This window comes from Clostridium sp. NkU-1 (genome assembly GCA_001312405.1).
Genome location: BBDR01000008.1, coordinates 55,758 through 110,915, shown reverse-complemented (window position 1 = coordinate 110,915; position 55,158 = coordinate 55,758). Strand labels below are relative to the sequence as shown.

The window sequence follows — 55,158 nt, the reverse complement described above, 5'->3', positions numbered from 1 at the left end:
CAGGAGGAATGTGTAAAACTACTGCCAGGAGGACTAAGGATGTGGATGCATTTGTTCAGGAAATAATGCATTATTTTTAGATTTTCCCCCCCATTTATGACCCTGAACCTGATTGCCGATGCACTTCCAAAGTTTGACAGGCGTTGCGTGTGAATTTGGGGAACGACTTGCATTTCAAGGTGATTTATGCTATAGTATCTACCGTACCAAGGTCGCAAAATCCCCTTGTTTTTCAATGTTTTAAGGGGGTATCTGCATTCAACGACCGGTGTGTTCGAGACCTTCCACACCTAAAACAAAACTTGCGGATGTTGAAATTTAGTGTGATTTATATGGTGCTGTTATTACGCATTTACATAGCGTGAGCAGCACTTTTAGTTTATCAGAGTTCTTTGGGATTGATGGGTAACTGTGTAAAAACTGTGTAGTAATGAGATGTTGAAAAATAAAAAACGAGCTTTGAAAATTACATTGTAAGTCAAGGTGATCTTTAGTATAATTTAAGCTATTAGATGCGAGGAGGTGCTGTTATGAAATTTGGTTCTCCATATACTCCGGGAGCCGGTGCTATGCCGCCATATCTGGCCGGCAGAGGTGAACTGATTGAAAACGCGAATAAGTATTTAGACGCAATGATAAAAGGCTATCCACAGCAGCCAGTTATTTATTATGGACTTAGGGGAGTCGGTAAAACTGTATTATTAAATGCAATTGAGGAAAAGGCAGAGGAAAAGCATATTCTTTATGCCCATATTGAAATTGCTGAAAAAAGAGGATTTCTTCGTCAGATCGCAAACTATTCGAAAAAAATGATTCATAATATGAGTACGGTTGAAGCCGCAAAAGAATTTACCAAGAAAGCTTTGGCAGTTTTACAGGCTTTTAATGTTACCTATAATCCCAAAGAGCAGACCTTTACCGTTGGAGCATCAGAACCTTCAGAGTATATTACAACAGGCATTCTTTCGGATGACTTGACGGATATGTTTGTTACAATGGGTAGGACAGCGGCAAAAGCAGGAAGAGTAATATGCTTTTTTATTGATGAAATACAATACATGAAAGATAATGAAATGGAGGCATTAATCAATGCACTTCACCGGGTGAATCAGCTGCGTTTACCGATTATATTATTTGGAGCAGGGCTTCCAAAGGTTTTAAGAATTTTTGGAGAGGTGAAGACCTATGCCGAACGTCTATTTAAATTTGTTTCAGTTGCGGAATTGGCGGAAGAAGACTCCAGAGAAGCGATTGAAAAGCCGGCAAATGATTTCGGCGTGAAATATACAGAGGACGCATTGAAAGAAATTTTAAGATGGTCAAAAGGTTATCCATATTTTATTCAGGAATTGTGTAATGTTATTTGGGAATACACGGAAAGTGAAACAATCAGTGAAACTGATGTGGAGCATGTAATTCCCATATTTTTGAAAAATCTTGATGAAAGTTTCTTTAAAGTAAGATATGAGCGTTGTACAAAAAAAGAGCATGATTTTCTGTTTGCTATGGTAAAGTGCGGAACTTTACCCTGCACGATATCAAATGTGGCTCATTTTATGAAAAAACGCGGGAATTCCATTTCACCGCTAAGAGCTCAATTGATCAGTAAAGGTATTATTTACTCCACAGGGCATGGAGAGATAGATTTTACGGTGCCACTTTTTGATGAATATTTAAAGCGAATTAATCCAGGACTTAAAATTGATAAAGAGTAGTAACAAAGGCAGACGGCTATAAAAAAAACAATAAAAACAGTACTGATGTTCTCCCGCATATTTTTGCGGGAGTTTTTTCTTGGGATGTTTTGAAAATATAAATTGTGAAACTACTTTGACAATTTAGCATTTATCATAATGTATTCTTCCACGGCCTTTTTCGGCACCTTCCAGGCTCGGCCGATGTGAAAGGCTTTAATCTTTTTCCCTCTGAGTAATTCATAGGCAGCATTCTTGCCAATTCCAAGCATCTCACATAAATCTTCAATTGTTACTAAATCATCGTAGGATTCAAACATATAATATTTCCTTTCGTCTTTTATTTTTTTATAAGCATGTTAGTTGAAGATAAAAATTTAATCATTTAAGGCGGGAATAATTAATCTTAGCTAGGGCATTTTGTATGACAAAATCGTTATCCTGTGTATATAAGAGAATAGATAAATCTATCTAATATGAAATGAGTACCAAAAGGGAAATAGAGTGATGAAGTATATTAAAATTAACACTATATCTAACTAACTAATAGATAAAAACTAGATAAAAAAATAGTTAGTAGGAGGAAAGTCATATGAAAAAAATCTAAAAGCCTTACGATTCGCTATACGGAAAAGGAGGATGCGAAGATTAGGAAAGGGGCGGAAAAATCGGGTATGACTGCTTCGGAATATGTAAGACGTGCTTCTTTAAATTCCAGAACAAGGGTGAGAAAAATTCCGGAAGAAAAAGTGCGGATGATAACTCAGACGCAGGCTAGCCTTAATGATCTTATGATAATGGAAGAGAATGGAAGTGAATCTTCCGAAGCAATAAAATTAAAGATTAAAGAAATACAGGAAGGGCTGAATAACATATGGACATTGTTAAGTTAGAAACAGGGAAAAACGGGTATAGAGACCGTAATGCATTAAGAGTCTTAATTGCTTATGCAACTTGTCCGGAGAAGACAAAGGGGTATATCGGAGCGATTGGAACCAATCCTGATGATCCGGCTAAAATGCTGGAACAAATGCAATTTGTAAAGAAAGCATATGGGAAGAACGATAGAAATTATAGACAACTCAGGCATATCATAATTTCTCCAGATCCCAAGTGGGGGATTACCGCAGACGTTGCGTACAGAATGGCTTATGATATTGCTAAATTTTATGGGAACCGTTATCAGATTTGCTTTGGCGTTCATTCCGACACAGACCATGTACATATCCATCTAGTTCAAAATACAGTTAGCTATATAGACGGAAAGCTGTTTAGTGGAGCGTGGGTAGAGTTGAATGAGTTTAAGATACATGTAAAACAGGTCGTATACCGTTATTTACCGCAGATCCAACTGACTATGGAAGAATTTGAACTTATGGAATGAATTCATTTTTAAGACAAATTTTAAATCGGTTTTGGGTTACTGAGTTGTATTTTTAAGAATGGATTTCGGATTCTTCCGAAAAAGGCAAGCAGCACCCGCATACCCGCGCGAGCAGATATATTCCGTTCCACTTGATGTTGCGGTAGCCTGATTTCAAGCGGATCATTCGTTTTGGTTTCCTGCAAAAGAATAAAGCCTGCGCCACTTCCGGCAATAAAATCTTTCTATCCTTTACCGAGAGTGGCGCGTAAACTATTGATAATTTATGATATAAATTTCATAAGCATCCCGCCTGAATCGTCTAACTTAGATCGGGGTATGCAAAAACGTTTTCATTTGAAAATATTGCCGACAGACCGGCTTCTTGTAACCTGCTATTATTCCGGATAATTATATAACCAGTTCTCACCATCATAGTCTCTAATATTGTCCGTAAGTCGTTGCAAGTACGGCATTGCTTTTTCCTCCTGTGCATACCACAACATAGATTGCCCGAAGCCAAATGCCCTTGTATATTTCTTTGACGGTACGTTCCATATATGTCTGTGGCGCGTACCTTGCGGAAGCAGGGTGCAGTCAGATGAAAGAGACAGAATATTATAAAAGCGTTCTTTACCATGTTCATCTTCAAATGTTTGGTACTCACGAAATACTGTGGCATTTTTGTACCAACCAACAACTTGTGTTTCATTCAGGTCGGAAGTGGCACACCAAACAACAGTCACTCCGGTAACACATGGCTCTGTTTTGAATCTATCACCAAACCCAAGAATTTTCTCAACATGAAGCTGATTACTTTTGCTGGCATTCGTACTCTTTGTTTCAACAAAGCCAAGACAATAATCACCACCTGTAACCGATCCGGAATCATCCACCCAACCATCGGGAATATTTCGCGCAAAGAAATTATATTCCTCATGACCATAGCCGTTCTCTTTAACAAATGAACCGCCGTTATAGGGGACATCGTGCCGACTTGCCCCTTTATAATACTTCATACAGGAAATTTTGCAAAAAAACTAGGCTTTCCATCAAGATTCCTCCATTGATTCAGTGCTCTTTTCTTGCATTTTCGTAGGGTTATCCAACGAAAATTTTGGTATATTCTCCAGCATAGTCAACCGCAAAGCCTGTGCTAAATCTTTGTCTATATGTTCATCGGATGTTCCCTTATCTACGGTAGCTTGCTCGGTTATGTACGGCTCATAGGCTTCCAAAACGTCTTTTACAGCCTTTTTATCTCCTTGAATTGCTTTGCGAATTGTTTCAGCAGGAATATTTGACATGAACCCCTACAAGTCGTTATTCATATTACTCATAATAGTTCGGCCTCCTGAGCCATTAAACGGCGGTTATTGCAATTCCTGTTTAAGCCGTGTAAGTAGCATATCTTCCCGCTCCTCAAGGAATACGAGAAAATTATCAAAAGTCAGCCCTGTATCAGGAATAAAATGTTTCTTCCGATAGTCACCAAGCTCGACGGCAGGAATGGTATCTTTTAACCATAAGTCGAAATCCTTGTCGCTTTTCTCAATATTCGGGATACCCTCCAATAGCTGCAGGTTACCGATATAATCACGGTTGTCTATGAACTCTGCGATCAGCTCGTCAGATACACCTTTGGAGCGTAGATACTTCTTGGTAAACTTGCTTCGAGGGAACATATGGTCAACATGGAAGTGATTTCGCATATCTGCCCAGGGATAGAGAACAGACAGCACCACCAGCGTATCCCTATCTCCGTATTTGTTCCATAGAAGGTTATTATAATCATCTTCTGTAAACTGCAATGTACGGTTTGATCCTTTGAAATGCTCGGTAATTTTTTCAACAGGAAAGCCCGTTACTCCGTTTTGACGGATAATATCCCGGATAGGTTTTAATACGCCGTCCGGTGCAAAACTAAAAACACGTTTCAGCAGCGAGGACACAAACCATTTCTTAATGACCCTCCTGTCAGCGACAGTAGCTGATGAAGTATCGAAGTTGTTCGGTAGGCCAATTGTTTTCAGATAATAGGCAATCGGGATAAAAAGATTGTTTGATGTGATATTTTCCCTGCTGAATCCAAACCCGCTGACAAGAGAAACCGCACCTCGAATGGCTTTCGTGATATTATCCCACTCGGATTCAATTTTCAGCATATTGGTGCGGTTGAAGTTGTCTACCTTGAATGTGATGTTCTGCATATCACAAAGAACAAGACAGGCTTTCAGAACAATATCCTTGCCGATGTTGAACCCACGTCCGATCTCATTAATTTCATCAACAAACCTGTTTATTTCTTCCCGTGCGTCTTTATGTTCCCATTGTGCCGTGGCAAAAGAAAGAAGGAGGTCAGAATAAGAAAGTGTCGTGCCACCGCTGTTTACTCGGATAAAGATATTCAGCACCTTATCCAGTTCAGAGTTTTGCTCCAAATAATAGCTGATGCTCTGATTGATGTGGATTACCTTATGTAAGCGAAACAAAGCCCTGTTTGCAAATCTTCCCTTTTCCTTATCCGGGTTCTGCATAATATCCGTGCTGATAAGGTAGTCATTCACCTCATCCTGCTCTTTCAAATCCAGCATATCTCCGACAAGAAACCAATGATGGTCATCATCAGCTTTTTTTTGATTCATCTTTTGTCAAAAATGCAAAGTCATACTCCAAGTCCTCCTCATCGGATTTTGAGAGAAGGTTTAAGTACAGGCGTTTTTCCGGAAATGCGCTTGGATTGTCCCACCGCTTATAGGGGAGTTTGGCAGCATAGGAGCCTTTAAGAGCGATATAGAGAGAAGTAAGCCGCTGCTGACCATCCAGAACCGCCATAATGTCATCACTCCCGCTGATATTGGCAGGCGGATTATGACGCTGCTTTTTCTCATGAAAGTTGCGAATGAATTCATAAAACTTGAATTCTGATGCCTTCTCTTTCGGTACTTTCCAAAAGAGAAAAGCATTGATCGGATAGTCCCGCATTAAGCTGTCAAACAGCCTGATTATCTGCTCCTGGCTCCATACAAATTCACGCTGTATGGACGGCAACAGGTATTTCTTTGCGTGAATGTCATTGATTATCTCGATAATTGTTAATGGTGTTTGGAAAGCCATATTGTTACATACCTCCGTTTTCGTTCTCTTTTTCCTCCACAAGCTCGATAACCTCTTTGATTTCTTCTATGAAGTAATTCTTCGTTTAATAACTTTCATATTCAGTTATTGTATAAAGATACAAGGTGACAGACAATTTTTAATAACTGATGTTCTATTAATATCTTTTTAATCTGTAATTTGGAATAATCCAGTCATTTCAAGATTTCTTTCTTTACTGCTACAATCAATATACTTAGCAATTGGAACTGTTTCTCCTCCAACAATTAAATTTCCATGCTGGAAAGCTGACAGAACTATGCATGAACTTTCATCCAAAAGGTTTCTGTTTTTTTTCTTCGAGCATAAGGCTGATCTGGTTCATTACCTCCTTTGCCCCTAATTCTTCCAACTGTTTCTTCGATGCTTCAAGTTTTTCTGGGTCTGTTCCATCATCTGAAACTATGGTGTTCGTTAAAATTCTTATGCAAGTTGCTGTGACAAGAACACTCTTCTTTAAACTATTTATAACTTGCTGAATCTCTTCTGGGCTATGAAACTCTTTCTCGAAATCTTGTTCTTTAACTTTTTCCGCTCCAACTGGTGTAGTTAATTTCTTTTCTTCTGCTTCACGCAACAGTCTGCTTGCTTTAATTTCTTTGCCAGCCAGTCCGTCTTTTATACCTTCCATATACCCCTTTTTGTTTTGTGCAAATTTCTTTATTGCTTGTTTTGCTGATGGGATTCCCTTTTCTGAAAGGTAAGAGATTAGTTTATCAGTACCTACTTCAAACCCATATCTTATAGCAGGGGCAACGATCTCTTCCAAAATAAGCTGTATATATGGATTCATTTCTTTAGGTGTTCGGCTTGCTATAATTTCATCAATATCCACCTCTTCAAGTTCAACGGGACCGTTCAACTTATTGCCTTTATCATCAAACTGGAGAGCTGATTTTCTACCTTCTTCGTTTACTTTTGTATTCACGTGATTATCTCGGTCTTTATAGACCAAATACACTTTTCCATCTGATTCTTTTTTGCTCATATTGGTTCCTTCAAATTCAAGATTTATTTAAGAATAACAGAAATGATATTAAAAATAAAGTACTGTATATTTATTATCACAATATAAAGTACTTTAAGATATAAATTATTTTGTCTACAGCCATAGTAGGCAGGAGCCTCCCTATTTATTCTATGGCAGTATTTAATCCTCCTGGATGAGCAGGTCCAGGATTTCCAGAACAGCCTGTCTTTTTGAAGGGGTCAAGATCCCCCATTTTGTTAAGATCAGCAATTGCTGCCCGGTCAGCTGCTTTTTGTCCCCAATGCTGAAAAAATCGGAAAGAGAGATTTCGAATGTTTCACAAAGAAGCTCTAATTTATCTACAGGCGGCTGTAAGTTTTTTTGATACCAGGTCGCGATTGTTGATTGCGGAATGCCGGAAAGCTTTGACAACTTGTAAACCGTCCATTTTCTTTCTGTTCTTAATTCTGTAATTCTGCCTAAAACATCAAACAAGGAAAATACCTCCCAACCATTCATATATGCGATAATGATATATCGAAAAAACTGATAGACAATAGACGGAAAAAAGCCGTATAATATATATCGTAAATACGATATATACATATGTATGTGAATGCAAGGGAGGAAACGATATGGCAGGTAAGTTATGCCCCAGTTGTGGACAATTTACCTTTTTTGAAACGGTGAATGGGCGGCAGTGTTCGAAATGCGGATATAAGATGGTTCTACCAGTGAATGCGGGAAAAGGTGGAAAAGGTCAAAAATGTGTCAATTGTGGACAGTTCACGGTATTTGATAACAAATGCCGGACCTGCGGCGCCCGCTACGAATGAACAATGTAAGGGAGGAACAAATGATGACTGATAATCAAAAAGCAAAATGTCATGCAATCATTCATTCTGCCAGTGCGGCGGCCGGCGGTGTTGGGGCGGGACTGGCATAGGTGCCGGGAAGTGATAATCTGATCATTACCCCAATCCAGCTTACCATGACGATCTCTCTGGGAAAGGTCTTTGACCTGACTCTTGGGGAAAGCGCTGCCAAAGCAGCGTTAGCGTCAGCTGCGGCTGCAACGGTCGGAAGAACTGCTTCCCAGCTTTTAATCGGCTGGCTTCCTGGAGTTGGAAATGTAGTCAATGCGACTACGGCGGGTGTGCTGACAGAAACAATCGGCTGGATTCTGGCAAAGGAATTTGAAAAACAGGCAGGTGAATGAGAATGATCGTGAAGATGCTTGACAATTTCGTAAAACCAACGAACCGGAAGCCGCCGAAAACCGATTTATATACCGGCAGTCATAACGTGCTCCGCCCGCTGGATAAAAAGGAAGAGAAAAAAGGCTGAAAAAGAATGGGAAAAAAATGTGAAGTATTAAAAAATAAATAGCGGTAGATGATCAAAGGCCTGAGAAATCCTCTCCGGTTCATGGAATTGGGAGGGGATCAGGTCTTTTTCATATCAGTAGGAGCCGGTGGCCTTTTTCTTATTTTAGAAAGTTCTTGTATGCAGTTAAATATTATAGAGGAGATAATCAATAATCAATTACGATCCATTATGAAAGGGGACAAGTTTGTATGAAAGTTTTTCCGTTGGGAAAAGGTAAAGTCGTATACAATGAGGATGCCGAATCCTGCCTGCTTTGTGTGAATTATTTTCAGGACCATGCAGTGACTGCAAAAGAAAAATTTGTGAAAGCCATGGAGAACTGCAAATCCATTGAAGAGGTTCTGACCCAGGCACCCATTTATGGCAGAAGTGTATTGATGAGGAGATTGAGCGGGGAATCGATCTCCTTGTTAAGGCGAAGATTTATGAATATAGCGTTGCCCGGCTCAAAGCAGATTTTGACAATCTGATCTACGAGAATACTTCCGAATACCGGGAATTGCTGAAAAGATATTCGGAACTAAAGGAAGCGAAAGGGCAATATGATGCGTTGAAGAAACTGGAACGTGATAACCGGTCAAAATGGCAGGGCGGCGGCTTTGGAATCGGCGGGGCCATTAAAGGAAGCTTAAAGGCCGGAGCCATGAATGCAGCCACCGGTATGGTGCGGGGAGTAGGGGATACTTTTACCGATATCATGGACAATGCAAAGTTTGAAAATGAAAAGAATGCTTTGAATAATGCTCAGAACTTGGAAAGCCTTGCGGATATCGTGCTCATTACCGTAGGAAATGTATTACCGGCCTGTATCCTGGGTATCTTTGAAAAACATTTGGGAACGGATACTTCCAGTGTTATTGATTGTGATTATGATAAGGTAGACAGCATTCTGGCTAATATAGAAAAAAAATAGACAGCTGGGATGAAACATATGAACTGATCAGGCAGATCATAGAGACGACACCGCTGGCTGACGAGGCGTGGGTATTCCTGTTAAATAATTACAGTTCTATGGAAGTTGATTTTCATGAGGTCAAGGAGTTGACTCAATTCATATGCCCGAGGCAATTTGCCTGGTGGGCATTTGCTGAAATGAATTTTATCATGGAAGCTTCCTACCATCAGAAAATCAGTGCCAAGAATGGCTATGATATAGTAAAAGAAAAAGCCATTGCCTATGACTATATGGATGAGAATGGAATTCTGCTTCCTCATGAGAACCAGTATTCGAATGCCATGTCGCTTTATACGGTCATCGCACTTTCCTGTCTGGAAATCCGGATAAGATATAAGGATGAACAAGGTATTCTGCATCTGATTTCTGATGCAGCCAGCGAAAAACTGGAGGAAATGAAAGAAAGTATCACGTTGATTTGCAATCAATACCATGTACTGGATTCATCAAATAGCTGGGCCATTGCCGGGAAATTTGACAGATGTCAACAGATGGATTTCTATAAAGAGCTTTCTTCTTTGCTGTCATTGTTGAAAAAGGGGTATGAAAAAGCCTGCGTTGTGGAAAAGAGGAGCTTTCAGACACTGGCAGAAGCGAACCGTTACAGAGCCGAGCTTAAGAGCTTTCAAGATATTTACATACGGTACGGGCTTTGCAGACTATGAGAGTGGTAAATTAAGTCAAAAAAATAGTCCAGTTAGAAGGGATCGAATTTCATGATGATGAAATAAAACAGAGGGTGCTTGAGCTAAAAGAGAAACTGGACTGGTTAAAGGAACATGAGAATACGGAAGCATTTAGACGGGGAGAACGGTTAAAAGCTTCCTTTCAAAAATATGAGGTGCCTGATTTATCTGTATATGGAAGTAGCCAGTTTTTGGAAGAGGCTAATCTAGCAATCAAAAATAAAAATATCCTGGCAGCTGAGAAGGAGCCTTATGTCATTGCGGTATACAATGAAGCGGCGAAAGGCAAAATTAAAGGACTTGTGATCACAGAAAAGTTCATTTACAATCTGATGAACATGATATCTCTTTCAAACTGCAGTATAGAGCTTGAAAAGATATCAAACGTAAAAGTGGTCAATGGAAATAACCTTGAAATTATGTTAGATGATAAGAAACAGATAAAATGGAAGCTGTCCGACAGTATGCCACTGAATAAGATCGTGGAGGGATTAATAACAGGTCTCGGTCTTAATCCGCATACGCAGGTGAGAGAAGCAAATGAACCAAGGAAGAGCCTAGAAGCATCTCAAGCACCTAAAACGGTTAGTTTAGAAACGAACCACCTTGCTCCCGACATAAAAAAACAAAAAAAGTCCAATGGGAAAACAGGAATTATGGGCAATAATTTTATCCGGTATCACAATTGCCACGTTAATAATATTTCCCCTGATAGTAGTCAGTGTGCTTCTGGTTATCCCCTCCCTTATCATGTGCCTGATTACCTGGAAGAACCGTGCGTTTCATAAGAAACTGATCATTGTATTCACGATCACAGATGGCTTGATTTTACTGTTGTATGCGGTAAGTCTGGTTCTGGCTTTTATGGAATGATTTCCTATATGATATTTCCTCTATGGGTTAATTCCCGTAGGGGATTCATTATTATTAAAAAGAGACATAGATGAATATACGACATTAAGACAATCACCAGCTTCAAATGCGGAAGAGACGGCAAAACTTCTATTAGGCTCATATGCCATGTCACTTGATAACACAGATGATAGCTGGTATTATGTCATGATCGAAGATGGGGTAGAGGGATATGTGGATGGCACATATTTGGTTGCCTTGGAATGGGTTATTAACTAGTAAACAGTGTAAGAGAAGTTGTCTATGTAGATTATTGTACATGTAGAGATAAGATAAGAACTTTCATTTATAAATGATTCATATCAATTAATGTATGAAATCTGATCATAGATTTGCTATACAGCTGGTCAATAATAAAAAGATTATATTAGCTTTCAAAGAACAAATTTATTTATATTGTTTCCCCTATGGGTTAAATACAAGTAGCCATAAAGACAACTTGTGAACCGAGAGTCAAGGTAAACTGAATATGGAAACACGCCTTGGATTTTGGCAATCTAAGGCGTGTTTTTGATTAATTCGTAACCTACAGGTCGTGAGTTCGAATCTTACCAGTAGCTCCAGGAAGATTAGGTCAAAATAGATATAGGCTGAACAAGCCAGTGTTTATGAGACCTGACGAGGGTTTTGAATGAAAAGTTCAAAGCCCCCGTTTTTTTATTAATGTAAACAAACTGCATCTATGCACTCTCGCTTTTTTTACTAAGAATCGTGGTGTTTCTCGTTTTTGAACGGAATTAGTCCGGTAAACAATTTCATATAGCAATGCCCTGGATCTAGATTTGCTATATTGGGAAACCTTTGAATCGCCTGAATTCTTCGGCTTCGCATTACCATGAGGGACTACAGGAATGCCACGTTATGTAACCAATATTTTAAGAGTATCCGGCAATTCAGAAAGATTATGGATATTGTTTGAATGCAGTGGCGCTGGCATTTGCCTCAATGGAGATATCCCGGACGATGAAAGCACCTTGCCTTTTAATTACACCAGTTTTTCTTCGATTCTCTGCGTTTTGGATCCATGGGGTAAGGTCAATGGGCAGCCTATTATATCGCGCGATTCCCATATACACGTCAGGCGGATGATACAACCTTTTATTTGACACCAAATCAGAGCAAACAGATTAAATGAAATATAATAATATTTCAAATAACATTGACAAAACAGTTTTGCCGTGATAAAATATATTTGTAGTTTGTAATATGGTTATATTTCAATAAATATTCATTAATGCCTTGGGGGTGTAATATTTGAAACAAAGAAAACTAAAAGAATTTATAATGTTTGTTCCAGGAATCAATCCTTCCCGTGCAGAAAGTCAATATGGAACAAATGAGATACAATATTATGATCAAGCTGCTTTTGAGAACGATTTTAATTATGAAAATGATTCTGTTGTAGAAAAATCAACTTTATTACCTTATAGCGAATTAGCTTTAAATGAGGGTGATGTGGTAATAAGTAATTCCATGCAACTTGCTACAATAGTTGGAAAGTGTAATATCGGAAAGGTACCGTCCTTGAATTTTACAAAAGCAGAGTTTATTACTAGCGAACTTGATAGACACTATTTCCTTTATTTATTAAATGCGTATCAAGGTGTCAAACGACAAAAAGAAAGAGGACTTCAAGGTAGCGGAGCAGTATTAAGAATTCCTCTTAAAGCCCTAAATCAAATCATAATTCCGGTACCTTCAATGGAACAACAAAAAAAATAGGTATGATTTATACTGAAACCCTAAGTATACAAAGTAAATTAAAAAAATACGGTGCGTTAATCGATCGTTTTACATCTTCAATAATAGAGGATGTTTTAGAAGGAGGGGTGTCTAAATGAAAAGTCAATCTGAGTTGGTTTTTGAGAAAGAAGTCGTTGATTATTTAACTAAAATCGGCGGTGTTAAACAATGGGAATATAAGAAAGAAATAAAAACCACTGAACAGCTATGGGATAATTTTAAGAATATTTTAGAGCAAAATAATCGCGCGCGATTGGATAATGCTCTATCAGTCACTGAATTTAATCAGGTTAAAAAAAATTATTACAGATATTGACTCCCCGTATCATGCCGGACAATTTTTATATGGCGTGAATGGTGTTTCCGAAATTGAGGTTAACCTAGATAATGGAAAACACGTTTTTTTTAACAGTCTTTGATCAGGCGCAAGTTGGTGGAGGTAGTACGGTTTATCAAGTCGTCAATCAAATTGAACGCCCAAAAATTATTGATGGGAAACCCAATCGCCGGTTTGATATTACATTGCTGATAAACGGTTTGCCAATTATACAAATTGAAATAAAAAAAGCGCTGCACACAACCACTGAATCTTTGAATCAAATGCAACAATACATTGTTGAAAAGCAATATAGTGGGATTTACTCCACCTTACAAATTTTAATTGCAATGACGCCATACGATATTAGATATATGGCTAATGTTAAGGCAGAGCATTTTAATCGTGCTTTTGCTTTTCAATGGCAACATGAAAATGATGCACACCCGGTTCGCACATGGAAAACATTTGCAGATAAGGTTCTCTCTATTCCAATGGCACACGATTTATCAACGCGCTACATGGTGCTTGATGGCACAAAGAATAAAGAAAGCATCAAAGTTATGCGCCCTTATCAAGTTTATGCGACCAAAAGAGTACTGGACAAGGTTCGCAAATATGATTTTCAATATAATGATGGTAAATTGGGCTATATATGGCATACCACAGGTTCGGGTAAAACCATTACCAGTTTTAAGACCGCTTGGCTTGCAAGCCGTATGTCAAATGTAGATAAAGTCGTGTTTTTAGTAGACCGCATTGCATTGACAAATCAAACGGCAGATGCCTACCAAGCTTATGATCCGGTTGCTGGTTTTGAAGGAAAGACAGGCGTTGTCAGCGATACGGCAAATATTACAGACTTGCATCGAAAATTGACAAAAAAAGAGTGACAAAAATATTATTGTTACCAGCATTCAAAAAAATGTCACGCTATGTTGCAAGAGAAAGTTTTAAGGCACTGGATGAGAACATTCTCTTCATAGTAGATGAGGCACACCGCTCTACTGGAGATGGTACAGAAAATGATGGTATGCTTGAATCTATTCGCAAAGCCATCCCCCATTCTGCATGGATTGGTTATACCGGTACCCCAAAATTCCCTGAAACACGAGAAATTTTTGGTGACCTGTTGCACGCCTACACCATTAAAGAAGCGATTGCTGATAAAAATGTGCTTGGTTTTAACGTTGAATTTAAAGAAACAATTCAGCCACCAGAAAATCCAACCAAGCAGGATATCGACGACAATTTGCGTGGCAGTGTATATGATTATAGCCTGATCACGTTGATTTGGTTGTAAAAGATATTTTTGAAAACTGGAAAAAAACGTTCTAACAACCGCAAATATAATGCCTTGTTTACTGTTCATGTTGGTGGAAACAGAGCCTCTACCCTCGTGCCATGGAGTACTTTGATAAATTTACAGAGGAAAATGCAAAGCGTCCAGAAGAAGACAAGCTTAAAGTTGCCATCAGTTTTTCGGCAGACACAACAAATGGCGATAAACAGCTAAACACGAATGAAAATTTACACAGGGCGATGAACGCCTATAACGAATTATTTGACACAAAGTTTGGCTTAGAATCGGTAAAACAGTATACCGAAGATATTGTTCGCCGTTTGAACAAGACTGCCGATGACGGCCAGTTCTTAGACTTGGTTATCGTGGTAGACCAGTTATTAACCGGATTTGATGCGCCGGAACTTAACACGCTCTATATTGACAGAACGTTAAAAGGTGGAAACTTAATTCAAGCGTATTCCCGCACGAACCGTATTCACAATTTGATTGATAAGCCGTGGGGCAATATCGTCAACTATCGCTGGCCAAGACAAAATGAATATGAGATGAACATGGCATTTGCTGTTTATTCTAATCGTGATTCAGCAAATGAACAACTGACTCTTGAAGATTTGAAAAAAAGGCAACGAAGAGTCTGGTATTATTTCAAAACCGTTTAGCAAGGTACAAGAGGAAATAAAAGAAGTCATTGAAAAAAATATCCGATTTGACAAGTGATTTTGTGCAGTTACCGCCAAGCGAACAAGCACAAGATGATTTGTTTGAAGAGATGAAAGAATATAACCGCTTACTAAGCCAATTAAAGCAATATACCAAGGATGACAACGGCGAGCCTATTTCTGCCTACGACAATCCCGAAGGATTTTATGCAGGGATAGGAATAACTGAAGAACAAGAAATTATATTGACCACTGTTCTAGCTGGTGAACTGAAAGAGCGCCGTGCAAAGCGTGAGGATATTGACATTTCTCAAGTAAATTTGGCAATGGTGCATATTCACGATGTACGCATAAATTATGACTATTTGGTGGAACTCATCGCAAAAATGGCAAATGAAGTGCACGCCAACGAAATGGAGAAAGCCAAAGTCACAAGAGATGACATTCACATTGAATTGGCGAAATTTGATAATGAGAAAGAAAAGAGTAAGATTCGTAATTTTGTCACAAAAATTTATGATAAAGAATTTGAGTTTGACAAGTACCCTGCTTCCAGCGACGTCGAGAAAATGAATAAAGCCATCGATAAAGTGCAGAAGGAAACAAACCTAAAATTGGTGACAACCTTTGTGCGTACATGGGGGCTTGACAATAGCACCACGCCAAGAGCGCTAACGGCACTGATAAAGAAGCACCGTTTGGGTCAGGAGGACATGGACAAACAAGGCGAATTGACGACGATGATGAATCAGGCCAAAGAAGATTATAAAGAAATCGCTAATGATGAAATCAAGGCTTTGTCTTGGGTGAAATACCGCATTGCGTTTCGTGAGGCTTTCTATGCCTTGGCTGATGAGATAAAGAGAGGTGAATAACGTGAGTGAAACAGAGAAAGAACCGTTGATACGGTTTAAAGGATTTACGGAAGATTGGGAAAAGCGAAAGTTGGGGGATATAGCTCAACGAGTTACTCGGAAAAATAGGGATCTTGAATCGACTTTACCACTAACTATCTCAGCTCAAGACGGTTTGGTAGATCAAAGCGATTTCTTCAACAAGACTGTGGCAAGCCGCGATGTGAGCGGATATTACCTTGTAAAGAAAGGTGAATTCGCGTATAACAAATCCTATTCTAACGGCTACCCATGGGGTGCTGTAAAGCGTCTCGATAGATATGACATGGGCGTACTTTCAACGCTTTATATTGTCTTTAAGCCAACGGAGGTTGACTCCACTTTCCTGACAAAATACTACGACACTACATATTGGTATAAGGAAGTTTCTAAGCACGCAGCGGAGGGTGCCCGAAACCATGGATTGCTCAATATTGCAGCGTCAGACTTCTTTGAAACCGAGCTGCAAATTCCAAGAGACCGAGTGGAACAGCAAAAAATTGGCGCGTTTTTTTCGCACCCTCGACACTCTCATTGCCCTTCATCAACGCAAGTGTGATTTGCTGGAACAGGCCAAGGAAACCTATCTGCAAAAGCTGTTTCCGAGGGATGGCGAAAACGTGCCAGAAATACGATTCAAGGGATACACAAACTCTTGGAAACAGCGTAGGTTGGGGGAGCAATTCACAAAAGTCAATGAAAGAAACGATGGCACGCTTGGAAAGAATCGATGGATTTCTGTTGCTAAAATGTACTTTCAAGATCCTGAAAAAGTTCAATCGAATAATATAGATACCCGTACTTATATCATGCGTGAGGGGGATATCGCATTTGAAGGTCATCCTAATGCTGTCTACAAATTTGGGAGATTCGTCGCCAATGATATAGGCACAGGTGTTGTTTCTGAACTTTTTCCGATCTATAGACACAAGCAAGAATATGATGCTAATTATTGGAAATACGCTATTCAACTTGAACGAATAATGGCTCCGATATTTGCAAATTCAATTACATCCTCTGGAAACTCATCCAATAAACTTGACCCAAAACATTTTTTTTGCGTCAGAAGATCTATATACCAAGTATTAAAGAACAGCAAATTGGTGCGTTCTTCCGCACCCTTGACACCCTAACCTCACATCACCAACAAAAACTCACTACCCTAAAAACTATTAAACAAACTTTACTGAGTCAAATGTTTATATAAAGGAGAAAAATTATGAGCAATGCACTGAATATCACGGCAAAGCTGTGGGAAATGGCAAACAAACTGCGTGGCACCATGGATGCCAGCGAATATAAAAATTATATATTGCCTTTTATGTTTTATCGTTATCTGTCTGAAAATCAAAGTGAATATTTAAAAAATAATGGGCTTGGAGATTTTTATGTATTAAAAAAAGAGGATAGCGAAGAAAAAGAGGAGTATTGTCAAGAGATATCGAAGGGTATTGGATATGTTATTGAACCTACTTACACTTGGCGTGAGCTAGTTTCCAAAATTGAAAGCCATAAAATCAAAGCTAGCGATTTTCAAGATATGTTTGACCTATTCAGCAAAAATGCGAAGCGCAATCCCACAGCGAATTTTGAAAATGTTTTTTTCTGATGTAAATCTTGGTGACAACCGTCTTGGCTCGTCCACAAACGAGCGTGCAAAGGCACTGAATGACATAGTATTAATGATAAACGACTTTACCTTCAAAGATGATTCTGGACACGATATTTTGGGCGATGTCTACGAATATTTGATTGGACAATTCGCCGCAAATGCGGGGAAAAAAAGGTGGCGAGTTTTATACGCCGCACGAAGTCAGCCAAGTTTTGGCACGCCTTGCAACCGTAAACACGAAGCAAACAGGCGAACAGTTTCGTGTCTATGACCCTGCTATGGGTTCAGGCTCTTTGCTGTTGACGGTACAAAAAGAACTACCGAACGGTGGCAATGTCGAGGGTAGTGTAGATTTTTATGGGCAGGAGCTAAATACCACCACTTTTAACCTTGCCCGAATGAACTTAATGATGCATGGTGTGAAGCATTTGAATATGCATTTAAGACGTGGCGATACGCTTGACATAGACTGGCCTTTTGCTGAAAAAGACGGCATACAAACTCCCATGAAGTTTGATGCTGTGGTAGCGAATCCACCGTACTCGCAAAACTGGGACATCAAAAATGTAGACCGTGAAAAAGATGTTCGTTTTAAAGGCTTTGGCGTTGCCCCCGCCTCAAAAGCTGACTATGCTTTTGTTCTTCATGGGCTTTATCACCTTGAAAAGACAGGCACAATGGCGATTGTTTTGCCGCATGGTGTTTTGTTCCGTGGAGCATCCGAAGGTAAGATTCGCAAAAACATCATTGACAACAACTTACTTGACTGCGTGATTGGCTTACCGGCAAACCTGTTCTATGGCACGAGCATTCCAACTTGTGTGCTGGTGTTTAAAGGTCGAGAAGCACGTGGAGCGAACAAAGACATTCTTTTTATTGATGCATCGAATGATTTTGAAAAAGGCAAAAACCAAAATAAGCTCTCTGAAGATAATATCAATAAAATCCTGACTGCCTATTGTGCTCGCAAGGACATGGACAAATATGCCCATGTTGCAGATCTGCACGAAATAAAACAAAATGACTATAACTTAAATATCCCACGTTACGTGGACACCTTTGAGGAACAACCTGTTGTACCATTATCACAGTTGGCACGGGAGCTAACAGAGGTGAACCAAGATATTGAGTCCACCACTAAAGAGTTATTCAAGCTAATGAGCGAACTGCAAGGCACAACTCCGGAAGCCCAAGCAGAGCTTGAACAGTTTATAAAGATAATGAGCAAATAAGAATGGCGGCGCACTATTTTACAGACCCGTTTATTTCCTTAAAAGGTTAACTTTTAAATCCCAAGGTAAATTTGTTGAAGGACAAGTTTAGCATAAAAAATCAAGGAGGCGAGGATGAATGAAAACGCTTTACAGAATATTGCTAACCATAAATGCAACATCTTGGGTTGTTATGATTTATGGAATAAAGGAGGAATGGACTCTTGGCGTTATGCGTCTTGGCTATTTGGTATTGTGCTATTGCTCATCCCCGTTTTTTTGTCTGCTATGAGTATATGGCTCACGTTACCATTGAGCAAGGATACCCTCGAAAAATGCAGTCACATAGAAGAAGCTAACAATTCATTTCTACCAACTTATCTTGGTTATTTCTTTGTTGGACTTGGGGTAGAAAAAGTGCAGCATTTGGCTTTTGTCTATCTGATAATATTTGTATTTACTTATGTAGCACAGATACAGTATTTTAATCCTATATTTTTACTTTTCGGATATCGTTTCTATAACGCAGAGACGGGCAAAGGCACAAAAGTATTTTTGATTGTGAAAAAAGAATTTCGCAGGGCAAGCGATGCAAGTTTTAGAAACCTGAGAAGAATAAACAATACAACTTTTATTGCGTGGAGGGAAAAAGATGAATCAACTAATAGCGAAAATACGTGACCGTAGTCGGACGAATAATAAGCTTCGCAAAGTAATTTCTGATGAGATTATGTTTGTGCTTCCTGAAAATCTTGATGAAGCTATTGGGTATGACCCCTCTACGCTCCTTGAAGATGAAGAGTGGTATGTTATTACTGCTTTTTCAACAATGCCGTATTGTCGCGATTTTCTTATGGACGAGGAGCTTGATTCAGTCGATTATGAGCAGCTCGATTTAGCGTCTTTTGAGAAGTTGGATTTTATATTTTCTTATCAAGATGGTATATATTACTTTCAAAATATATCAAAGTCTCAGTTGGTAAAAAAGAAGCTGATTTCTTTTGGCGAACGTTTTAATTTTGACAGAAACAACGCTTCAATAGTAATAAAGGACATTGCTGATGCAATTTATGTTAAAAGCGAAGATAAATTATATTTTCGTAAACTGTCATCCATTTCATCAATTTTTCATGGTATAGATCAGCTTCATCGTGAAGCTACCGAAGCTGAAACAGCAGAGTTTTTGAATCAGGGATTTGTTAGATTGGCGGGAGATTTTTCTTCTGCTGATGTAAAAATAGCTAATCGTAAGCGTATAGCTCTTGCGTTAGACACACTCAATAATTACTGTGATGAGGACAAGAGGACGGTATTTGCCTATATTAAAGACTATTGCCCTGAATTAACAGCAACGGATGACTCATTTTCGGTGGCTGACGAAAATGATCTTAAAATGCTGCTGTTTGGAATTGAGCAAAGATTTTATACAACTCCAGTAGGTGAAGAAAAACGGCTTGCAAATTCGATTTTGAAGATTTGAGGGAAAAGCTTAGTAAGCGTCTAACCTCCCGGCGGATTTACTTATAAAATAATCCTGTCATAATAATAGTAAAAAGTTGAAGACGTTTACTCCAAAATGGAGACGTTTACTATGTTATGAGGAGGTTTAGCGGTATGCGATCAAAAATACTTAGCCTGGAAAAAAACTTATCAACAAGTTCTGGAATGCCGACAAAGTGGTCTGACTGACCGACAATGGTGTATAGAAAACCAGATACCATCGAGCACCTTTATACCTGGATTAAGAGGCTGCGTATGAAGTCTGTATTCGATTTACCTGAATCCATTGCAAAGAATCCTGAAAAAGCGAAACGTTCACCACAGCATGATGTTGTCAAAATCAATATCGTGGAAGATGCGCTGCCAACAGAAGCGTCATTTCCTCTGTCAAACCACACCTGTTCTGATTTGAATCATCGCAGCATAGCTGCAGAACATGTGGTTACAGAATACAGGCTGGAAGATGTGCCAATAGAAATTCAATTTCAACATATGAACATACGAATTCGCAACTCAGCCGATCCGGTTCTTTTTTTCCAATACGCTTAAAGTGTTGAAAGGAATTTTATGCCAGGGGATATTTCCGGTGTTGATCACATTTTTATTGTGTTCTCCTGGAGGTGTACAAGAGAATAATACACAAGAATCATATGGGGATGTTTCCAGCGAGACAGAAGAAACAGAATTTTCTGCAAATCCATCTGAGAGGGAAACAACAGAGCTTGCTTCTAGCTAGGATAATGGGCAGTTGGAAACGGAAGATTCCACTTACAGCAATAAAGATACAGGGAATGAATCAGCAGATAATCAGCCCCAAGAAAAATCAATAACCGGAGTTTATACGTTAGAACTTGGAAATGAGGGCGGGGCTGAATTGGAAATTACATATTCTTCGGGTGATGATTCCTTTTTGGTATATTTTAGCGGAAGCTATGGAGATCAAGCAGGAGAAACAGAGGGATATCTTGTGGCTCACACTGATGGAACGGATGGGATATGGGAATATTATGAATATAGTGCTTATGAGGCGGGTAATTATATTCCATCTATGCAGTTGGAATATGACGCTGCTGATACAATCACCGTAACCTCTTTAGAGGGACAAAGCTTTGGAGGAATGGATTTTCCAGGTTTTGGTGGGACTTATGTAAGAACGGCGGAATATTCCATGCCATAGTAGTAGAAAGAGTTTCATTCATAAAAGGTATATAATCTTAATTAAATATTATAACCGTGAGAATCCTTTAAGGAGGTAAACTTCATGTACAAAGAAATTCTCACGGTTATTTTAAAAGCAATTACCTGCATTCTTGAATTATTAGGAAAAGATGAATAACCGGACCAGTCCCCAGGCTCTTAAAGGCCTGGGGATTCTTTTGCGGAAAAATACCAGGTGTAAGGAACTTGCGGCTTTCTGAAAAATGCAGCTTTTCAGGGCCAGTCTGGTAACCCGCTTGGCCCTCCTGCCTTTTAATAGCCGGAGGGTATTTTATTGTTCGGAAAGGAGGAAAAAAACGTGTAGAGGAAAGAAAAAAATAGGAGGACAGTTTAAAGTACATGAAAAATCATGTAACAGGTACAAAAATAAGATCAATGAATTCAAAGACAGGAGGAAAGAAGAATGGCTGCAGAAGTTGAAACAATGTTCTACACAGGAAGAAAGGCGCCCTGGCATGGCCTTGGCACTTCCGTATCAGAGGCTCCCACCTCAGAATCCGCCCTGGAGCTTGCCGGGCTTAACTGGCAGGTTATCCAGAAAGATATCATGACCAACGATGGCATTCCCGTTTTAGGATTTAAAGCAAATGTAAGGGACAATGATGAACGGATACTGGGCGTAGTGACGGACCGGTATAAGGTGGTGCAGAATCAGGAGGCATTTGCCTTTACGGATGCACTGTTAGGAGAAGGGGTCACGTATGAAACGGCCGGCTCCTTACAGGAGGGTCGACGGACCTGGATTTAGCGAAGCTTCCCCAGCGATATATCATCAGCGGGGATGAGGTCACGCCCTATCTGGTATTTATGAACAGTCATGATGGATCGGGTTCCATCAAGGTGGCAATGACACCGATCCGTGTGGTGTGCTTAAACACGCTGAACCTGGCGCTGTCCACGGCAAAACGTTCCTGGTCCACCAATCATGTGGGTGACATCCGGGGAAAGATGGAGGATGCCAGATATACGCTTTTATATGCAGATGCCTATATGGCAGAGCTGGGAAGAAGCATTGACCAGCTGAACCGGCAGAAGCTGACGGATAAACAGGTCTATGAATACATTGATGCCCTGTTCCCATTGCTTGACAATGCGACAGATCAGCAGCTGAAAAACCTGCGGAAGATGAAGGAAGAAGTGAGGGACCGGTACTATTCTGCCCCGGATTTACAGCATGTGGGGAAGAATGCATACCGGTTTGTCAATGCTGTCTCTGATTTTGCCACCCATTCCAAGCCGCTCCGGGAACGGACGAATTACCGGGAGAGTTTATTTGCCCGGACGGTGGACGGAAATGCTATGATCGACAAAGCATATGCGCTGGTAACGGCGTCGTAAAGGAGGGAAAAACCATGTATGTTCGTGATGAAGAAGAGTTTGGTCAGGCAGTACGGGATGGAAAGGACCGGATCGAATTAGAGGGAGACCTGGCTGCTAAGGTAAAGAAGCTGTATAAGATCAACATTACCCTCTGGAGCTTTTGCCTGGTTTGTCTGGCGGTTGCATCATCGCTCTTATGCAGATGCCCATAACGGGTGGTGCTTCCGGTGTTGTCAGCCTGGTTGCCGGGACGCCTGCGGCCACCATTTTAGGAACGGAAGCAGCGGTGACTGCGTCATGATCGGAGTAGCCGGCGGCGGTATTGGGGTCTTGAAAAAGTTAAGACGGGATTACCAGATAGCAACCGGAAAAGATGGCCGCATTATTGTATACTTGAAAAAGTGAGGTGATCCGGGTGGTATCATCTGTCGGTCCCAGGGGATATTCCTTTCGGTGTTCTCTGAGACTTTGTAAAGGAGGCTGCCGGATATGCAGGGGAAATTACAAAGGGAAGGAAATGGGCCGGAGGATGGAACCCATGTTAATGGGCGGTGGGACAACTTACGTGCGTGCAAGGACTTTGAACTGTTGCTAGCGGGAGCTTGTCCTGATGTCCTTGATCTGTTCGAGAGGCAGATCACAGAATACTTGGCTATGACGGAACTGACCGAAAGCTATCTTAGAGAGGTCCCAAGAAGTGTCTGTTGGTATGAGGGGCTTGTTGGTACAAAAATGCTGTTAATGGAACTTTTATAGGAAGTTTGGGAAAAATCCTGTAAGGGTGGAAAAAAATAAGTGGTGAAAAAGGAAGCCTCCTGTTTGGCAGAGGGAAGCTTCCTCTTTTCATTTGGAAAGGAGATTCGCAGGTGAAATGTGGAGTACAAGAAAAAAAGATCGTTGACATGATGAAACGGCCAAGCCCAAAAAAGAATGTCAGCATGATTCACCTTCAGATGATAAAGGAGGACAGGACCCTATGCGGGATGAAATGTTTTTCCTCCCCTCTGGAAGCAGTTGAGGCGGTAAGGCCCTTGTTTGACTTAGCTGACAGGGAAATGGTCCTTGTCATGTCCTTAAACGCTAGACTGGAGCCTATGGCGGCGGAAGTTGCGGCAGTAGGAGGTGTCAGCATGTGCAGTGTGGATGTAAGGAATATTTTTAAACATGCGCTTTTGAATAACGCTTCCTATGTGATCTGCTTTCATAATCATTTGTCTGGAGACCCAGAACCCAGCGGGGAGGACCAGGCGATTACCAGGAGAATCCGGAAATGCGGGAAACTGCTGGGAGTTTTCCTAGTGGATCATATCATTTTGGGTGAGGCCGGGTTTTATAGTTTCAAAGAGCAGGGTCTGATTGATCCGGCCTTGCCAGATGATGCAGCTTGATATAAGCGGGATATAAGAAGATCATTTGTAACACGGAATATTTTTTAAAAGAAGGAGGCTGTCTATGTCAAAGAGCATATCAACAGCAGACCTAAGTCATGAAGAATGGCTTAAATTAAGAAAGACCGGCATCGGCGGTTCCGATGCCGGGGCTATATGTGGTCTGAATCCCTATGCAAGTCCCATGAGTGTTTACCAGGATAAGACCACCATGGAAGTGAAAGAGATCGATAATGAAGCCATGCGTCAGGGCAGGGATTTAGAGGATTACGTTGCCCGGAGATTTATGGAAGCAACCGGGCTAAAGGTGAGACGCTCTAATATGATGTACCGCAGTGAAGAGCATCCTTTTATGCTTGCGGATGTGGACCGGCTGATTGTGGGAAAGGATGCAGGGCTGGAATGTAAGACGGCTAGCGCCTATAACATGGATAAATGGAAGGAGGATGAAATCCCTGCCCATTACTTAATCCAATGCCATCATTATATGAGTGTAACCGGGAAGCAGACCTGGTACATTGCTGTGGTCATTTTAGGGCGTGGATTCAAATATGCTGAAATCCCAAGAGATGAGGACTTAATCAAGAACCTTGTTTCCATTGAAGAGCAGTTCTGGAACGATCATGTAGTAAAGCGGATCATACCGGACCCGGATGGTTCCGAAGCCTGTGATGAAGTGCTGGAGCAGTATTTTCACACGGCCAGAAAAAAACTCAGCCATTTTGTTGACCGGATTTGACGATAAAATCCGGCGCAGGCTGGAGATCGTGAAGCTGATGGACAAGCTGGGAGAGGAGAAGAACCAGATCGACCAGCAGATCAAGCTGTTCATGAAGGATCATGAAATGGCTTACAATGAAAAGTACCGCGTGACCTGGAGCAACGTGGACACGCTTCATCTGGATTCCAAACGGATCAAGGCAGAGAAACCGGAAATTTATACAGAATTCAGTTACAGGACCAGTTCCAGGCGGTTCAGTATCAAGGCGGCGTAATCACTGGAAGGGTTCCGTGCTGCCAAAATGATATATTCAGTTGTTGATTCCAGGCGTGATTATGTGAATTTAATATTTTAATTGTTGATGAGAGGGCCGTCTGAGAGGATGGTCCTTTTTCGATGGAAAGGTGGAAACAATGGCAGTTGATGTAAAAAATGAATTGGAGAGAAAGGCTTCCGGTCAGAACAGCCAGGTGAAGCTGACAAAAAGCATGACAATCGCAGACATGGTAAAGGCGCTGGAACCGGAAATCAAACGGGCACTGCCTGCGGTACTGACCCCGGAACGTTTTACAAGGATGGCGCTGTCCGCCATCAATAACACGCCGGAGCTGGCAGGCTGTACCCCCATGTCCTTTATTGCAGCCATGATGAATGCAGCCCAGCTTGGATTAGAGCCTAACACTCCGCTGGGTCAAGCGTATTTAATTCCTTATAAAAACAAAGGTGTGCTGGAATGCCAGTTTCAGATTGGATATAAAGGCATGATAGACTTGGCTTACCGTACAGGGCAGATCCAGGTGATTCAGGGGCAGGCCGTTCGGGAGTTCGATTATTTTGAATATCAATACGGGCTGGACCCCAAGCTGGTCCACCGTCCGGGAGAGGAGGAACGGGGAGAGATCACGTTTATTTACGGCCTGTTCCGGCTGTCCAATGGAGGGTATGGATTTGAAGTCAGCAATAAGGCAGATATGGATGTCTTTGCCGCTAAATATTCAAAATCCTTTGGGAGCAAGTACAGTCCGTGGACGGAGAATTATGAGGATATGGCGAAAAAGACGGTCATTAAGCGGGCGCTGAAATATGCACCTGTATCTGTGGATTTCCAAAAGGCCATGTCCATGGATGAAACGATTAAGACAGAGATTTCCGTGGATATGAGCGAAATCCGGAATGAGTGTCCGGAGATATCAGAAAGTGGAGAGGCAGCATGAAAGTGGATGGTTCTGGTAGAAAAATTGCTTCTCAGGCAACCAGGCAGTCCGGACAGTTTCCAAAGAAGTGCTTTTTACGAATGGGACTTATAAGGATCTGGAAGCGTTCCGTCATTCCCTGGACAGACCCTGTTATATCCCGGATAGGACTGGGCGCTGCTATACCGGAGAGGAGCTTCTTGAAATGAGCCTGGGGCAGAAGGAGATCGCAGAGGAAATGTTCCTAAGTATTACCGGACAGGACCCGGAGGCATGGCTTGATGAGCAGTTTAGAATCGGGGAATTGGCGATCTGCCCTGTTTGCGGACGTATCTACCAGAGCTATATGAAAAAGGACTGCCCCCTGTGCAGAAAATAAGCAGATTTAGGAGCATTATCATGGGGCACGCTATTTTATCTGTGTAGGGGTGTTCCTGACGTGGAAAGAAAAGGGAGGTGATAAAAAATGAGTGTGGAAGATTTACTGGATCAGGTAATCTGTGAAAGGATTGAGATGCTTTTAAATGCCCGTCCGGAGGGACCTGTCCCGAAGGAAGCAGGCTTTGAGCATAAAATGGAAGGTCTCCTGGAACAATTGGGAAAGGAATGGAAAGAGGAAATGGAAACGTTCTGGGATGACTGGATCGCCTGGTGCGCTGATGAGAACCGGTATTTATATTTCGCCGGCGTGAAGGATGGGTTCCGCATCTACAGAATGATGCTGGAAAACGAATGAATCAAGGAACAGAAACGGGGGTCTTTGGCGGACAACAGAGAAAAAAACATCGTTTTATAAAATTTAATAAAGGTTCCTGATGAAAACCGCATAAAGTTTTTGAACTGTCAGGAAGAAGCATGGAGAGAAGCATTCGAAAAGGGATGCTTCTTTTTTAAGTAGATAAGGGAATCAAAAGATAAATAGGCAGGTAATGGAAATGGGGAAAGAGATGAATATCCAAAAGCTGATTGCAGATGACGGCATAGACCTTGATCACATGTATTCTATTTTAGAGAATGCCGGTCTGACGCAGTACCTTATTGTTAAACGGGAAGAATTACTGGATTATGTGAAGGAGAATATTGATCGAAATATGAAAGTTGCACCGTTAATCAAGAGCATAGAAGACAATCCATATGCAAAGTACTACCGGTTTGATAGGAGCAGCTGTTCCAACTTACCGGCAGTGCTTGTTTATGACAAAAAAGATATGGCGGAGGCCATAGGAAACGAGTAGCCCATTTTTAAGATGAGATATATAAGAAGGTTTCCTATAACGAATGATCAAAATATAAGTTGTTATAAAAAATGAAATATCAGATTTTACACTACCAGAAAAATGGAGGAAAAGCAAATGGAATATAATCAGTTCTTATTGAAGGTTCAGGCAGAGATAGAAAAGCAGTTAGGAGATGGTTTTCATGTGAGGGTTCAACGGATTCTTAAGAATAATGATACGGTGCTGGAGGGGCTGGTGATTTCCAAAGGAAAGGAACATCTTTCTCCTACGATCTATTTGAATCCATACTTTGAAGAGTTTCAGCGGGGAATGGAAATGCAGGAAATCATAGGACGGCTCCTGGGTCTCTATGAAAAGAATGCGAATATCTCCTTTGGAAATACAACAATGGAGGAGTTGGTTGATTTTAATAATTTAAGAAATAAAGTGGCTTATAAGCTCATACATCGAGCGTCTAATCAGGAGCTGTTAAAAGAGGTTCCTTATGTGGAATTTCTGGACCTCGCGGTAGTCTTCTATCTGTTCTTAGGTGAATGCAGAAGCGGACAGATGACGGCCCTTATTTACAGTACCCATATGGTATCCTGGGGCACAACGAAGGAGGAATTATTTCAACTGGCAAAGAAGAATACCCCAGAGCTTTTTCCGGCTCATATCAGGAATATGAAAGACAGTATAGGGGAGTTTTTGAACGTAGATTTGGAAGACTTTGGTGATGCTGGAATCATGGATGAACTGCTGGGAGAGGACCAGGTTCCGTTATATGTTCTGTCCAATCAAAGAATGATGAATGGCGCCTGCTGTATCTTGTATGAGAACTTTCTGGAAGGATTTGCTAAGGAGCAGGGAGCGGATCTTATCATACTTCCATCAAGTATCCATGAAACGCTGCTAATCCCAGACCAGGGGGAGAACTCTTACGAAGAACTTGGTGCCATGGTGAATGAGATCAATCAAAGCGAGGTTCCGGAAGAGGAGCGTCTGTCCAACCAGGTATACCGTTATTCCCGCTCCTCTGAAACGATTGAGATCATATTTAAATCGGAGGCATGTTTGAACAACAGGAAGTCAGAAAAGATCTCATTAGGGTAATGGCTTTGGTAAAGAAGAATTTTATTTTCTGCTCCCATAGATAACAAATAAAGAAATCCATTCCGGAAAAACAGAAGATTCCAGGAGGAAAGTTCATGAAAGAGAAACTTGTAACGTATCTGCAGGAGTTTATTGCAGAAAACAGCTGGGATGAGGATCACGTACCGGAACAGGCCAGGGCCATATTTACGACCATGTGCTTTGCCGGGGGTGTAGATCCTGATACAAAAGAGGCGGATTATATTTTGCAGATGATCTATCAATCAGTGACAGAAAAAAATTATTCCATATGAAGCGTTCCAAAATTTTATGCTGGAATTGGTCGTGTAAAAAGGAATGACGGTCACAGGATTGTTTCCCTGTCAGGGGTGTCAGTTTGACAAATACAAAGAACAAGGAAACCATTCCTATAGGTAAAGAGAGGGAATCATATGAAGTTGTTGAATATCTATTGTTTGGTACAGGAATTTTATGCCATTGAGGCAATCTCAGCCCTGCTGTCTTCCAACCAGGGCAGCCATCTGGAAACAATGAGACATAGTCATAGCCAGTGGTTTCGAGAGTTTTGTGATTTCCGGGATACATATATTCTGAAATTTGCGTCAGCCATTTATGATTATACGATTTTGGTTGTTGCGGCGGAACTGCGCCATTGCAGATCTCAAGCTCCCAGTATATACAGGACTATTACTCGGCGGACCAGTCAAGAAATGACGTCTATCGTGATTGCTCCGTATACAACAAAAGCGATATTTTAAAAGCGGGTCTCCGGATGTTTGACACGGAGCGGGTGGCCTGGAGTTCCTCTTTCGGTGGAGAAAAATGGAAACAGATCGCAAAGGCAGGGCTTTTAAAGGGGAAAGTCAGAGACATCATATTTGTTGACCACTGCGTGGATCTGTCTCACAATTGCAGCATTTATTTTGATAAGAAAGCAGGGATTTTTTTCCTGCAGTACTTAACGCAATACAAAGAACTGCTGGATTTAAAACAGGTTTGTGAGCCCCAGGTTTTGCTCCGTACCAGGCAGAAAAGTATAAAAGAACATATGGAGGTGGGAACGGTTTCATGGCTTACAGACACTTTGGATTTGACCATGAATATTTCTCGTGGTTTTCCGCAAGGGAGACTGCAGAGGCGCATATCTGTGATGAATGTACTTACTTTGGCTCGTGCGGATGCCGGATTTATGCAGATTATTTCGTGAGAGAATATGACCCGGCCTGTACCGACTTTATAGAAAAAGATTGATGATGCTCCAGCATTTCATAAAGCCCTCAATGGGGCGGTGTAAACTCAAACAAAAACCTGGCCGGAGCTGTGTGCTTCGGCTGGGAAATTAAAACAGATCAGGAGGACAAAGACAGAGATGGAACAGAATTATTATACGATCAACGAACAGACCGCAAGGACGGCAAAACATATCAATTCATTAGATGATTATGTAGCAGGGAGTGCCACTGCGGAGTATAAAAAATATGTAGACCGGATTTATGCTGTCGTGGATCAGATCAAAGAAAGAAAACCCCATTTAACGGAGAAAGCCGTAAAAATGGCGGACCGTTACAGCCGGAAGCTGGCAGAATATTATAACAACTATTACCGGAATGAAGCGAGTTGTTCCAGTGTAATGATTTCCGGTCCTGCAAATTTCCCTGTACGAAAGAAGGAAAAGCAGAACCGGCGCAGGGAAAAGCTGATGAAAGACTGGGAGTATTTACAGTCTTATGCAGGAAAAATCGAATATCTGCTGACGATGGAACAGCCGATCTTATCAGGAGATGAAAATGCAGTTATGCTTCTGGAAGAAAAGCTGAAAAAACTGGAATCTGACCAGGCCATGATGAAAGCAGTCAATGTCTACTACCGGAAGAATCAGACACTGGAGGGCTGCCCGGAGCTGACACCGGAACAGACGGAAAGGCTGAAAAAGGAAATGGGTCGTGACTTTCATTATGAAAATAAGCCATTCATGACCTACCAGCTTACAAATCAAAATGCCACAATCAGAAATACAAGATTTCGTCTGGAACAGCTGAAAAAGGAAAAAGATGCCGGAACAACGGAACGGGAGAACCGCTTCTTTCAGATGGTAGAGAACAAAGAACTTATGCGGTTACAGCTGATCTTTGACGGAAAACCAGAGCCGGAAGTCCGGGAAATATTGAAAACCAATGGGTTTAAGTGGAGTCCGAAAAACGGCTGCTGGCAGAGGCAGTTGACAGGCAATGCAAGGTATGCTGTCAGGAGAGTCCTCCAGGCGCTGGAGAAAATGGAGGCTGCGGGAACAGAAGCGGATGAAGCTGTGAACATCAGCTAAGTGGTCATTACGGGAAAGCAGAAATAAAAATATTGATCGACCAATTACGTAGTTGTGCTGTTAATAATATTGGGTCAGATCACCTTAGATTATAATAATCGATTGATATAGGTGCTATGAGGAACACATTCATAGCACCTATAAGTTTATGAAAGTTTTTTTAAATTCTTCATAGTTTGGAGTTCTGGAATCTGTTACTTCTTTAAATTTTTTTAAACCAAGGTTCTGAAAAAAAGATTCAGATATTCTTCTAAAGTAATATGTCTGCCTGAAAAGGATTCGCAATAAAAAAATGTCATTCATAGGAACTGAAGAAAAGTAATTGTAGGTATAATTTATTTCAAAGGTTTCAATGGCAAAATTATTTCTTTTCTCTGTATTTGGAGTCGATAATTTAATTTCTTTCCCCTTGCGCTTTCGTTCATCTGAATAATAACTAAGTTCATCAAATTTAGTTAATTGATTCTGTATAACAGCATGAAAATTATATTGCTCAATATTGCTGATAATATAATTTTTCAGAATAGCACGTAATTTTTCCAAGTCATAAGCGCCGTTCTCAATATATACCATATTAAGCAAATTTGCAAAAAAGTGACTCTGCAAAAGGAAATAAATATCCTTTATAACTTGCGATGATATATAAATACTTTCTAAAAGATAATTCTACCCCCGTATTTTCAGGGGATTTTAAGTATGATTTTAAACTTTCAAAATAAAATTCTTTCATTGTTTCCTGCAGTGAAAAAGGAAGATACGAAAGCGGAATTGTTAAAATCATAGCTTTTTCTCTTTCGGGAGATTTCGTTGAAGAAAATAGTGTTTTAAAATTCTCTAAATAATCTGTAAGATTCTTTATAAAATAAGATGGATGAAAAAGGTGCTCAAAAATAAATGCGGAGTGCTCTTTTTTCAAAAGAAGTATCTTGTTCAGAACTGTTTTTTTCAGAGTCACCTTTAATTATATAAAATTCATCTTTTTTTAAACATAGCAGATATTCCTTTATGCCATTTAAAAAAATGTCATACCAAATTGATTTTCAGGAAAAAAAGACCAATTCTTACAATTGACCATATAATAATAAAAATCTATGTTATTAAAGGACTTAATTGAGAAGATTTTTTTTGTTTCCGTTTTTTTGCGCTTCTGATTCTTGTACTTCTGTTTTTGGTATTGCTAATTCTTCTTCAGCCCAAAAAGGCAACAGGTATTGAAGATTTGTAAAATTTAAGTTATGAGTGGAAAAATAATATTTACCGGAATTCCACTTTACAGGTTTTACAGGTGAATCACTTTTTTTTCGGTGAGTCTCCGTTTTCCGTGGAATCTTTTTTTTCCTGAACAACCAAATTTTCTGGACATTTAAAATCTTTATAGGGTCCAAAATATGATTCTCTCAAATCAGCAGTGGCTGTACTCAAACTATGCCGAATGCTCTCCATATCCCTGGTAGAAATACTTGAATAAATTCTAGCTAACTCGTTTTTACCAATAGAAGGAATTAACTCATATGCCATTGCTGTATAGATGGACATGATAATCTCTATTTTCATGTGAGTTAAAGCAAAAACATAATCCGGTGCAAAAGAATGAATAATTTCCTCTAAAGTTTCCCATATATTATCAATAGAAGATGCCTCAGAAAGCTTAGATTTATTTTTAAATTGATGGCATAGATCGCGGTATTCTGGATGGCAATCAAGTTTTTTTAACCAATATATTAAAATCATAACGAAGCATAAATCGTTTTCTCCTTTAGGGATGCGTTTTGGTATACGAATTTTGGTCCACTGCAAGAAGCATGAAATATCTTATAATGACTTTATTCATGAATATATTAACACAAAAGGAACCTTGAAAAAAGCTTTTGAAATAAACTTTACAGAAAAAAACATGCATGTCATGATTTTTCATGAGCGTCCCTAATATATGGTGACAAGAAAAATATGGAGGAAAAAAAATGATAGCTGTGGGAAAATGGATGGAACCATTGGAGGATAGGATAGAATCAGAAAGAGCGGAAGGAAATTCAATATACCGCTACTATGAAGAGGAGAGACTTAAGGTATATGATCCCTTTTCACATCAGTTTGTTTCGAATCTTTTGACGGAAGGTAAAGTTGCAGCTTGGAATAAGGGAGGATACTTTATCATATCGCAAACAGGTTCAGGCAAATCTACATTAGTTAATGAGGTCATAAGTCCTCTGATTTTGAGTAGGAGAAAGAAAGGACTTTTGATTACTCCACGTGTGGCCTTGACCATGCAATATAAGCGTGATATCGCAAAACTATATAGTCCGGAAAAGCTTGAGGAGTTACAGGACAAAGGTATCCAAAGAGAATTTGAATTCGGACCGTTGGATATATTTACTTTACAGGAGCTGACGAGTGAATATAAAAAAAACTACGTGCTAGAGAAACGAAAAGATTATGATTTTTTGATTATTGATGAAGTTCATGCATTTGTCGGTGATGCCTGCTTCAATTCATTTACCGAAGAGATTTTAAGGCTTCTTGTGCTTCAAATAGGAGCAGAGACAAAACGTATTTATATGACGGCAACGCGGGGATCGCTTTGAAAGAAATCGTGGACATTGAAAATGAAGTGACGGGGAGAAACCCGCCCCAGTTTAACCGATATGGTTTCCCGCTAGATGATGTTTATCTAACTGTATATCGTTTCCAACAGGACTATAGTTATGTAAAACCTGTTTTTTTTGAAGAAGAATCAACAATAATTAAGCATTTGCTTGAGATCCCGGCTGGAGAAAAGGCAATTATCTTTGTAAAATCAAAAGCCCAAGGAGCCCGTATGCAAGAAAAGTTGGGAAAAGACAAAGCAGTTTACATGGATGCGGAAAATAAGTTGGCATCAGAAGAAAAAAAACCTTTAATGAAATAATAAAGGAAAATTATTTTGATAAACAATTTTTAGTAGCCACTCGTTTCCTGGATGTGGGTGTCAATCTAAAAGACTATCGTATCAAACATGTTGTTATTTTCCATATTTATAGGGAAGAGGTGATACAGATGGTAGGTAGAAAAAGGATTATCGAAAAAGAGACGGTTAATCTTTATATCAGAATTCCTAAGCCTTCTGAGATTGAACAGGAAATAAGAAGGCTTGAAGACGAATATACGGAAATGGAAAATAATATTAACAAAAGCTTAAAGGGATTTAAAGGCGTTTTTTTCCCAATTACCTATGCCACTTTTTGTTAAAGCGGAAAAAGGGGGAGTGCACATATGTTATAACCGGTTCAGTATGGCGATCAACGATTACCACCGTATACAGCTTTGGAAATACATGGAAGATTCACAAGAAGGCAGAGAATTTTTTGAGGGTTTCAAAGAAAAAAATTTTGCAATGGATTCCTGGACATAAAACATATGGGGATCTTGAGAGGCCGGGAAATGGTAATGGATCACTGTTAGAGGACATTAAACTTTTATTAGATCCTCTTTTAGGAAAAGAACTTGGACGGGAGGAAATGGTGGGGATTAGTGAAAAACTTTTGGATATTTTTAAAATCAGCCGTAGAAGAAGCCAGAAGGAACAAATAGCAATGAACCTAATAAAGAAGAAATTTTGTGAGTATTCCCTGCCATATACCATAAAAAATATGAGCAAGTGTAATAAAACAGGAATTTGGATAATTGAAAGGGGGTTAGAGTGATGATGGATGTATGGGTGGTCCTTTTTCCATATAAAACAGGAATTTACGAAAAGTTAAGTTCTCTGGAATATATTATGGAAACTACAGGCCTCAAATATGTAAAAAAAGATCAGAAACGAGGTTATTGCCAGAGAATATATACGGAAGCAGTACTCTTTGGAAGCCCTGTTTTTAATGGGGATTGATAACACGAATGATATGAGAAAAAATAATATGTATTGTATTCCGGCGAATTATATAGGAAATTATACGGAAACAGAAGTAAAAAAAGAAGAAGAGGAGTGGGAAGAAGATGGAGAGATGTAGACTGTTGAGTATACCGGAATTTCAAAAATATGCAGGGAATATTGGACGGAACTCTGCTTTGCGCCTTGCCCAAGAAGCGCAGGTAAGGGTAAAAATTGGGAGAAGATTACTTATAGATATAGAAAAATTTAATGACTGGGTTTCTGAAAATTCAAACTAAGGAGGTAAAGGGGCTGCTTTTACAAAAAGGCAGCCTCTATAAAAAATGGCATTAGATAAGAATGGAAAAAAAGCTGCCGAAGGGCATTAGCCAAAGGCAGATGGCCTTTATATGGGACGTTTTCAATATGAAGGGGAATTATATCCGGCAATATACGATAAAGACTTAAAAGTCGTAGTGAAAAAAACTCAATGATCTCCGATATGAAGCCACTCATCAGATGTATGCTCAGAGCAGTAAAATGACAGTTGAAATATGGTTTGAGCAGTGGATGAAGGATTTCCGGGGAATCCGCATAAAGCCTGGTACTAAAGAAGTCTATCGTAATACATATAATGCTCATATAATGCCTGTGCTAGGTAAAAAAACGGGTGACAAGTATTCGTATGGAGCAGATCAGAGATTATATAATGATATGGCAGCTAAGGATTATGCAGAAGGAACCATTAAGCTGGTGAGTGTAATTTTATTTGGTATGTTTAAAACAGGCAGTAAAATCAGGGCTGATTGTTAAAAATCCTGTAGCCATGGCAACCATACCCAAAGCAAAAGAGCGGAGAGAAAGGGTGGTATTGACTGCAGAGGAACAAAAGCAATTTTTAACATATGCTCAGAAACATAGCCAGTATTGTAGCCTGTTTCAACTTGCGCTCTTTACTGGAATGAGAAATGGGGAGGTAAGGGGGCTTCGCTGGTCGGATGTGGATTTTAGCAAAAAAAATTATCCATATTACCGGAACAATAAAATATGTAAAAGAACTGGGCCACTACATAGAGACACCTAAAACTAAAACATCAAAAAGGGATATTCCCATGCTGGAGGTTTGCTATGAATTACTTAAGGAACAAGAAAAGAATCAGAAGGAGCAAAAAGAATTGGCTGGAGATTGGTGGAAGCCACTAAAAGGTCTGGATAATCTGGTATTTACCGGCACGGATGGAAAACCAGTCAGCCGTGAAAAGATAACGGCCGAATTGAATAAAATAATCAAGAAGATGCAGGAGGAGCATATTGAAATTTCGCAATTTACATTCCATACATTGAGACATACATTTGCGACAAGAGGTCTTGAGCAGGGGATATCGTTAAAGGTCATGCAAACGATTCTTGGGCACGCCACTTTAGCAATGAGTGCAGATATTTACTCTCATGTCCTTCCTACAACAAAAAAAATTGAAATGGAAAAAATGGAGGAGATCTTTAAATAAGAATTTCTGTATTTGTGGTAAAGTTCTATTGTTGTGAACAGTGTGATACAGGAATAAAAATTTATGAGACTGTTAAATAGTTTGAAAAAATAACTAAGCGAAATATTGACACCGTATATGATACCAGAGTATAATATATTATAAAGAGAGGATTATAGATAATGTCACAATGGATAAATTATTAGATAGAATATGCTCTTTATCCAAGGATCTGCGATTTAATGAATTGCGCCGTGTTCTGGAATCCTATGGGTACGAGATGAAGTCCCCTAAAGGGGGAAGCAGCCATTATACATTTCGGAAGTCAGGCTGTATGCCAATTACCATACCAAAGAATGAGCCGATTAAAAAGATATATGTGCAGATGGTGAGAGAAATTGTTGAAAGTGAGGTGCTGGACGATGAGAACAGTTGATGAATATATGAAACTACATTATAGAATGGAGATAATAGAGGACCCTGATGAAGGAGGATATGTTGTATCATTTCCAGACTTAAAGGGGTGTATAACCTGTGCAGATACGATTGAAAAGGCCATTGATCATGCAAAGGAAGCGAAAAGGGCCTGGCTGGAGGCTATGCTTGAAGATGGTAATGAAATACCAGAGCCGGATGATTTGGATAAATATTCCGGACAGTTTAAACTGAGAATACCTAAATCCTTGCATCGCCAGTTAGCGGAACATTCAAAAAGAGAGGGAATCAGCATGAACCAGTATTGTCTGTATCTTCTCGCCCAGAATGACAGGGTACGCAATTGAATCAGGATCTATCAAACTAGGGCAGGAACTCTCCCACCTCAAGTGCATACGCATCATGTAGAGCAAGAGCCTGCCCTGTATTACAGGGCATAATTGTACCCTACACATGATTAAGGCTTGATTACTGCGATTATGAGTGATATACTGTATCCGTTGATGAGGGTTAAAAAAAGAAAAAAAGGACTATCGTTTTTTTTCAAAACTGTGTAAAAACTGTGTAGTAGCCATTTCCCTAAAGCCATCATTGATATAATAAGGCCGTGAAACCCTCGATTTTACAAGGAATTTCACATAACGACCGGTGTGTTCGAGACCTTCCACACCTAAAACAAAACTAAAGGAGAAATGAATATGCATTACAAAACTTCAGAAAAGACCTATTTCATGGTTTTTTTCAGCGGCGATTGCTGCAGTCTACACTGTGCTGACCATGATTTTTGCACCTGTCAGCTTCGGCCCCATCCAGTTTAGGATCTCAGAGATTCTTTGTATTCTGCCATTTTTCACTCCGGCAGCAATTCCTGGATTATTTATTGGGTGCTTTCTGTCAAATTTATTATGCGGAGCAGCTACCCTGGATGTGATTTTCGGAAGCCTTGCAACCCTGATCGGAGCTATCGGTTCCTATAAGCTTCGGAAAAACAGATGGCTGGTATGCCTCCCGCCGATTTTGGCAAATACCATTATCATACCATGGGTTCTGCGGTACGCTTACGGCTCAGAGGATATCATCTGGTATGCTATGCTTACGGTTGGAGCAGGGGAAATTCTCGTGATTGGAGTTCTTGGAAACATACTGCTTGGCGTGCTGAACAGCTACAGGCATGTAATATTCGGGCGTTTTATGTCAGATAAATAATAGTCTCTGGAATTATACGGTGCCGCAGCATAGCTCCATGTATTTAAAAGCTACTTTTTGAGCTTGTTCAGGTGTTTTGTAATTAGCAGCCTGAATAAGCTTTCTTTGTTATAAATAGAAAAAAATTCTATAAAAGTATTATTACAGAGAGTGTTTTCTTCCCTCATATCACAGAAATTAAAAGGCAGGTTACAATCGATATAAAAATTTTATCTAAATGTGAAAAAAAGTTACCAAAATGTAACTGCCTTCGTTTATAATTATAACATAACATAAGGATGATGGTGGAAATTATGTCAAAAGGAAGAGTGAGTGTAGTTCGCGGTACCGACCGGTATATTACCGTGGCAGTGGATGAATGCAACGACTGGAGTATTAAGGGGGTTATGTTTCATTGCGATGAATCTCAGGGAATTCAATACGGCAGTATGCTGGAGATGATTTTAAATATGGACCGTATATTTGATTCCATGGGTTGTCCAAAGCAGACATTTCAAATGCGTCATTTTCCCGGGACCAATCCTCCTGATTTTGCAACAAGGATCAGTAAGGAGGAAGAACGAAGAGGAAAACGGAACACCTTCCGTATCTATGTACAATATCGTTACCACGCCAGCTGGCAGGGACTGATCCACTGGGAGGAAGGAGATCGGCAGGAATCGTTTGAAAGCACGCTGCAATTAATACTTTTAATGAACAAGATGTTAGGAAGAGATTTCCAGATGGGACAGGAAGGGGAATCATTGAATACCTTCCATGTGGCCATAGATGCTTATGATTCAGGGCAGATCCAGGGAAACTATCAAAATATACCTGCTGACTTAACAGAACGGCACGAAGCCATGGCTGATCTTGCAGGGACCCTGGGAAATTTTATGGAAGTCAAGATTTTAAAGGAAAGAATTCCAAAATATGGAATGCAATACGGTCGTCTGATTTCCAATGAGGTTTGTTCCATGTGCAGGACAGGCGGGCTAAAGGCAACCTTTTCAATTAAAATAATGTTTCGTGAGCATTCTACATGGCAGGGCATTATTTACTGGCGGGAAGGCAGGGTGGAACAGCCCTTCCGGAGCTTCAAGGAAATGCTTTACCTGATGGTATCTGCAGTAGGAATTCCAGGGGAAGGCAGTGGCAGCCTTGAGGAAGAGGTGGCGCCGATTGCCCTGGGGTCATAAGAACTGTGTCATAAAGTGCACTTTACAGAACATAAAATCTGTAAGGTGCATTTTTTTGATTGTAATTATATTGTAGATTTTCTCGGTGCTTTCTTATATAATAAAGAAGAAAGCAGTTGCCTTTACGAAAGAAAAGCGGTAAAAGTAAAGGAAGGCATTATTTATTACAGAAAACAAAATTAAGGATGGAAAAAGCATGTATCAAATTGATTTTCATAAACCAGAGGCAATTCATTTTATTGGAATAGGCGGAATCAGCATGAGCGGGCTGGCAGAAATTCTCATTGACGAGGGATTTACCGTTACCGGGTCAGATTCCCAGAAATCAGAGCTGACACGCCATTTAGAGACAAAGGGCGCAGCAATCGCATATGGCCAGCGGGCAGAAAATATTAAAGAAGGAATTGACGTGGTTGTCTATACCGCCGCCGTACATCCCGATAATCCGGAATTTGCACAGGCCAAAGAAAAAGGACTTCCAATACTCAGCCGTGCAGAACTTCTTGGACAGATGATGAAAAATTATGAGAATTCCATAGCTGTATCCGGAACTCACGGAAAGACCACCACCACATCTATGATCACTGAGATTCTTTTGGCAGCTGAAACAGACCCCACCATATCGGTAGGCGGAATTTTAAATTCCATTGGCGGCAATATACGGGTGGGTGGCCCCAGGCTGTTTGTAACAGAAGCCTGCGAATATACCAATAGTTTTCTCTCCTTTTTCCCCACCATGGAGGTGATTCTGAACATAGAGGCTGATCATCTGGATTTCTTTAAAGATATTAAGGATATCCGTCATTCCTTCCGCCTGTTTGCTGAAAAGCTTCCCCAAACCGGCTCTCTGGTGATTAACAACGACATAGACAACAGGGAAGAGATCACACAGGGACTGCCATGCAACGTGATCACATTTGGCAAGAAGCCGGGAAGCAGATATCAGGCCGAAGCCATCCGTTTTGACGAATTGGCAAGGGCTACTTATGATTTAAAGGTGGATGGAAGTATTGTGGATACCGTAACGCTTGGCGTTCCGGGAGAGCATAATGTGTATAATTCCCTGGCAGCTGCGGCAGTCTGTACAGAGCTGGGAATTTCTGTAGAGCAGATTAAAAAGGGTTTGAAGCGTTTTACCGGCACCAACCGGCGTTTTGAAAAAAAGGGAGAGCTGTCCGGCATCACCATAATTGATGATTACGCCCACCATCCCCAGGAAATTAAGGCGACTATTGAAACGGCAAAGCACTATCCTCATCAGAAGCTGTGGGTGGCATTCCAGCCTCATACCTATACCAGGACAAAGGCATTTCTGGACGAATTTGCAGAGGCACTGTCCCTGGCTGACGAGGTGATCCTGGCGGACATCTATGCGGCCCGCGAAGCAGACGATTTAGGCATCAGCTCTAAGGATATTGCGGAGAGAATCGAGAAAAGAGGTGTAAAATGCCACTATATTTCATCCTTTGATGAGATTGAGACATTTATTTTGGAAAATTGTATACACGGTGATTTGTTGATAACTATGGGGGCCGGAGACATAGTAAAAGTGGGGGAAAAGCTTTTAGGCTTATAGTTATCCACATTATCCACATAGTTTTCAACATTTTATGTTAAGAAGCTATGTGGATTTTTAATTTACATAATTTATATTCTTACAATTTACAAAATCTCGGTTTTATCAGCAAATCGACATGATTTGGTGGAGAAATCCTAATTATGTATACCTGGTTTCCACATTATCCACATTATCCACAATTCATTTAGTGGATAACTGCACCTATTTTCTTTTAATGGGAGCTGTGGTATGATATTCACGAAGGCAATGAGCAGTGCGAAATAGGACATGACAAGATTTTCGTTGTGCTTGCACATAAGAAAATCTTGTCATGGCCTATTTCATAGGGCGAATGCCCGTGAGCGAGAGAAGCCTGTGGCTTCTCTCGCTGCACTGCGGACTGGCGTTACAAAAAAAGGTGAGGTTATGTCATTGAATATTAAAAGCAGTTTCAAGATCAGCGTTACGGTGATTTCCAATGAGTTCATTGATGAACATATGGCTGCGGCCAATGGAGAATATATAAAAGAATACTTATATTTGATGCGCCATGAAGGGGAAGAAATCACCGTTTCCATGATTGCGGATGCGTTAAACCATACAGAAGCGGATGTAGCCCGGGCTTTATCCTATTGGAAGAATGCCGGAGCCCTTAAAGAGTGCACACCAATAAAACAGACTGTATCCCCAGCGGCATCTGAGACAGCCTGTTCCGGAATAAGCGTAGAGAAACAAGCGCCCCCCCCATCCCCCGTCCGCCGTACGGTCTATTCGCCTGAGAAGATAAGCGGACTTGCCGGAGATGAGGATTTTTCCCAGCTTCTTTATATCGCCCAGAAATATATGAATAAGGTATTCACCCAAAGGGAGTGCGAGGTGTTTGCCTACCTTTATGACGGCCTTCATATGCCGTCCGAACTGTTGGAATATGTGGTGGAGTATTGTGTGCAGGGCGGACACAGCAGCATCCGTTATATTGAAACAGTGGCTATCAGCTGGCATGAAAAAGGGTTCCGGACCGTGGATGATGCCAAGAGCTATGCTCTTACCTTTACCAAGGATTCCTTTGCTGTCATGAAAGCCTTTGGATTAAATGACCGGAAGCCGGGAGATATGGAGAGGGATTTTATAGACAGATGGTTCCGTGCCTATGGATTTACCAGGGAGCTGGTGGTTGAAGCCTGTAACAGGACCCTGGCAGCCACCCATGCACCCAGTTTCCAGTATGCGGACAAAATATTGGAGGGCTGGAAAAAGGCCGGGGTTCGCTCCATGGAAGAGGTCAGGAAACAGGATGAACAGTATGCGGGCCGCATGAGGAGCGGAGAGCAGAAAACAGGAAAAAGCGGAGAAAATAAGCAGGCTCAAAACCAAAAGGGAAAAAAGGGACAGAACCAGTTTCAGAATTTCCCTCAAAGGGAGATTGATTATGATGCCCTTGTTCTAAGGCAATTAACGGAGCAGCAGTAGTTACATAAGGCAGCAGGAGAAATGGAGGTAATTATGGCGCTGAGCAATTCACAGTACGATGCTATCATGCGGGCATATGGGCAGCAACAGTTTAAGAACCGCCATGAACAGGAGGAGAGGATTGCGGAAGTATACTGTAAGATTCCGGTTATTAAAGAACTTGATGATTTCATCAGCACCAGTGCGGTGACCAGTGCGCGCAGACTCCTTGATGGGGACAAGGGAGCCCTTAAGGACTTAAGAAGTGAAATTGCAGACTTGAGAGAACAGAAGAGTGTTCTTTTAAAGGCGGCCGGTTTTACGGCAGATTATATGGAGATGCGGTACCGGTGCCCGGATTGTAAGGATACCGGATACGCAGATGGGATCAAGTGCACTGTTTCCGCCAGTCTGAAATGAAATATCTTTATGCCCAGTCAAACATTGAACAGATTATTGCGGTGGAAAATTTCAGCACTTTCTCTTATGACTACTTTGATGATACCAGGGTGGTCCCCGTTCTTAACAGGACCGTCAGACAGTATATGGGACAGGTTGTGGAGACCTGTAAGAACTTTGTAAAGGAATTTACCACGGAACACGGAAACCTGCTGTTTACAGGCCCTACCGGAGTCGGTAAGACATTCCTCACCAACTGCATTGCAAAGGAGCTGATTGACCGGTACTATTCCGTAATATATTTATCAGCCAATGATTTGTTTGAGGTGTTTTCCAAGAACCGGTTTGATTACCAGGATGAAGAGGATATGAAAGGGATGTACCAGTATATTCTGGACTGCGACCTTCTGATCATAGATGATTTGGGAACAGAGCTTAATAACAGCTTTACGTCTTCAGAATTGTTTTACTGTATCAACGAACGGCTTAATTCTTCCAGGGCCACCATTATTTCCACCAACCATCCCATGAATGAGCTCAGGGACCGGTATACGGAACGAGTGACCTCCAGGTTGATCAGCCGCTATACGGTGATTCCTCTTTATGGAGATGATATTCGAATTAGAAAAAAAGAAAGACGTGCCAGGTAGCTAAAAAATCCAGGAGGCCCTTTTGTACAGTCGGGCTCCTGGATTTTTATGTTCTTTGGGACTGTCAGAGACTGGCAAGACGTTCAAAAAGTCTGTTGATATCCACCTGGCCATATCCCCAAATATTATTAGGATAAACATTGGAGCTGCTGCGCGTTGCACTGCTTATTAAGAGGCGGTTCACATTATTACCGGTTATTCGGGGATAATTACCTCTGACAATCGCCCATTCAAACACCATTGCAACGATTCCGGCTGTATGGGCCGCAGCAGCTCCGGTACCTGTTACGGACCCATACTGGTTTCTGGGCACCGCACAGGTGAGCTGGTTGCCCGGCGCAGCCAGGTCAGGCTTGATCTCGCCGATTCTTGTATAGCCTCTGCCTGATTCCGGCAGGATGCTGTTATTGGTATCGTCATAACCGGCAACCGTCAGCTGATGCCTTCCATTTCCGGGAGCGGTTATGGTGGTATCTGGATTTGAATTGAGAAAATACGTTTCTCTTGAGATAAGGTCTCCGGAAGGCAGCCAGGAATGGAATGAAAAGGGTTCGCTTTCAATGTTTTGTACCCGCAGGTACCAGATTCCGGGCAGGAGGTTGTTAAACCGCAGCAGGATGAGCTGATCTCCGTTTCCCTCCTCAAATAAAATGTTGTTAACGTAGATGGTAGTCTGGTTAAATATGAAACTGAACCGTCTGCATTGATTGAAGGTAGGAAAAACCGGCTGGGTGGATTCCCGGTTTGGAGAAGAGATATCTACGGAAAGCCGTGCCGGCGCATATGACCAGATCTCCATGGAAAACATACTATCATTGCTCCCTACTCTTAACTCAAAATCATTGTAATAGGGAGCTGCATTCGTAGCGTTAAAATAATGTCTCTGATTGTTTCCTTCATTGCCGGCGGAAACACATACTCCGATTCCAGGCAGCAATGTAAGGTAATCGATGTAGCTGTCAATGGCTCCTCTGCCGTCATGGCCGCCCTGGCTGCTTCCTAAAGCAATGCATACCACAAGGGGGCGGCTATACCGCTGCGAAATCGTGGCCGCATAACGGAGGCCCAGAATGATATCAGATTCCTGATAGCAGAGAGTATTTTCCGGAACAAAGAAGATTTTTTTTAAGTTTTGTTTTGCTTCTTTCAGTTTAACGACAATAAGATCAGCCTGAGGCACGACACCGCTGAAGGCTTCGGCATCATTTGGGGTACCGGCCAAAACACTGGCTATGGCAGTTCCGTGTCCGATAGGATCCGTTGTGGGTACAAGGGATAAAGGGTCCTCTGAGCTTAATGCGGCATTGATCTGCTCTCTGCTGTATTCGGAACCGAATGTAAAGGTATCGGGAATTGTACCGGTTTGCACTGTCTGGTCCCATATCGAGAAGATACGGGAGGTTCCGTCATTATATTTAAATGCGGGATGCTGGTAGTCGATTCCGGTATCAATGACAGCCACCATGACTCCTCTGCCAAACAGGGCAAGGAAAGGGTTTCTCTGAACGGTGGAGATGCCGGATTTTTCCAGGCTCGTAGTAGAGGTAAGTGTATAGAGAAAGGGGAAACTGTTATAGGGATGACGGCCTAAATCACAGGGATCTACGGTGCTGACAGGTATATGCAGAAGAGAATCCCTTATATTTAAAAAAAGTGATATTATTTCCAGTATCATAGGAAGGAGCCAGGGTATTACTGATAATTAAGTCATAATAATTATTATCCAAGATTTTTAACAAGATTAATCCTCCTGTATTTAATGGGTACATGATACATTTTATGCGGAAAAACGCCTATTATGAAGATCCCCTGGAGTATTGCTGTGAATTAGAAAGCCAGCCTGTAATGCCGGTTTTTTTATTTAGAAAGGTTTAAGAAAAAAAGGTTTGGCTTTAAACGTAAGAAATTAGCAGTTGCATCAAGTGCGGCCAAAGGTTACAATGAAATATAAAGAGTTTTAATCGCATCGATTAACTTGACTATTTCCGCACATAATGTTATAAAAGAACCGTTGCATTGTATTAGGATACGTTGGAGGAGAAAAGAATGCTTTACGAAGAAAAGACGATAGAAACCATTCCGGTAGGTCCGCTGGGTTTGATACCGTTAAAAAGTTGCAAGGAGCTGGGAGATAAGGTCAACGATTACCTGGTGGCATGGAGACAGGAACGGGAGAGCGAGCATAAGTCTACCATCGCTTTTTCAGGCTATCAGAGAGATTCCTATATTATCGGAGCCAGCACGCCAAGGTTTGGAACCGGCGAAGCAAAGGGTACCCTGCAGGAATCCGTGCGGGGAGATGATCTTTATTTCATGGTGGATGTGTGTAATTACAGCCTTACTTATTCTCTTTGCGGGATGACCAATCACATGTCACCTGATGACCATTTCCAGGATTTGAAGCGCCTTATTGCTGCGTCAGCAGGAAAGGCACGCCGCATCAATGTGATCATGCCTTTCTTATATGAGAGCAGACAGCATAAGAGGTCCAGCAGAGAATCCTTAGACTGCGCGCTGGCGCTTCGGGAGCTGGTGAATATGGGAGTTGAGAACATCATTACCTTTGATGCCCATGACCCGAGAGTGCAGAATGCCATTCCTTTAAAGGGCTTTGAGACTGTTCAGCCTATTTATCAGTTTATTAAATACTTACTGAAGGAAGAGAAGGAACTGGATATTGACAGCGAGCATATGATGGTCATCAGCCCGGATGAGGGAGGCATGGGACGTGCTGTGTTCTTTGCCAATGTTCTTGGTCTTGACATGGGTATGTTCTATAAGCGCAGGGATTATACTCAGATCGTTAACGGACGCAATCCCATTGTTGCCCATGAATTTTTGGGAAGCAGCGTAGAAGGCAAAGACGTGATCATTGTTGACGATATGATTTCTTCCGGTGAAAGCATGCTGGATGTAGCCAAGGAGCTTAAGAGAAGAAAAGCCAGGAAAGTATTCGTTTGTTCCACCTTTGGCCTTTTTACCAACGGTCTTGCAAAGTTTGATGAATATTATGAGAATGGGTTTATTGACAGGATCCTAACAACCAACCTGGTTTATCAGACTCCTGATCTCTTGTCCCGTCCATACTACATCAATGTTGATATGAGTAAGTACATTGCGCTGATCATCGATAATTTAAACCATGACGCCTCCTTAAGCGAGCTTTTAAATCCGACCACCAGAATTAACCGGCTTTTAGAGCGCTACCGCGCAGGCGACAGGTAGAGAAGGGCATATGGAAAAATTATCGAAGCAGAAGCTGGTCTTAGTGGGCCTTACACTTTTCTCCATGTTTTTTGGGGCGGGAAATCTTATTTTTCCGCCCTATTTGGGTGCATCCGCGGGAACTAATACCTGGATTGCCATGACAGGCTTTGCGGTGACTGCCATTGGATTTCCGGTTCTTGGCGTGGTTGCAGTGGCCAGGTCCGGCGGCCTTGATAAGCTGGCCGGCCATGTTCATCCCAGATTTGCATTTATTTTTACACTGCTCATTTATCTATCCATTGGACCGTGTCTTGCCATTCCCAGAACCGCCAGCACGTCCTTTGAGATGGCTGTGGTTCCTTTTTTTAAAGGAAGAAGGCGCAGGTGCTCTGCCCCAGTTCCTTTATTCTGCGGTATTCTTTGCCATTGCCTTTATTGTGGCTTTAAAACCGGATAAGCTGACAGACAGGCTGGGAAAGATACTGACTCCCTGTCTTTTGACTCTGATCGTGGTGATATTTGCAGGCTGCATGATCCATCCGGCAGGTTCCTACGGGATTCCGGCAAAGTCCTATGGGTCCAATCCCTTTGTAAAAGGATTTCTGGAGGGATACCTGACCATGGATACTATTGCTGCCTTGAATTTTGGAATTATTATCTCTTTGAATGTTCGGGCAATGGGAATCAAACAGGAGGCCTCTGTGGTCAGGGAGACCATTCAGGCTGGTTTTATCGCAGGAGGTGTCCTTCTTCTTGTATACAGTGCTCTGGCCCATGTAGGAGCCGTTACAGGCGGTGCACTGGGGATAGGGGAAAACGGCGCCCAGACTTTAAATCAGGCGGTACGTTTTTTGTATGGAAATGTAGGGCTTGTGATGCTGGCCGTCATTTTCTTTATTGCCTGTTTAAACACCTGTATCGGCCTTATCAGCTGCTGCAGCAGGTATTTCTGCACCATTATACCAAGGTGGGATATCGCGCCTGGGCGCTTCTTTTCGCACTGGTGAGCCTGGTGATCTCCAATATCGGCCTTAACAGGATTTTGGAAGTCTCAGTTCCGGTGCTGAATGCGATTTACCCTGTATCCATTGTCCTTATTCTGCTGTCCTTTGGTTTCCCGGATGGAAAGAAGTGGAGGGCCGTATATGTATGTTCCATTGGACTCACTGGAATCGCCAGTGTGCTTTTGTCTCTGGAACAGGCGGGCCTTGGCTTTTTAAATACCGGGCTCTCCAGGCTTCCCCTTTATGATATAGGGCTTGGCTGGATCGGACCGGCCATTGCAGGGCTTTTAGCCGGGGTTTTAGCGGGTATTGCCGGCAATAGGAAGAGATATAGGCTGATAGGAAAAAGACTGTCATGAGCCGGATAACCGGCATGACAGTCTTTTTATTGGAACATTATGTTATAATTAAATTTCCACCAGATGATAAGGGATCAGGTTTGCGGTCAGCATCTGCGCCTCCCGCTGATGGCAGGTGAAGATAATGACCTGGTCGGAGTAAGTGTTCACCAGCCACTTTAAGGCGGTCCGGAGCCTGTCATCATCATACAGCACAAAGCTGTCGTCAAATATGAATGGCATCCGTTCCATGCCCTCCTGGATCAAGGTAGCGGCTGCCAGGCGAAGGGCTAAGTAGACCTGGTCCATGGTGCCGCTGCTGACCTGTTCTAAGGGAACCAGTTTGGTTCTTGTATTCAAAAACACGTTTAAGTTCTCGTCCACGCTCATGCTGGTATAGATTCCACCTGTGATCCCGGCGATGAGGTCGGAAGCCGTTTTATTTAAATACAGGCCAAAGGAGTCCCGGATAGAGGAAGAGAGGCTTGTCATAGTTTCCAGTGCCAGGTCAATGGCGGATATTTCTTCCCGGATCCGGTCATTCTCTGTCAGGATATGCTTAAGCCCTTCTGCCTGGGTCTTGCAGTTTGATAAATGCTCCAGCTTTCGTTCCAGCTCCCACTGGCTTTTCTGCTGCTTTTCAATGGATTCCCCGCAGTTTTCCTGTTTCTTTGAAAGCTCTTCAATTTCTTTTGCTTTCTGTGCGATGACAGCCTCGGATTTGGATACAGCAGAGCATAAGCGGGTAAATTCTGCCATTCTCGTCTGGAATGCCTTGATCGCTTCTGGGGAAATTTCCGTATTTCCCAAATGTCTGGAAAGGATCTCCTGCAGGATCTTGGCGCTCATTTCCATGTCCTTCTGGCTGTGCCTCAGCCGTAAGAACAGGATCAGACCGATCAGGTAGAAAATAGTGGCTGTCACGATAAAAATGCCAAGCAAAAGAATGAGATCAAGCCCATAGTAAGCGGTGAAATAATTTGCTTCCCCCAGATAATAAAGCACTCCTGTGCCGCATAAAAGCATGGTGGCAATGATCAGGGAAAGGACGGAGAAGATCTTTCTCGGCTTTTTATTGCTGGCCGCCATGGCTTCCATGTATTCTTCATAATTTTCCTGAGCCTTTGCCTGACAGGCATTAATGGAGGCCTGGTCGGAAAACTGGTTGCTGTTTAATACCTGCCGGCCTCTTGCAGCCTTTTGAAGGAGTTCTTCCTTTTCCTTCTGCTGTTCCTCAATGGAAATCTTGATATGGGAACGGAGCTTATGATATTCCTGTATCTGGTTTTCATATTCCGGAGATGAGATTTCTTTTTCCGTGTTGCGGATTTCGCTTAATAGAGAGGTGTAGGTCCGGGCCGCTTCCGGAACCATCTGGGATTCCAGCTCCTTTTTCTGTGATTTTAAAAAGGCAGCAGCTCTTGTTATGTTAAGCGCTAAGTTTCCTGTTGTGTTTAAGTTGGCTATGTAATTTTTAAGTTCAGAAACCATGCCTTCATCGGTAGCGCTTTTTAGCTGGCCGATACTGACGGTGTTAATGTAAGCGGCTTCACTTAAACCACATAATAAGTCATCTAAAAATGCCTTAGTCGGTTCTACCTCACGTCCGGCGGTTTCATCAACGATTTTAAACTCTTTTTTGTTCTTTTGGAAGGTACGCTCGATCCGGTAAATGTGTTCCTTATGCTCCAACCGGATCTGCCCTTCATAAGTACCGCTGTTTTCCCAGGGCTCGAATTTTGTATAAAGATCATTACGGGATGCACGGCCTCTCTGACGCTCAATGCCGAAAAGCATTCCCCGGATGAATGTATGAATGGTGGATTTTCCAGCCTCATTCTTGCCATAAACGATATTTAATCCATCCCGGAATGTAAGGTTTCTGCCATGGAATTTCCCAAAGCCATTGATATAGATATCAATTATTTTCATGGGGTCAGCTCCTTTCGTCCGTTGTACGAAGCAATGCGTTAATGCCGTAATGAAGGGCCTTTTTTTCCACCGGGCTCATCTCCGGTTTCTGAAGGGCCTGGATAAAGAAACCGATCATGTCACTGGGATGTTCGGCAAACAATGCGGAAAAATCATACTGAGGCTCGGATTCATCAATGATTTCCATGATCTTAAACCGGGTGGAAAGCATCTCTAGGTCAAAGGAAATATCAGGGTCCCTCATACCGCGGATCCGGAACCGGAATATGTTTTCCGGCCCCCGGTTCTGGATTTCCTGGGTAATTTTCATGGCAAGTTCCGTATTGGTAGTAGCAGTCGTTACATTAACGGCCAGGGAGATATACTGGAGCCTTGCCAGGGGGATGAACTTTAATGAGGTCACCATGCGTGTCACCTCATTGATTTCCCCTACCATCATGCCGTGCTGGCCGGATTCTGTTTTGTCCAGAGGTTCCAGGGAGCCGGAAAATGCCATACGGTTTTCCAACAGGATCTCCGGCCGGTGGATGTGCCCCATGGCAATGTAGGAAAAGTCCAGATTAGCCATGGCACCCTTGTCAAAGGGAATGTGGTTGGCATCGCCCCCATGGCCCAGAAGGACATGGATGCGCCCGTTGTTGGGAACCTTTAAATGGTCAAGGCGGTTTTCCGGGATTTCGGCTGAATGGTAACTGAAGCCGTAAACCTCGGTATTAATATCCTTAAAGTAAACACTTTCCAGCTCCTCTCCCATAAGATAAGACACATTGGGAGCCCAGGTGAAGCTTAAAAGAGCGGAGTTGCTCCGGATGCGGTCATGGTTGCCGGCAATGATGACCACATGGACATCCGGTATGGTGGAAAAAAGAAAGTTTACTTCTTTCAAATCTCTGGCCAGGGGCTGCCGGTGAAACAAGTCTCCGGAAATAAAGAGACAGCTGGCTTCCAGGGCCTTTGCCTGGCTGACCGCCTTTGCGAAGGTGTCCTTGATGTCCTGATACCGTTCCTTGCTCCACGGCTTGTCGCTGTCCGGCTCATGCCCCAGTGAACATCTGCAATATGTATGAATTTCATTGTCCTTACCTCGCTGGTCCTCTGCACAAATGGTTACAGTTGAGCCATGCCATTCCTAATTAGCGGATAGAATAAACACGGCTTAACTAAAACCACAAATTCCCTGCCGTCAGGAAGGGAATTTGTGGTACAGGCTTAAAGCTCACAGTTATTGACAGTTCTTGGGAATGGAACTACGTCACGGATGTTGCCCATTCCGGTTAAATACATCACGCAGCGCTCAAAGCCAAGGCCAAAGCCTGCATGGCGGGTGGATCCGTATTTTCTTAAATCAAGGTAGAATTCGTAATCCTCTTTCTCAAGGCCAAGCTCGTCCATGCGTGCCACAAGTTTGTCGTAATTGTCCTCTCTCTGGCTTCCGCCGATGATTTCCCCGATTCCGGGAACCAGGCAGTCCACGGCAGCCACTGTCTTGTTGTCCGGATTCAGCTTCATGTAGAATGCCTTGATCTCCTTTGGATAGTCTGTTACGAATACAGGCTTCTTATAGAGCTGCTCGGTTAAATAGCGCTCGTGCTCGGTCTGTAAGTCACAGCCCCAGAACACCTTATAGTCAAATTCCTCATTGTGCTGTTCCAGAAGCTCGATGGCCTCGGTGTAAGTCACATGTGCGAATTCAGAGTTCAGAACATGGTTTAAGCGGTTAAGCAGCTCTTTATCCACAAACTGATTAAAGAAGTTCATTTCTTCCGGCGCATGGTCAAGGACGAAACGGATCACATATTTGAGCATGGATTCTGCCAGCTCCATATTGTCATTTAAATCGGCAAACGCCATCTCCGGCTCAATCATCCAGAATTCCGCTGCATGGCGTGTGGTATTGGAGTTTTCCGCACGGAATGTAGGTCCAAAGGTATAAACATTGCGGAATGCCATGGCATAGGTTTCCGCATTAAGCTGGCCGCTTACGGTTAAGTTGGTAGGCTTTCCAAAGAAGTCCTGGCTGAAGTCCACAGCCCCGTCCCCTGTCTTTGGAACGTTTGCTAAATCCATGGTGGTAACCTGGAACATCTCACCGGCTCCCTCACAGTCGCTTCCTGTGATGATTGGAGTGTGAACGTACACAAAGTCCCTTTCCTGGAAAAACTGGTGAATGGCATATGCGATCAGAGAGCGCACGCGGAAAACAGCCTGGAAGGTATTGGTTCTGGGCCGCAGATGGGAAATGGATCTTAAATATTCAAAGGAATGGCGCTTTTTCTGAAGGGGATAGTCTGGTGTAGAAGTTCCTTCAACAATGATTTTGTCTGCCTGGATCTCAAACGGCTGTTTTGCTTCAGGAGTGGGCACCAGGGTACCGGTGACGATGACGGCGGTTCCTACATTTAGTTTGGATATTTCAGAGAAATTTTCCATGGTGTCATGATAGACGATCTGAAGTGTTTCAAAATAAGTTCCGTCATTTAAAACAATAAATCCAAATGATTTGGAATCTCGTAAACTTCTTACCCAGCCTCCGATGGTAACCTGGGTGTTAAGAAGTGATTCTTTGTTTTTATATATCTGTCTTACAGTGATTAAATCCATAATGGCTTCTCCTTTTACATATTCGCATACTTAATAAGATTATACTGTATTTCGAGCCTCGATTCAAGGGGGAAGGGTGTAAAAACGCAAGATATGACTTAAAATGTAAAAGAATCAAAAAAAACAGGAAAAATGTCGGAAAATGCACAAAAAATTATCATATTAATTCAAAAATTTGTTCACTATTTTCTGAATATGTGTTATAATGCTAGTACAATAAAATTACAACAGCGAGAGGTGATAACGTGATCAAGAAAGAAATGATTGCCATGCTTTTGGCAGGTGGCCAGGGAAGCCGTTTAGGCGTGTTAACGCAAAAAGTGGCCAAACCAGCAGTGTCATTTGGCGGCAAGTATCGTATTATTGATTTCCCACTCAGTAACTGCATCAATTCAGGGGTAGATACTGTGGGAGTTCTGACTCAGTATCAGCCATTGCGTTTGAACACCCATATCGGAATCGGAATCCCATGGGATCTGGATCGGAATGTTGGCGGCGTTACAATCCTTCCCCCCTATGAAAAGAGCAAAGGCAGTGACTGGTATACCGGAACGGCTAATGCTATTTACCAGAACTTAGAGTATATGGAGACCTACAATCCGGATTATGTCCTGATATTGTCAGGGGACCATATCTATAAGATGGATTATGAGGTCATGCTGGAATACCATAAAGCGAATAATGCTGATATCACCATTGCTGCTATGCCGGTGCCGATTGAGGAAGCCAGCCGTTTTGGAATCCTTATAACCGATGAGAACAACCGTATCACGGAATTTGAGGAAAAACCGGCAAACCCAAGAAGCAACCTGGCATCCATGGGTATCTACATATTCAGCTGGAAGGTATTAAGGGAGGCACTAATCAAGATGTCTGAGGTCCCGGGCTGTGATTTCGGCAAGCATATCATACCCTACTGTTTTGAATCAGGGGACAGGGTATTTGCTTACGAATACAATGGCTACTGGAAGGATGTCGGGACCTTAAGCTCCTACTGGGAAGCCAACATGGAGTTAATTGATATCATTCCGGAATTTAACCTTTATGAGGAGTACTGGAGGATCTATACAAAGAGCGACATCATACCGCCGCAGTATGTGTCGGAGGAAGCTGTCATAGACAGAAGTATCATTGGAGAAGGGGCAGAAATCTACGGAGAAGTCCACAATTCCGTTATTGGTGCAGGCGTTACCATTAAAAAGGGGGCTGAGGTCAGGGATTCCATCATCATGAGGGAAAGCGTAATAGGAGAGAACGTTAAGGTCCAGAAGGCCATTATCGCTGAAAATGTAAAGATAGGTGCAAACTCTGAGCTTGGTTTCGGGGAATTTGCTCCCAGCAAATATGATCCCAAGGTCTATCAGTCTGATCTGGTAACAGTCGGTGAAAATTCAACCATACCTGAAAATGTGAAGGTGGGTAAGAATACGGCAATTGTAGGTGAGACAACAGCAGAAGATTATGCTGACGGCGAGCTGGCTGGCGGAGATTACATCATAAAGGCAGGTGGAATACGATGAGAGCGATAGGAATTGTATTAGCAGGCGGAAACAGTAAAAGAATGCGGGAATTATCCAATAAAAGGGCGATCTCGGCCATGCCCATTGCAGGGAATTACCGCAGCATTGATTTTGCCCTAAGCAATATGACGAATTCCCATATTCAGAATGTAGCGGTTTTAACCCAGTATAATTCCAGATCGCTTCACCTGCATTTAAGTTCTTCCAAATGGTGGGATTTCGGAAGAAAGCAGGGGGGATTGTTTGTATTTACTCCAACCATAACTGCAGATAGCAGCGACTGGTACCGGGGAACCGCAGATGCGCTTTACCAGAACCTTACATTCTTAAAAAAACAGCCATGAACCCTATGTGGTCATTGCGGCTGGTGACGGCATCTATAAACTGGATTATGGAAAAGTTTTGGAATATCATATTGAAAAAAAAGGCGGATATTACCGTTGTTTGTACGGAGCTTCCAGAGGGGGAGGATACCACACGGTTTGGTCTGGTAAGGACCAATGAAGACGGAAGGATCACGGATTTTGAAGAAAAGCCCATGGTGGCATCTTCCAGTATCGTATCCTGCGGCATTTATGTCATCCGCAGACGGCAGTTAATCGAGCTTATTGAGCGCTGTGCTATGGAAGACCGTTATGATTTTGTAAGTGATATTCTGATACGTTACCGGAATTTAAAGAGGATCTATGCTTATAAGATGAACACCTACTGGAGGAACATCGCTTCCGTTGAGTCTTACTATAAGACCAACATGGATTTCCTGAAACCGGAAGTAAGGGATTATTTCTTCCGCCAGTATCCGGATGTTTATTCTAAAATAGATGATCTGCCCCCGGCAAAGTATAATCCGGGCGCAGTGGTTAAGAACAGTCTGATATCCAGCGGCAGCATTGTCAATGGAGTGGTTGAAAATTCTGTTCTGTTTAAAAAGGCATATGTTGGCAATAACTGTGTCATTAAAAATTCCATCATTTTAAATGATGTTTACATAGGTGACAATACGGTTATTGAAAATTGTATTGTGGAAAGCCGGGACACGATCCGGGCCAATACCACCCATATCGGGACACCGGACAATATAAAAATTGTCTTAGAAAAAAACGAAAGATACACATTATAAGGAAATGCGGGGGAAAGCTTGACATGCAGATTACAGACGTGAGGGTTAGACGTATTGAAAAAGAAGGAAAGATGAAAGCAATTGTATCCATTACACTTGATAATGAATTTGTAATTCATGATATCAAGGTAATTGAAGGGGAGAAGGGACTATTTATTGCTATGCCCAGCCGGAAGGCTGCTGATGGGGAATACCGTGATATTGCGCATCCCATTAATTCCGACACGCGTGATATGATCCAGAGGGTCATTCTGGATAAATATGAAACCACGGCGTTGGAGATGCCGGATGTGTCAACATTTGCTTAATAAGCCTTTTGATCCGCAGGCAGGGGTGACTCTGCCTGCGGATTTTTGTATGGCGGCTCTTCTA

70 protein-coding genes and 4 pseudogenes are annotated in these 55,158 nt (G+C 41.7%); 60 read left to right on the top strand and 14 right to left on the bottom strand.

Going from position 1 to position 55,158, the window contains the following annotated elements; all coding sequences use genetic code 11:
• The first annotated feature begins 512 nt into the window (after nt 1-512).
• Nucleotides 513-1,715 carry an ATP-binding protein gene (locus JCM10519_RS13790; protein WP_347844205.1) on the top strand — a complete coding sequence of 401 codons (1,203 nt, stop codon included), beginning with the start codon at nt 513-515 and terminating at the stop codon, nt 1,713-1,715.
• Nucleotides 1,716-1,825: 110 nt separating this feature from the next.
• On the opposite strand, the gene JCM10519_RS13785 is transcribed toward JCM10519_RS13790, so the two are convergent.
• On the bottom strand, nt 1,826-2,014 hold the full coding sequence (locus JCM10519_RS13785) for a helix-turn-helix domain-containing protein (protein WP_054739845.1): 189 nt from the start codon (nt 2,012-2,014) through the stop codon (nt 1,826-1,828).
• Between the two features lie 354 nt (nt 2,015-2,368).
• Here JCM10519_RS13785 and JCM10519_RS13780 point away from each other — a divergent pair, with 354 nt between their 5' ends.
• Together JCM10519_RS13780 and JCM10519_RS13775 are read left to right on the top strand one after the other, a co-directional pair.
• Entirely contained in the window at nt 2,369-2,587 is a 219-nt protein-coding gene (locus tag JCM10519_RS13780) for a hypothetical protein (RefSeq protein ID WP_054739843.1), read from the top strand.
• Nucleotides 2,569-3,078 (top strand): relaxase/mobilization nuclease domain-containing protein, encoded by a 510-nt coding sequence (locus tag JCM10519_RS13775; protein WP_054739841.1) that lies wholly within the window; start codon nt 2,569-2,571, stop codon nt 3,076-3,078. The genes JCM10519_RS13780 and JCM10519_RS13775 overlap by 19 nt, the downstream gene beginning before the upstream one ends.
• 377 nt (nt 3,079-3,455) lie before the next feature.
• On the opposite strand, the gene JCM10519_RS13770 is transcribed toward JCM10519_RS13775, so the two are convergent.
• The 6 genes from JCM10519_RS13770 to JCM10519_RS13750 all read right to left on the bottom strand — a co-directional run bounded on the left by JCM10519_RS13770 (nt 3,456) and on the right by JCM10519_RS13750 (nt 7,678).
• Complete coding sequence (locus tag JCM10519_RS13770; protein ID WP_054739838.1) at nt 3,456-4,076, bottom strand: hypothetical protein; 621 nt, start codon at nt 4,074-4,076, stop codon at nt 3,456-3,458.
• A gap of 33 nt (nt 4,077-4,109) precedes the next feature.
• Nucleotides 4,110-4,364: a helix-turn-helix domain-containing protein gene (locus JCM10519_RS13765; protein ID WP_054739837.1), complete on the bottom strand. Its 255-nt coding sequence runs from the start codon at nt 4,362-4,364 to the stop codon at nt 4,110-4,112.
• A gap of 66 nt (nt 4,365-4,430) precedes the next feature.
• Nucleotides 4,431-5,702 (bottom strand): hypothetical protein, encoded by a 1,272-nt coding sequence (locus tag JCM10519_RS13760; RefSeq protein WP_347844204.1) that lies wholly within the window; start codon nt 5,700-5,702, stop codon nt 4,431-4,433.
• Nucleotides 5,683-6,174 carry a DUF262 domain-containing protein gene (locus tag JCM10519_RS29990; RefSeq protein WP_347844203.1) on the bottom strand — a complete coding sequence of 164 codons (492 nt, stop codon included), beginning with the start codon at nt 6,172-6,174 and terminating at the stop codon, nt 5,683-5,685. The genes JCM10519_RS13760 and JCM10519_RS29990 overlap by 20 nt, the downstream gene beginning before the upstream one ends.
• Nucleotides 6,175-6,484: 310 nt before the next feature.
• A complete protein-coding gene (locus JCM10519_RS13755; protein WP_054739835.1) occupies nt 6,485-7,201 on the bottom strand; it encodes a hypothetical protein in 717 nt (238 codons plus the stop codon).
• Nucleotides 7,202-7,363: 162 nt separating this feature from the next.
• On the bottom strand, nt 7,364-7,678 hold the full coding sequence (locus tag JCM10519_RS13750; protein WP_054739833.1) for a helix-turn-helix transcriptional regulator: 315 nt from the start codon (nt 7,676-7,678) through the stop codon (nt 7,364-7,366).
• Between the two features lie 140 nt (nt 7,679-7,818).
• Between JCM10519_RS13750 and JCM10519_RS13745 the strand changes: the two genes are divergently transcribed.
• The 36 genes and pseudogenes from JCM10519_RS13745 to JCM10519_RS13595 all read left to right on the top strand — a co-directional run bounded on the left by JCM10519_RS13745 (nt 7,819) and on the right by JCM10519_RS13595 (nt 30,855).
• Nucleotides 7,819-8,019, top strand: a complete 201-nt coding sequence (locus JCM10519_RS13745; protein ID WP_054739831.1) for a hypothetical protein — start codon at nt 7,819-7,821, stop codon at nt 8,017-8,019.
• Nucleotides 8,020-8,129: 110 nt separating this feature from the next.
• Complete coding sequence (locus JCM10519_RS13740) at nt 8,130-8,402, top strand: hypothetical protein (protein WP_347844202.1); 273 nt, start codon at nt 8,130-8,132, stop codon at nt 8,400-8,402.
• 2 nt (nt 8,403-8,404) lie between these two features.
• Entirely contained in the window at nt 8,405-8,530 is a 126-nt protein-coding gene (locus tag JCM10519_RS29985) for a hypothetical protein (protein WP_347844201.1), read from the top strand.
• Between the two features lie 230 nt (nt 8,531-8,760).
• Complete coding sequence (locus JCM10519_RS13730; protein ID WP_054739827.1) at nt 8,761-9,042, top strand: hypothetical protein; 282 nt, start codon at nt 8,761-8,763, stop codon at nt 9,040-9,042.
• A gap of 29 nt (nt 9,043-9,071) precedes the next feature.
• On the top strand, nt 9,072-9,485 hold the full coding sequence (locus JCM10519_RS13725; RefSeq protein WP_347844200.1) for a hypothetical protein: 414 nt from the start codon (nt 9,072-9,074) through the stop codon (nt 9,483-9,485).
• 179 nt (nt 9,486-9,664) lie between these two features.
• On the top strand, nt 9,665-10,192 hold the full coding sequence (locus tag JCM10519_RS13720) for a hypothetical protein (RefSeq protein WP_347844199.1): 528 nt from the start codon (nt 9,665-9,667) through the stop codon (nt 10,190-10,192).
• A gap of 212 nt (nt 10,193-10,404) precedes the next feature.
• A complete protein-coding gene (locus JCM10519_RS13715; RefSeq protein WP_347844198.1) occupies nt 10,405-11,001 on the top strand; it encodes a hypothetical protein in 597 nt (198 codons plus the stop codon).
• Between the two features lie 115 nt (nt 11,002-11,116).
• Entirely contained in the window at nt 11,117-11,344 is a 228-nt protein-coding gene (locus tag JCM10519_RS29980; protein ID WP_347844248.1) for an SH3 domain-containing protein, read from the top strand.
• Between the two features lie 1,035 nt (nt 11,345-12,379).
• A complete protein-coding gene (locus tag JCM10519_RS13710) occupies nt 12,380-12,847 on the top strand; it encodes a restriction endonuclease subunit S (RefSeq protein ID WP_347844197.1) in 468 nt (155 codons plus the stop codon).
• Between the two features lie 115 nt (nt 12,848-12,962).
• Nucleotides 12,963-13,184: a hypothetical protein gene (locus tag JCM10519_RS29975; protein ID WP_347844196.1), complete on the top strand. Its 222-nt coding sequence runs from the start codon at nt 12,963-12,965 to the stop codon at nt 13,182-13,184.
• 71 nt (nt 13,185-13,255) lie between these two features.
• Nucleotides 13,256-14,077, top strand: coding sequence for a DEAD/DEAH box helicase family protein (locus tag JCM10519_RS29970; RefSeq protein WP_347844195.1), 822 nt, complete (start codon nt 13,256-13,258; stop codon nt 14,075-14,077).
• Nucleotides 14,074-14,487, top strand: a complete 414-nt coding sequence (locus JCM10519_RS29965; protein WP_347844194.1) for a DEAD/DEAH box helicase family protein — start codon at nt 14,074-14,076, stop codon at nt 14,485-14,487. Before JCM10519_RS29970 ends, JCM10519_RS29965 begins: the two co-directional genes overlap by 4 nt.
• Nucleotides 14,488-14,588: 101 nt before the next feature.
• A complete protein-coding gene (locus JCM10519_RS29960; protein WP_347844193.1) occupies nt 14,589-15,149 on the top strand; it encodes a hypothetical protein in 561 nt (186 codons plus the stop codon).
• Between the two features lie 29 nt (nt 15,150-15,178).
• Nucleotides 15,179-16,024: a hypothetical protein gene (locus JCM10519_RS29955; protein ID WP_347844192.1), complete on the top strand. Its 846-nt coding sequence runs from the start codon at nt 15,179-15,181 to the stop codon at nt 16,022-16,024.
• 1 nt (nt 16,025) lies between these two features.
• Nucleotides 16,026-16,601 carry a restriction endonuclease subunit S gene (locus JCM10519_RS13700; RefSeq protein ID WP_347844191.1) on the top strand — a complete coding sequence of 192 codons (576 nt, stop codon included), beginning with the start codon at nt 16,026-16,028 and terminating at the stop codon, nt 16,599-16,601.
• Between the two features lies 1 nt (nt 16,602).
• Nucleotides 16,603-17,175, top strand: coding sequence for a hypothetical protein (locus JCM10519_RS29950; protein WP_347844190.1), 573 nt, complete (start codon nt 16,603-16,605; stop codon nt 17,173-17,175).
• A gap of 86 nt (nt 17,176-17,261) precedes the next feature.
• Nucleotides 17,262-18,886: pseudogene (locus JCM10519_RS13695) on the top strand (type I restriction-modification system subunit M).
• Between the two features lie 114 nt (nt 18,887-19,000).
• Complete coding sequence (locus tag JCM10519_RS13690; protein WP_054739819.1) at nt 19,001-19,546, top strand: hypothetical protein; 546 nt, start codon at nt 19,001-19,003, stop codon at nt 19,544-19,546.
• The gene (locus tag JCM10519_RS13685; RefSeq protein WP_054739816.1) at nt 19,518-20,345 is read left to right on the top strand and encodes a hypothetical protein; all 828 of its coding nucleotides are present in this window, start codon (nt 19,518-19,520) and stop codon (nt 20,343-20,345) included. Before JCM10519_RS13690 ends, JCM10519_RS13685 begins: the two co-directional genes overlap by 29 nt.
• Nucleotides 20,346-20,620: 275 nt before the next feature.
• Nucleotides 20,621-20,914 (top strand): hypothetical protein, encoded by a 294-nt coding sequence (locus JCM10519_RS13680; RefSeq protein ID WP_054739814.1) that lies wholly within the window; start codon nt 20,621-20,623, stop codon nt 20,912-20,914.
• A gap of 199 nt (nt 20,915-21,113) precedes the next feature.
• Nucleotides 21,114-21,542, top strand: a complete 429-nt coding sequence (locus JCM10519_RS13670) for a hypothetical protein (RefSeq protein ID WP_054739809.1) — start codon at nt 21,114-21,116, stop codon at nt 21,540-21,542.
• Nucleotides 21,543-21,986: 444 nt separating this feature from the next.
• On the top strand, nt 21,987-22,331 hold the full coding sequence (locus JCM10519_RS29945; protein WP_347844189.1) for a DUF932 domain-containing protein: 345 nt from the start codon (nt 21,987-21,989) through the stop codon (nt 22,329-22,331).
• Nucleotides 22,322-22,921, top strand: coding sequence for a DUF932 domain-containing protein (locus JCM10519_RS29940; protein ID WP_347844247.1), 600 nt, complete (start codon nt 22,322-22,324; stop codon nt 22,919-22,921). Before JCM10519_RS29945 ends, JCM10519_RS29940 begins: the two co-directional genes overlap by 10 nt.
• Before the next feature lie 14 nt (nt 22,922-22,935).
• Nucleotides 22,936-23,115 (top strand): hypothetical protein, encoded by a 180-nt coding sequence (locus tag JCM10519_RS13655; RefSeq protein ID WP_054739806.1) that lies wholly within the window; start codon nt 22,936-22,938, stop codon nt 23,113-23,115.
• 277 nt (nt 23,116-23,392) lie between these two features.
• Nucleotides 23,393-23,659: a hypothetical protein gene (locus JCM10519_RS13650; protein WP_054739804.1), complete on the top strand. Its 267-nt coding sequence runs from the start codon at nt 23,393-23,395 to the stop codon at nt 23,657-23,659.
• Between the two features lie 110 nt (nt 23,660-23,769).
• A complete protein-coding gene (locus JCM10519_RS13645; protein ID WP_347844188.1) occupies nt 23,770-24,291 on the top strand; it encodes a JAB domain-containing protein in 522 nt (173 codons plus the stop codon).
• Nucleotides 24,292-24,355: 64 nt separating this feature from the next.
• Nucleotides 24,356-25,030, top strand: a complete 675-nt coding sequence (locus JCM10519_RS13640; protein WP_347844187.1) for a lambda-exonuclease family protein — start codon at nt 24,356-24,358, stop codon at nt 25,028-25,030.
• Nucleotides 25,017-25,286 (top strand): hypothetical protein, encoded by a 270-nt coding sequence (locus JCM10519_RS29935; protein ID WP_347844186.1) that lies wholly within the window; start codon nt 25,017-25,019, stop codon nt 25,284-25,286. Before JCM10519_RS13640 ends, JCM10519_RS29935 begins: the two co-directional genes overlap by 14 nt.
• Nucleotides 25,287-25,425: 139 nt before the next feature.
• The gene (locus tag JCM10519_RS13635) at nt 25,426-26,226 is read left to right on the top strand and encodes a recombinase RecT (protein WP_054739801.1); all 801 of its coding nucleotides are present in this window, start codon (nt 25,426-25,428) and stop codon (nt 26,224-26,226) included.
• 67 nt (nt 26,227-26,293) lie between these two features.
• Nucleotides 26,294-26,584: a hypothetical protein gene (locus JCM10519_RS29930; RefSeq protein WP_347844185.1), complete on the top strand. Its 291-nt coding sequence runs from the start codon at nt 26,294-26,296 to the stop codon at nt 26,582-26,584.
• 87 nt (nt 26,585-26,671) lie between these two features.
• A complete protein-coding gene (locus tag JCM10519_RS13625) occupies nt 26,672-26,941 on the top strand; it encodes a hypothetical protein (RefSeq protein ID WP_054739798.1) in 270 nt (89 codons plus the stop codon).
• A gap of 199 nt (nt 26,942-27,140) precedes the next feature.
• The gene (locus JCM10519_RS13620) at nt 27,141-27,440 is read left to right on the top strand and encodes a hypothetical protein (RefSeq protein WP_054739796.1); all 300 of its coding nucleotides are present in this window, start codon (nt 27,141-27,143) and stop codon (nt 27,438-27,440) included.
• 117 nt (nt 27,441-27,557) lie between these two features.
• Nucleotides 27,558-28,535, top strand: coding sequence for a DUF5688 family protein (locus JCM10519_RS13615; RefSeq protein ID WP_054739794.1), 978 nt, complete (start codon nt 27,558-27,560; stop codon nt 28,533-28,535).
• A gap of 95 nt (nt 28,536-28,630) precedes the next feature.
• Complete coding sequence (locus tag JCM10519_RS13610; RefSeq protein ID WP_054739792.1) at nt 28,631-28,828, top strand: hypothetical protein; 198 nt, start codon at nt 28,631-28,633, stop codon at nt 28,826-28,828.
• A gap of 359 nt (nt 28,829-29,187) precedes the next feature.
• Complete coding sequence (locus JCM10519_RS13600) at nt 29,188-29,742, top strand: hypothetical protein (protein WP_347844184.1); 555 nt, start codon at nt 29,188-29,190, stop codon at nt 29,740-29,742.
• A gap of 162 nt (nt 29,743-29,904) precedes the next feature.
• Nucleotides 29,905-30,855 carry a hypothetical protein gene (locus JCM10519_RS13595; protein ID WP_054739787.1) on the top strand — a complete coding sequence of 317 codons (951 nt, stop codon included), beginning with the start codon at nt 29,905-29,907 and terminating at the stop codon, nt 30,853-30,855.
• Between the two features lie 138 nt (nt 30,856-30,993).
• On the opposite strand, the gene JCM10519_RS13590 is transcribed toward JCM10519_RS13595, so the two are convergent.
• The 3 genes from JCM10519_RS13590 to JCM10519_RS13580 form a co-directional block, all read right to left on the bottom strand.
• Nucleotides 30,994-31,428, bottom strand: coding sequence for a hypothetical protein (locus JCM10519_RS13590; protein ID WP_054739785.1), 435 nt, complete (start codon nt 31,426-31,428; stop codon nt 30,994-30,996).
• Nucleotide 31,429: 1 nt separating this feature from the next.
• Nucleotides 31,430-31,771 carry a hypothetical protein gene (locus JCM10519_RS13585; protein WP_347844183.1) on the bottom strand — a complete coding sequence of 114 codons (342 nt, stop codon included), beginning with the start codon at nt 31,769-31,771 and terminating at the stop codon, nt 31,430-31,432.
• 374 nt (nt 31,772-32,145) lie between these two features.
• Nucleotides 32,146-32,652, bottom strand: a complete 507-nt coding sequence (locus tag JCM10519_RS13580; RefSeq protein WP_347844182.1) for a hypothetical protein — start codon at nt 32,650-32,652, stop codon at nt 32,146-32,148.
• Between the two features lie 164 nt (nt 32,653-32,816).
• On the opposite strand from JCM10519_RS13580, the gene JCM10519_RS13575 reads away from it, so the two are divergent.
• From JCM10519_RS13575 to JCM10519_RS29910, 16 genes are all read left to right on the top strand, one after another.
• Nucleotides 32,817-33,437 carry a DEAD/DEAH box helicase family protein gene (locus JCM10519_RS13575; RefSeq protein ID WP_054739780.1) on the top strand — a complete coding sequence of 207 codons (621 nt, stop codon included), beginning with the start codon at nt 32,817-32,819 and terminating at the stop codon, nt 33,435-33,437.
• Entirely contained in the window at nt 33,434-33,760 is a 327-nt protein-coding gene (locus tag JCM10519_RS13570) for a hypothetical protein (RefSeq protein WP_054739778.1), read from the top strand. Before JCM10519_RS13575 ends, JCM10519_RS13570 begins: the two co-directional genes overlap by 4 nt.
• 128 nt (nt 33,761-33,888) lie before the next feature.
• Nucleotides 33,889-34,080: a hypothetical protein gene (locus JCM10519_RS13565; protein WP_054739776.1), complete on the top strand. Its 192-nt coding sequence runs from the start codon at nt 33,889-33,891 to the stop codon at nt 34,078-34,080.
• A gap of 116 nt (nt 34,081-34,196) precedes the next feature.
• A complete protein-coding gene (locus JCM10519_RS13560; RefSeq protein WP_347844181.1) occupies nt 34,197-34,535 on the top strand; it encodes a hypothetical protein in 339 nt (112 codons plus the stop codon).
• 156 nt (nt 34,536-34,691) lie between these two features.
• Nucleotides 34,692-34,841, top strand: coding sequence for a hypothetical protein (locus tag JCM10519_RS29925; RefSeq protein ID WP_347844180.1), 150 nt, complete (start codon nt 34,692-34,694; stop codon nt 34,839-34,841).
• Nucleotides 34,828-35,001: a hypothetical protein gene (locus JCM10519_RS29920; RefSeq protein WP_347844179.1), complete on the top strand. Its 174-nt coding sequence runs from the start codon at nt 34,828-34,830 to the stop codon at nt 34,999-35,001. The genes JCM10519_RS29925 and JCM10519_RS29920 overlap by 14 nt, the downstream gene beginning before the upstream one ends.
• Nucleotides 35,002-35,242: 241 nt before the next feature.
• Nucleotides 35,243-35,515 (top strand): hypothetical protein, encoded by a 273-nt coding sequence (locus JCM10519_RS13550; protein WP_347844178.1) that lies wholly within the window; start codon nt 35,243-35,245, stop codon nt 35,513-35,515.
• Nucleotides 35,516-35,700: 185 nt separating this feature from the next.
• Nucleotides 35,701-36,210, top strand: a complete 510-nt coding sequence (locus tag JCM10519_RS13545) for a site-specific integrase (RefSeq protein WP_054739768.1) — start codon at nt 35,701-35,703, stop codon at nt 36,208-36,210.
• 169 nt (nt 36,211-36,379) lie between these two features.
• Entirely contained in the window at nt 36,380-36,625 is a 246-nt protein-coding gene (locus tag JCM10519_RS13540) for a toxin HicA (protein WP_054739766.1), read from the top strand.
• On the top strand, nt 36,612-36,971 hold the full coding sequence (locus tag JCM10519_RS13535) for a type II toxin-antitoxin system HicB family antitoxin (protein ID WP_054739764.1): 360 nt from the start codon (nt 36,612-36,614) through the stop codon (nt 36,969-36,971). Before JCM10519_RS13540 ends, JCM10519_RS13535 begins: the two co-directional genes overlap by 14 nt.
• A 430-nt stretch (nt 36,972-37,401) precedes the next feature.
• Entirely contained in the window at nt 37,402-37,830 is a 429-nt protein-coding gene (locus JCM10519_RS13530; protein ID WP_347844246.1) for a QueT transporter family protein, read from the top strand.
• A 293-nt stretch (nt 37,831-38,123) separates the two neighbouring features.
• The gene (locus JCM10519_RS13525; RefSeq protein WP_347844177.1) at nt 38,124-39,008 is read left to right on the top strand and encodes a hypothetical protein; all 885 of its coding nucleotides are present in this window, start codon (nt 38,124-38,126) and stop codon (nt 39,006-39,008) included.
• A gap of 196 nt (nt 39,009-39,204) precedes the next feature.
• A complete protein-coding gene (gene murC / locus JCM10519_RS13520) occupies nt 39,205-40,584 on the top strand; it encodes a UDP-N-acetylmuramate--L-alanine ligase (RefSeq protein ID WP_054739757.1) in 1,380 nt (459 codons plus the stop codon).
• Between the two features lie 408 nt (nt 40,585-40,992).
• Nucleotides 40,993-42,036, top strand: a complete 1,044-nt coding sequence (locus JCM10519_RS13515; RefSeq protein WP_054739947.1) for a DnaD domain protein — start codon at nt 40,993-40,995, stop codon at nt 42,034-42,036.
• 21 nt (nt 42,037-42,057) lie between these two features.
• A complete protein-coding gene (locus JCM10519_RS29915) occupies nt 42,058-42,435 on the top strand; it encodes a hypothetical protein (protein ID WP_347844176.1) in 378 nt (125 codons plus the stop codon).
• Complete coding sequence (locus JCM10519_RS29910; RefSeq protein ID WP_347844175.1) at nt 42,432-43,064, top strand: ATP-binding protein; 633 nt, start codon at nt 42,432-42,434, stop codon at nt 43,062-43,064. The genes JCM10519_RS29915 and JCM10519_RS29910 overlap by 4 nt, the downstream gene beginning before the upstream one ends.
• A 64-nt stretch (nt 43,065-43,128) precedes the next feature.
• On the opposite strand, the gene JCM10519_RS13505 is transcribed toward JCM10519_RS29910, so the two are convergent.
• Nucleotides 43,129-44,739, bottom strand: a complete 1,611-nt coding sequence (locus JCM10519_RS13505; RefSeq protein WP_347844174.1) for a S8 family peptidase — start codon at nt 44,737-44,739, stop codon at nt 43,129-43,131.
• Between the two features lie 371 nt (nt 44,740-45,110).
• Between JCM10519_RS13505 and JCM10519_RS13500 the strand changes: the two genes are divergently transcribed.
• A complete protein-coding gene (locus JCM10519_RS13500) occupies nt 45,111-46,289 on the top strand; it encodes a ribose-phosphate diphosphokinase (RefSeq protein ID WP_054739755.1) in 1,179 nt (392 codons plus the stop codon).
• Nucleotides 46,290-46,299: 10 nt separating this feature from the next.
• Nucleotides 46,300-47,634, top strand: a pseudogene (gene brnQ, locus JCM10519_RS13495) (branched-chain amino acid transport system II carrier protein).
• Nucleotides 47,635-47,682: 48 nt separating this feature from the next.
• On the opposite strand, the gene JCM10519_RS13490 reads toward brnQ, so the two are convergent.
• From JCM10519_RS13490 to asnS, 3 genes and pseudogenes are all read right to left on the bottom strand, one after another.
• Nucleotides 47,683-49,545 carry an AAA family ATPase gene (locus JCM10519_RS13490; protein WP_054739753.1) on the bottom strand — a complete coding sequence of 621 codons (1,863 nt, stop codon included), beginning with the start codon at nt 49,543-49,545 and terminating at the stop codon, nt 47,683-47,685.
• A gap of 4 nt (nt 49,546-49,549) precedes the next feature.
• Nucleotides 49,550-50,619: pseudogene (locus JCM10519_RS13485) on the bottom strand (metallophosphoesterase).
• 135 nt (nt 50,620-50,754) lie between these two features.
• A complete protein-coding gene (gene asnS, locus JCM10519_RS13480; RefSeq protein WP_054739751.1) occupies nt 50,755-52,146 on the bottom strand; it encodes an asparagine--tRNA ligase in 1,392 nt (463 codons plus the stop codon).
• A 245-nt stretch (nt 52,147-52,391) separates the two neighbouring features.
• On the opposite strand from asnS, the gene JCM10519_RS13475 reads away from it, so the two are divergent.
• The 3 genes and pseudogenes from JCM10519_RS13475 (at nt 52,392) to spoVG (ending at nt 55,094) form a co-directional block, all read left to right on the top strand.
• Nucleotides 52,392-53,666 (top strand): glucose-1-phosphate adenylyltransferase, encoded by a 1,275-nt coding sequence (locus JCM10519_RS13475; RefSeq protein ID WP_054739749.1) that lies wholly within the window; start codon nt 52,392-52,394, stop codon nt 53,664-53,666.
• A pseudogene (gene glgD, locus JCM10519_RS13470) lies at nt 53,663-54,786 on the top strand (glucose-1-phosphate adenylyltransferase subunit GlgD). The gene JCM10519_RS13475 and the pseudogene glgD overlap by 4 nt, the downstream one beginning before the upstream one ends.
• A gap of 23 nt (nt 54,787-54,809) precedes the next feature.
• Nucleotides 54,810-55,094, top strand: a complete 285-nt coding sequence (gene spoVG, locus JCM10519_RS13465) for a septation regulator SpoVG (RefSeq protein WP_054739747.1) — start codon at nt 54,810-54,812, stop codon at nt 55,092-55,094.
• The last annotated feature ends 64 nt before the right edge of the window (nt 55,095-55,158 follow it).

What these genes read in the sequence shown, in the direction of transcription:
- JCM10519_RS13790 (WP_347844205.1), top strand. Translation starts at nt 513, where the DNA reads ATGCGAGGAGGTGCTGTTATGAAATTTGGTTCTCCATATACTCCGGGA.
- JCM10519_RS13785 (WP_054739845.1), bottom strand. Translation starts at nt 2,014, where the DNA reads ATGTTTGAATCCTACGATGATTTAGTAACAATTGAAGATTTATGTGAG.
- JCM10519_RS13780 (WP_054739843.1), top strand. Translation starts at nt 2,369, where the DNA reads ATGACTGCTTCGGAATATGTAAGACGTGCTTCTTTAAATTCCAGAACA.
- JCM10519_RS13775 (WP_054739841.1), top strand. Translation starts at nt 2,569, where the DNA reads ATGGACATTGTTAAGTTAGAAACAGGGAAAAACGGGTATAGAGACCGT.
- JCM10519_RS13770 (WP_054739838.1), bottom strand. Translation starts at nt 4,076, where the DNA reads ATGAAGTATTATAAAGGGGCAAGTCGGCACGATGTCCCCTATAACGGC.
- JCM10519_RS13765 (WP_054739837.1), bottom strand. Translation starts at nt 4,364, where the DNA reads ATGTCAAATATTCCTGCTGAAACAATTCGCAAAGCAATTCAAGGAGAT.
- JCM10519_RS13760 (WP_347844204.1), bottom strand. Translation starts at nt 5,702, where the DNA reads ATGAATCAAAAAAAAGCTGATGATGACCATCATTGGTTTCTTGTCGGA.
- JCM10519_RS29990 (WP_347844203.1), bottom strand. Translation starts at nt 6,174, where the DNA reads ATGGCTTTCCAAACACCATTAACAATTATCGAGATAATCAATGACATT.
- JCM10519_RS13755 (WP_054739835.1), bottom strand. Translation starts at nt 7,201, where the DNA reads ATGAGCAAAAAAGAATCAGATGGAAAAGTGTATTTGGTCTATAAAGAC.
- JCM10519_RS13745 (WP_054739831.1), top strand. Translation starts at nt 7,819, where the DNA reads ATGGCAGGTAAGTTATGCCCCAGTTGTGGACAATTTACCTTTTTTGAA.
- JCM10519_RS29985 (WP_347844201.1), top strand. Translation starts at nt 8,405, where the DNA reads ATGATCGTGAAGATGCTTGACAATTTCGTAAAACCAACGAACCGGAAG.
- JCM10519_RS13730 (WP_054739827.1), top strand. Translation starts at nt 8,761, where the DNA reads ATGAAAGTTTTTCCGTTGGGAAAAGGTAAAGTCGTATACAATGAGGAT.
- JCM10519_RS13720 (WP_347844199.1), top strand. Translation starts at nt 9,665, where the DNA reads ATGAATTTTATCATGGAAGCTTCCTACCATCAGAAAATCAGTGCCAAG.
- JCM10519_RS29975 (WP_347844196.1), top strand. Translation starts at nt 12,963, where the DNA reads ATGAAAAGTCAATCTGAGTTGGTTTTTGAGAAAGAAGTCGTTGATTAT.
- JCM10519_RS29970 (WP_347844195.1), top strand. Translation starts at nt 13,256, where the DNA reads ATGGAAAACACGTTTTTTTTAACAGTCTTTGATCAGGCGCAAGTTGGT.
- JCM10519_RS29960 (WP_347844193.1), top strand. Translation starts at nt 14,589, where the DNA reads ATGGAGTACTTTGATAAATTTACAGAGGAAAATGCAAAGCGTCCAGAA.
- JCM10519_RS13690 (WP_054739819.1), top strand. Translation starts at nt 19,001, where the DNA reads ATGAATGAAAACGCTTTACAGAATATTGCTAACCATAAATGCAACATC.
- JCM10519_RS13685 (WP_054739816.1), top strand. Translation starts at nt 19,518, where the DNA reads ATGAATCAACTAATAGCGAAAATACGTGACCGTAGTCGGACGAATAAT.
- JCM10519_RS13680 (WP_054739814.1), top strand. Translation starts at nt 20,621, where the DNA reads ATGAAGTCTGTATTCGATTTACCTGAATCCATTGCAAAGAATCCTGAA.
- JCM10519_RS29945 (WP_347844189.1), top strand. Translation starts at nt 21,987, where the DNA reads ATGGCTGCAGAAGTTGAAACAATGTTCTACACAGGAAGAAAGGCGCCC.
- JCM10519_RS13655 (WP_054739806.1), top strand. Translation starts at nt 22,936, where the DNA reads ATGTATGTTCGTGATGAAGAAGAGTTTGGTCAGGCAGTACGGGATGGA.
- JCM10519_RS13650 (WP_054739804.1), top strand. Translation starts at nt 23,393, where the DNA reads ATGCAGGGGAAATTACAAAGGGAAGGAAATGGGCCGGAGGATGGAACC.
- JCM10519_RS13640 (WP_347844187.1), top strand. Translation starts at nt 24,356, where the DNA reads ATGTCAAAGAGCATATCAACAGCAGACCTAAGTCATGAAGAATGGCTT.
- JCM10519_RS13635 (WP_054739801.1), top strand. Translation starts at nt 25,426, where the DNA reads ATGGCAGTTGATGTAAAAAATGAATTGGAGAGAAAGGCTTCCGGTCAG.
- JCM10519_RS13625 (WP_054739798.1), top strand. Translation starts at nt 26,672, where the DNA reads ATGAGTGTGGAAGATTTACTGGATCAGGTAATCTGTGAAAGGATTGAG.
- JCM10519_RS13620 (WP_054739796.1), top strand. Translation starts at nt 27,141, where the DNA reads ATGGGGAAAGAGATGAATATCCAAAAGCTGATTGCAGATGACGGCATA.
- JCM10519_RS13615 (WP_054739794.1), top strand. Translation starts at nt 27,558, where the DNA reads ATGGAATATAATCAGTTCTTATTGAAGGTTCAGGCAGAGATAGAAAAG.
- JCM10519_RS13610 (WP_054739792.1), top strand. Translation starts at nt 28,631, where the DNA reads ATGAAAGAGAAACTTGTAACGTATCTGCAGGAGTTTATTGCAGAAAAC.
- JCM10519_RS13595 (WP_054739787.1), top strand. Translation starts at nt 29,905, where the DNA reads ATGGAACAGAATTATTATACGATCAACGAACAGACCGCAAGGACGGCA.
- JCM10519_RS13590 (WP_054739785.1), bottom strand. Translation starts at nt 31,428, where the DNA reads ATGGTATATATTGAGAACGGCGCTTATGACTTGGAAAAATTACGTGCT.
- JCM10519_RS13575 (WP_054739780.1), top strand. Translation starts at nt 32,817, where the DNA reads ATGATAGCTGTGGGAAAATGGATGGAACCATTGGAGGATAGGATAGAA.
- JCM10519_RS13565 (WP_054739776.1), top strand. Translation starts at nt 33,889, where the DNA reads ATGGTAGGTAGAAAAAGGATTATCGAAAAAGAGACGGTTAATCTTTAT.
- JCM10519_RS29920 (WP_347844179.1), top strand. Translation starts at nt 34,828, where the DNA reads ATGGAGAGATGTAGACTGTTGAGTATACCGGAATTTCAAAAATATGCA.
- JCM10519_RS13550 (WP_347844178.1), top strand. Translation starts at nt 35,243, where the DNA reads ATGACAGTTGAAATATGGTTTGAGCAGTGGATGAAGGATTTCCGGGGA.
- JCM10519_RS13545 (WP_054739768.1), top strand. Translation starts at nt 35,701, where the DNA reads ATGTGGATTTTAGCAAAAAAAATTATCCATATTACCGGAACAATAAAA.
- JCM10519_RS13540 (WP_054739766.1), top strand. Translation starts at nt 36,380, where the DNA reads ATGGATAAATTATTAGATAGAATATGCTCTTTATCCAAGGATCTGCGA.
- JCM10519_RS13535 (WP_054739764.1), top strand. Translation starts at nt 36,612, where the DNA reads ATGAGAACAGTTGATGAATATATGAAACTACATTATAGAATGGAGATA.
- JCM10519_RS13530 (WP_347844246.1), top strand. Translation starts at nt 37,402, where the DNA reads ATGATTTTTGCACCTGTCAGCTTCGGCCCCATCCAGTTTAGGATCTCA.
- JCM10519_RS13525 (WP_347844177.1), top strand. Translation starts at nt 38,124, where the DNA reads ATGTCAAAAGGAAGAGTGAGTGTAGTTCGCGGTACCGACCGGTATATT.
- murC (WP_054739757.1), top strand. Translation starts at nt 39,205, where the DNA reads ATGTATCAAATTGATTTTCATAAACCAGAGGCAATTCATTTTATTGGA.
- JCM10519_RS13515 (WP_054739947.1), top strand. Translation starts at nt 40,993, where the DNA reads ATGTCATTGAATATTAAAAGCAGTTTCAAGATCAGCGTTACGGTGATT.
- JCM10519_RS29915 (WP_347844176.1), top strand. Translation starts at nt 42,058, where the DNA reads ATGGAGGTAATTATGGCGCTGAGCAATTCACAGTACGATGCTATCATG.
- JCM10519_RS29910 (WP_347844175.1), top strand. Translation starts at nt 42,432, where the DNA reads ATGAAATATCTTTATGCCCAGTCAAACATTGAACAGATTATTGCGGTG.
- JCM10519_RS13505 (WP_347844174.1), bottom strand. Translation starts at nt 44,739, where the DNA reads ATGATACTGGAAATAATATCACTTTTTTTAAATATAAGGGATTCTCTT.
- JCM10519_RS13500 (WP_054739755.1), top strand. Translation starts at nt 45,111, where the DNA reads ATGCTTTACGAAGAAAAGACGATAGAAACCATTCCGGTAGGTCCGCTG.
- JCM10519_RS13490 (WP_054739753.1), bottom strand. Translation starts at nt 49,545, where the DNA reads ATGAAAATAATTGATATCTATATCAATGGCTTTGGGAAATTCCATGGC.
- asnS (WP_054739751.1), bottom strand. Translation starts at nt 52,146, where the DNA reads ATGGATTTAATCACTGTAAGACAGATATATAAAAACAAAGAATCACTT.
- spoVG (WP_054739747.1), top strand. Translation starts at nt 54,810, where the DNA reads ATGCAGATTACAGACGTGAGGGTTAGACGTATTGAAAAAGAAGGAAAG.